General features: G+C 70.6%; 47 protein-coding genes, 2 tRNA genes and 1 riboswitch (2 of these 50 running past the window's edge). Of the genes, 30 read left to right on the forward strand and 19 right to left on the reverse strand.

All coding sequences use genetic code 11. The features are described from left to right. Window positions 1–352, forward strand: the end of a protein-coding gene (gene ppc / locus ABZ833_RS22895) for a phosphoenolpyruvate carboxylase (protein ID WP_361049422.1). Its footprint begins 2381 nt before the window's first position; 352 of the gene's 2733 nt are visible here — the last part of the coding sequence; its start codon lies off the left edge, out of view; it ends in the stop codon at window positions 350–352. A 447-nt stretch (window positions 353–799) separates the two neighbouring features. Here ppc and ABZ833_RS22900 read toward each other — a convergent pair whose 3' ends face one another. The 6 genes from ABZ833_RS22900 to ABZ833_RS22925 form a co-directional block, all read right to left on the reverse strand. Then, entirely contained in the window at window positions 800–1261 is a 462-nt protein-coding gene (locus ABZ833_RS22900) for a hypothetical protein (RefSeq protein ID WP_361049424.1), read from the reverse strand. 63 nt (window positions 1262–1324) lie between these two features. Further along, complete coding sequence (gene pth / locus ABZ833_RS22905) at window positions 1325–1927, reverse strand: aminoacyl-tRNA hydrolase (protein ID WP_361049426.1); 603 nt, start codon at window positions 1925–1927, stop codon at window positions 1325–1327. A gap of 155 nt (window positions 1928–2082) precedes the next feature. Then, window positions 2083–2676 (reverse strand): 50S ribosomal protein L25/general stress protein Ctc, encoded by a 594-nt coding sequence (locus ABZ833_RS22910; RefSeq protein ID WP_361049428.1) that lies wholly within the window; start codon window positions 2674–2676, stop codon window positions 2083–2085. 182 nt (window positions 2677–2858) lie between these two features. Continuing rightward, window positions 2859–3836: a ribose-phosphate diphosphokinase gene (locus tag ABZ833_RS22915; protein WP_249589450.1), complete on the reverse strand. Its 978-nt coding sequence runs from the start codon at window positions 3834–3836 to the stop codon at window positions 2859–2861. A 119-nt stretch (window positions 3837–3955) separates the two neighbouring features. After that, entirely contained in the window at window positions 3956–5413 is a 1458-nt protein-coding gene (gene glmU, locus ABZ833_RS22920; protein ID WP_361049431.1) for a bifunctional UDP-N-acetylglucosamine diphosphorylase/glucosamine-1-phosphate N-acetyltransferase GlmU, read from the reverse strand. 117 nt (window positions 5414–5530) lie between these two features. Further along, a tRNA-Gln gene (locus tag ABZ833_RS22925) sits at window positions 5531–5601 on the reverse strand. Window positions 5602–5786: 185 nt separating this feature from the next. Here ABZ833_RS22925 and ABZ833_RS22930 point away from each other — a divergent pair. Beyond that, window positions 5787–7109 (forward strand): histidine kinase, encoded by a 1323-nt coding sequence (locus ABZ833_RS22930; RefSeq protein WP_361049433.1) that lies wholly within the window; start codon window positions 5787–5789, stop codon window positions 7107–7109. 35 nt (window positions 7110–7144) lie between these two features. On the opposite strand, the gene ABZ833_RS22935 is transcribed toward ABZ833_RS22930, so the two are convergent. Together ABZ833_RS22935 and ABZ833_RS22940 are read right to left on the reverse strand one after the other, a co-directional pair. Continuing rightward, window positions 7145–7669, reverse strand: a complete 525-nt coding sequence (locus ABZ833_RS22935; RefSeq protein WP_361049435.1) for an SUKH-3 domain-containing protein — start codon at window positions 7667–7669, stop codon at window positions 7145–7147. A 39-nt stretch (window positions 7670–7708) separates the two neighbouring features. Continuing rightward, window positions 7709–8266, reverse strand: coding sequence for a YwqJ-related putative deaminase (locus ABZ833_RS22940; RefSeq protein WP_361049437.1), 558 nt, complete (start codon window positions 8264–8266; stop codon window positions 7709–7711). A gap of 315 nt (window positions 8267–8581) precedes the next feature. Between ABZ833_RS22940 and ABZ833_RS22945 the strand changes: the two genes are divergently transcribed. The 3 genes from ABZ833_RS22945 (at window position 8582) to ABZ833_RS22955 (ending at window position 13698) form a co-directional block, all read left to right on the forward strand. Next, window positions 8582–9568, forward strand: coding sequence for an SMI1/KNR4 family protein (locus ABZ833_RS22945; protein ID WP_361049439.1), 987 nt, complete (start codon window positions 8582–8584; stop codon window positions 9566–9568). Between the two features lie 7 nt (window positions 9569–9575). Further along, a complete protein-coding gene (locus tag ABZ833_RS22950; protein ID WP_361049441.1) occupies window positions 9576–12407 on the forward strand; it encodes an SUKH-4 family immunity protein in 2832 nt (943 codons plus the stop codon). A gap of 391 nt (window positions 12408–12798) precedes the next feature. Next, window positions 12799–13698 (forward strand): cellulose-binding protein, encoded by a 900-nt coding sequence (locus ABZ833_RS22955; RefSeq protein ID WP_361049443.1) that lies wholly within the window; start codon window positions 12799–12801, stop codon window positions 13696–13698. A 116-nt stretch (window positions 13699–13814) separates the two neighbouring features. Here ABZ833_RS22955 and ABZ833_RS22960 read toward each other — a convergent pair whose 3' ends face one another. The 3 genes from ABZ833_RS22960 to ABZ833_RS22970 all read right to left on the reverse strand — a co-directional run bounded on the left by ABZ833_RS22960 (window position 13815) and on the right by ABZ833_RS22970 (window position 17670). Then, window positions 13815–15455: a cation acetate symporter gene (locus tag ABZ833_RS22960; RefSeq protein ID WP_361049445.1), complete on the reverse strand. Its 1641-nt coding sequence runs from the start codon at window positions 15453–15455 to the stop codon at window positions 13815–13817. Beyond that, window positions 15452–15979, reverse strand: coding sequence for a DUF485 domain-containing protein (locus ABZ833_RS22965; RefSeq protein ID WP_361049447.1), 528 nt, complete (start codon window positions 15977–15979; stop codon window positions 15452–15454). Before ABZ833_RS22965 ends, ABZ833_RS22960 begins: the two co-directional genes overlap by 4 nt. A 122-nt stretch (window positions 15980–16101) precedes the next feature. Further along, window positions 16102–17670: an MFS transporter gene (locus tag ABZ833_RS22970; protein ID WP_361049682.1), complete on the reverse strand. Its 1569-nt coding sequence runs from the start codon at window positions 17668–17670 to the stop codon at window positions 16102–16104. Between the two features lie 475 nt (window positions 17671–18145). On the opposite strand from ABZ833_RS22970, the gene ABZ833_RS22975 reads away from it, so the two are divergent. From ABZ833_RS22975 to mfd, 3 genes are all read left to right on the forward strand, one after another. Then, a complete protein-coding gene (locus ABZ833_RS22975; protein ID WP_249589460.1) occupies window positions 18146–18934 on the forward strand; it encodes an ABC transporter ATP-binding protein in 789 nt (262 codons plus the stop codon). Continuing rightward, window positions 18931–21516, forward strand: a complete 2586-nt coding sequence (locus tag ABZ833_RS22980; RefSeq protein ID WP_361049450.1) for an FtsX-like permease family protein — start codon at window positions 18931–18933, stop codon at window positions 21514–21516. Before ABZ833_RS22975 ends, ABZ833_RS22980 begins: the two co-directional genes overlap by 4 nt. Window positions 21517–21758: 242 nt before the next feature. After that, window positions 21759–25289, forward strand: coding sequence for a transcription-repair coupling factor (gene mfd, locus ABZ833_RS22985; RefSeq protein WP_361049452.1), 3531 nt, complete (start codon window positions 21759–21761; stop codon window positions 25287–25289). A gap of 12 nt (window positions 25290–25301) precedes the next feature. Here mfd and ABZ833_RS22990 read toward each other — a convergent pair whose 3' ends face one another. Continuing rightward, window positions 25302–25712 (reverse strand): nuclear transport factor 2 family protein, encoded by a 411-nt coding sequence (locus ABZ833_RS22990; RefSeq protein WP_361049454.1) that lies wholly within the window; start codon window positions 25710–25712, stop codon window positions 25302–25304. Window positions 25713–25899: 187 nt separating this feature from the next. On the opposite strand from ABZ833_RS22990, the gene ABZ833_RS22995 reads away from it, so the two are divergent. The 3 genes from ABZ833_RS22995 to ABZ833_RS23005 all read left to right on the forward strand — a co-directional run bounded on the left by ABZ833_RS22995 (window position 25900) and on the right by ABZ833_RS23005 (window position 28142). Next, entirely contained in the window at window positions 25900–26571 is a 672-nt protein-coding gene (locus ABZ833_RS22995) for an MOSC N-terminal beta barrel domain-containing protein (protein WP_361049456.1), read from the forward strand. After that, complete coding sequence (locus ABZ833_RS23000; protein WP_361049458.1) at window positions 26568–27293, forward strand: HNH endonuclease family protein; 726 nt, start codon at window positions 26568–26570, stop codon at window positions 27291–27293. The genes ABZ833_RS22995 and ABZ833_RS23000 overlap by 4 nt, the downstream gene beginning before the upstream one ends. A gap of 105 nt (window positions 27294–27398) precedes the next feature. Next, a complete protein-coding gene (locus ABZ833_RS23005; protein WP_361049460.1) occupies window positions 27399–28142 on the forward strand; it encodes an N-acetyltransferase in 744 nt (247 codons plus the stop codon). A 33-nt stretch (window positions 28143–28175) separates the two neighbouring features. Here ABZ833_RS23005 and ABZ833_RS23010 read toward each other — a convergent pair whose 3' ends face one another. After that, window positions 28176–28961 carry a hypothetical protein gene (locus ABZ833_RS23010; protein ID WP_361049462.1) on the reverse strand — a complete coding sequence of 262 codons (786 nt, stop codon included), beginning with the start codon at window positions 28959–28961 and terminating at the stop codon, window positions 28176–28178. A 197-nt stretch (window positions 28962–29158) separates the two neighbouring features. Here ABZ833_RS23010 and ABZ833_RS23015 point away from each other — a divergent pair, with 197 nt between their 5' ends. The 14 genes from ABZ833_RS23015 to ABZ833_RS23080 all read left to right on the forward strand — a co-directional run bounded on the left by ABZ833_RS23015 (window position 29159) and on the right by ABZ833_RS23080 (window position 46155). Further along, entirely contained in the window at window positions 29159–31255 is a 2097-nt protein-coding gene (locus tag ABZ833_RS23015) for an N-6 DNA methylase (protein WP_361049464.1), read from the forward strand. Between the two features lie 183 nt (window positions 31256–31438). Then, on the forward strand, window positions 31439–32005 hold the full coding sequence (locus tag ABZ833_RS23020; protein WP_361049466.1) for a hypothetical protein: 567 nt from the start codon (window positions 31439–31441) through the stop codon (window positions 32003–32005). Further along, on the forward strand, window positions 32002–33567 hold the full coding sequence (locus ABZ833_RS23025; protein WP_361049684.1) for a serine/threonine-protein kinase: 1566 nt from the start codon (window positions 32002–32004) through the stop codon (window positions 33565–33567). Before ABZ833_RS23020 ends, ABZ833_RS23025 begins: the two co-directional genes overlap by 4 nt. 138 nt (window positions 33568–33705) lie before the next feature. Next, window positions 33706–34371, forward strand: coding sequence for a SurA N-terminal domain-containing protein (locus ABZ833_RS23030; RefSeq protein WP_361049468.1), 666 nt, complete (start codon window positions 33706–33708; stop codon window positions 34369–34371). A gap of 58 nt (window positions 34372–34429) precedes the next feature. Beyond that, on the forward strand, window positions 34430–35410 hold the full coding sequence (locus ABZ833_RS23035) for a nucleoside triphosphate pyrophosphohydrolase (RefSeq protein ID WP_361049470.1): 981 nt from the start codon (window positions 34430–34432) through the stop codon (window positions 35408–35410). Between the two features lie 172 nt (window positions 35411–35582). Next, window positions 35583–36926, forward strand: a complete 1344-nt coding sequence (locus ABZ833_RS23040) for a cytochrome P450 (RefSeq protein WP_361049472.1) — start codon at window positions 35583–35585, stop codon at window positions 36924–36926. Between the two features lie 136 nt (window positions 36927–37062). Continuing rightward, window positions 37063–38055 (forward strand): transglycosylase family protein, encoded by a 993-nt coding sequence (locus ABZ833_RS23045; RefSeq protein WP_361049474.1) that lies wholly within the window; start codon window positions 37063–37065, stop codon window positions 38053–38055. Between the two features lie 181 nt (window positions 38056–38236). Next, a riboswitch (cyclic di-AMP (ydaO/yuaA leader) is annotated at window positions 38237–38428 on the forward strand. Window positions 38429–38431: 3 nt separating this feature from the next. Then, window positions 38432–39136 carry a transglycosylase family protein gene (locus tag ABZ833_RS23050; protein ID WP_361049475.1) on the forward strand — a complete coding sequence of 235 codons (705 nt, stop codon included), beginning with the start codon at window positions 38432–38434 and terminating at the stop codon, window positions 39134–39136. 265 nt (window positions 39137–39401) lie between these two features. Continuing rightward, window positions 39402–40688 (forward strand): phosphopyruvate hydratase, encoded by a 1287-nt coding sequence (eno, locus tag ABZ833_RS23055; protein ID WP_361049477.1) that lies wholly within the window; start codon window positions 39402–39404, stop codon window positions 40686–40688. A gap of 90 nt (window positions 40689–40778) precedes the next feature. Next, window positions 40779–41258, forward strand: a complete 480-nt coding sequence (locus tag ABZ833_RS23060; protein WP_361049479.1) for a septum formation initiator family protein — start codon at window positions 40779–40781, stop codon at window positions 41256–41258. A gap of 53 nt (window positions 41259–41311) precedes the next feature. Continuing rightward, the gene (locus ABZ833_RS23065; protein WP_361049481.1) at window positions 41312–41839 is read left to right on the forward strand and encodes a DUF501 domain-containing protein; all 528 of its coding nucleotides are present in this window, start codon (window positions 41312–41314) and stop codon (window positions 41837–41839) included. An 87-nt stretch (window positions 41840–41926) separates the two neighbouring features. Beyond that, window positions 41927–42853, forward strand: a complete 927-nt coding sequence (locus tag ABZ833_RS23070) for a Ppx/GppA phosphatase family protein (protein ID WP_361049483.1) — start codon at window positions 41927–41929, stop codon at window positions 42851–42853. Between the two features lie 398 nt (window positions 42854–43251). After that, entirely contained in the window at window positions 43252–44655 is a 1404-nt protein-coding gene (locus ABZ833_RS23075; protein ID WP_344523300.1) for an NAD(P)/FAD-dependent oxidoreductase, read from the forward strand. A 204-nt stretch (window positions 44656–44859) separates the two neighbouring features. Beyond that, the gene (locus ABZ833_RS23080) at window positions 44860–46155 is read left to right on the forward strand and encodes a cyclopropane-fatty-acyl-phospholipid synthase family protein (protein WP_361049486.1); all 1296 of its coding nucleotides are present in this window, start codon (window positions 44860–44862) and stop codon (window positions 46153–46155) included. 81 nt (window positions 46156–46236) lie between these two features. Here the strand turns inward: ABZ833_RS23080 and ABZ833_RS23085 are convergent, their stop codons facing one another. Continuing rightward, window positions 46237–48744, reverse strand: coding sequence for an FtsX-like permease family protein (locus ABZ833_RS23085; RefSeq protein WP_361049488.1), 2508 nt, complete (start codon window positions 48742–48744; stop codon window positions 46237–46239). Between the two features lie 122 nt (window positions 48745–48866). Beyond that, the gene (locus tag ABZ833_RS23090; protein ID WP_361049490.1) at window positions 48867–49637 is read right to left on the reverse strand and encodes an ABC transporter ATP-binding protein; all 771 of its coding nucleotides are present in this window, start codon (window positions 49635–49637) and stop codon (window positions 48867–48869) included. Between the two features lie 387 nt (window positions 49638–50024). Here ABZ833_RS23090 and ABZ833_RS23095 point away from each other — a divergent pair. Continuing rightward, a tRNA-Leu gene (locus ABZ833_RS23095) sits at window positions 50025–50107 on the forward strand. A 28-nt stretch (window positions 50108–50135) separates the two neighbouring features. On the opposite strand, the gene ABZ833_RS23100 is transcribed toward ABZ833_RS23095, so the two are convergent. Continuing rightward, the gene (locus tag ABZ833_RS23100) at window positions 50136–51779 is read right to left on the reverse strand and encodes an IclR family transcriptional regulator C-terminal domain-containing protein (RefSeq protein ID WP_361049492.1); all 1644 of its coding nucleotides are present in this window, start codon (window positions 51777–51779) and stop codon (window positions 50136–50138) included. A gap of 145 nt (window positions 51780–51924) precedes the next feature. Between ABZ833_RS23100 and ABZ833_RS23105 the strand changes: the two genes are divergently transcribed. From ABZ833_RS23105 to ABZ833_RS23115, 3 genes are all read left to right on the forward strand, one after another. Beyond that, the gene (locus tag ABZ833_RS23105) at window positions 51925–53103 is read left to right on the forward strand and encodes a 4-hydroxybenzoate 3-monooxygenase (RefSeq protein ID WP_361049494.1); all 1179 of its coding nucleotides are present in this window, start codon (window positions 51925–51927) and stop codon (window positions 53101–53103) included. Between the two features lie 57 nt (window positions 53104–53160). Next, a complete protein-coding gene (locus tag ABZ833_RS23110; RefSeq protein ID WP_361049496.1) occupies window positions 53161–54558 on the forward strand; it encodes an aromatic acid/H+ symport family MFS transporter in 1398 nt (465 codons plus the stop codon). A 66-nt stretch (window positions 54559–54624) separates the two neighbouring features. After that, entirely contained in the window at window positions 54625–55539 is a 915-nt protein-coding gene (locus ABZ833_RS23115) for a Bax inhibitor-1/YccA family protein (RefSeq protein ID WP_361049498.1), read from the forward strand. 98 nt (window positions 55540–55637) lie between these two features. Here the strand turns inward: ABZ833_RS23115 and ABZ833_RS23120 are convergent, their stop codons facing one another. Beyond that, complete coding sequence (locus tag ABZ833_RS23120) at window positions 55638–55868, reverse strand: DUF4287 domain-containing protein (protein WP_160505450.1); 231 nt, start codon at window positions 55866–55868, stop codon at window positions 55638–55640. Window positions 55869–55970: 102 nt separating this feature from the next. On the opposite strand from ABZ833_RS23120, the gene ABZ833_RS23125 reads away from it, so the two are divergent. Next, the gene (locus ABZ833_RS23125; protein WP_361049500.1) at window positions 55971–56282 is read left to right on the forward strand and encodes a hypothetical protein; all 312 of its coding nucleotides are present in this window, start codon (window positions 55971–55973) and stop codon (window positions 56280–56282) included. A gap of 34 nt (window positions 56283–56316) precedes the next feature. Here ABZ833_RS23125 and ABZ833_RS23130 read toward each other — a convergent pair whose 3' ends face one another. Next, entirely contained in the window at window positions 56317–57144 is an 828-nt protein-coding gene (locus tag ABZ833_RS23130; RefSeq protein WP_249589488.1) for a hypothetical protein, read from the reverse strand. A 234-nt stretch (window positions 57145–57378) separates the two neighbouring features. After that, a protein-coding gene (locus tag ABZ833_RS23135; RefSeq protein WP_361049503.1) for an acetyl-CoA C-acetyltransferase crosses the window boundary here: on the reverse strand, window positions 57379–57671 show its final stretch. Its footprint extends 928 nt past the window's final position; the window shows 293 of its 1221 coding nt (coding positions 929–1221); the start codon falls outside the window, past its right edge; its stop codon occupies window positions 57379–57381.

Consider the following 57671-nt stretch of genomic DNA (forward strand, 5'->3'; position numbering starts at 1 on the left):
GGAGATGACGCTGGCGAAGACGGACCTGCGGATCGCCCGCCACTACGTGGACACGCTCGTCCCCGACGAGCTGAAGCACGTCTTCGACGTGATCGAGGCGGAGCACGCGCTGACGGTGCAGGAGGTCCTTCGCGTCACCGGCGGCGAGGAACTGCTCGACTCCCACCCGGAGCTCCAGCAGACGTTCGGCATCCGCGACGCCTACCTGGACCCGATCTCGTACCTCCAGGTCGCACTCCTGAAGCGCCAGCGGGACGCGGCGGCGGCAGGCGAGGAGGCGGACCCGCTGCTGGGCCGCGCACTGCTCCTCACGGTGAACGGTGTGGCTGCGGGGCTGCGGAACACCGGCTGATTTTTGCTGGCGGGGGCGCCGGGGCTCGCGGGGCGCGGGGCGGGTGCGTTCGCCGCCGGGCCCGTCGGGGGCGCCCCTGTCCCGCCGCTTCGCGACGGATGTTTCCCACCCACCCACCCGATTGCCCCGCGTCGGGTGGGTGGGGTTGCCCGGGTGCTTGGGCGGGCGGGTGGGGAGAATCGCCGCGAAACGGCGGCCGAGTACGACAACTCAGCAGTCGCAGAGCAGCCCGCCGCTCACCCTCTTCCCCGCGCTGCGGGGTAATCGGGTGGGTGGGTGGGAGTGATCCGCCGCGAAGCGGCGGGCTTGAGGCGTGAGGTGCAGAGATCGGCTGAGGCGTCCCCCCCCCCTGCGACTGCGGGGTGCTCGGGTGGGTGGGCGGGAAAGATCCGCCGCGCAGCGGCGGGCTTGAGCGCGTTCCAGTTGCAGCTCAGCGGTAGCGAACCCTCAGAACGCCAGCGTCGCGAAAGACGCCGTCAGCAATGTGCCGCCCGCCAAGGCCAGGGCCCACGCCGTGCGGGGCAGGCGCAGGCCGCCCGCGACCACCACCGCCGACAGGAGCAGCGCTCCGCCCAGCGGCAGCCACGCGTGGAGGAATCCGGGGCCACCCGTGCGCACGACCTCGGAGGTGCCGGGTTTCACCGCCACCGGAATCCGGACCCCCTTCTTCTCCGCGATCGAGCGGTCGATCACGACACGCTCGCGTGGCTGGAAGCCGGCGGTCGAAGGGACGTAGGGACCGGCGCAGGTGTCCGACGAGCACCGCGCGACCCGCATCGTGCCCCGCTCACGCGAATCGCCCAGCATCACGTGCTGAGCCGTGCCCCAGGACGCCCAGAATCCCGCGACGAGCAGCAGCGCCGCGAGCCCGCCCATGGCCGTCCGGCGCCCCAGAAGCAGCAGATTCATGGCGGCGATCCTTGGCCATGGCGCTGCGCTGAGTCAACAGCTCTCGGCCAACCGCTCAGGAGCTCAGGAGTTGTACGAGCTCTGCGCCCGCTCCAACCCCTCGATCACCAGCGCCTCGGCCGCGTCCGCCGCCCGGTCCACGAAGTAGCCGAGCTCCTTGCGCTCCGTCGACGAGAAGTCCTTCAGGACGAAGTCCGCGACCTGCATGCGCCCCGGCGGACGCCCGATCCCGAACCGCACCCGGTGGTAGTCCGGGCCCATCGCCTTCGTCATCGACTTCAGACCGTTGTGGCCGTTGTCGCCGCCGCCCAGCTTCAGCCGCAGCGTGCCGTAGTCGATGTCCAGCTCGTCGTGGACCGCCACGATGTTCGCCGTCGGGACCTTGTAGAAATCGCGCAGCGCCGTCACCGGGCCACCCGACACGTTCATGTACGACATCGGCTTCGCCAGGACGACCCGGCGGTTCGCCGGACCCACCGGGCCGATCCGGCCCTCCAGCACCTGCGCCTGCGTACGCCCGCTGCGCTTGAACGAGCCGCCGATCCGCTCCGCGAGGAGATCGGCCACCATGAAGCCCACGTTGTGCCGGTTCATGGCGTACCCAGGGCCTGGATTGCCCAGACCCACGATCAGCCAGGGCGCGCTGGGGTCCGTCGTCATCTGCATGTCTCCTTCATAGCCCAAACGCCGCCCCGCGCACGGGGCGCGGAGCGGCGGTTGGCAGAGTCGAGCTCAGCCGAACTGGATCGAGCCCAGCCGAAACTGGATCGAGCCCAGCTGGAACTGGATCGAGCTCAGTCGATCGCGACAGCGGTCGAGGCTCAGGCCTCGGCGGCGGCGTCGGCCTCACCCTCGGTGGCCTCGGCGGCCTCCTCGGCCTGCGCGGCGAGCACCTGGAGGACGACGACGTCGTCCTCGACGTTCAGGGTGGTGCCGGCGGGCAGCGGGATGTCCTTGGCGAGGATGGTCGCACCGGCCTCGAGACCGGCGATGGAGACGGTGACCGACTCCGGGATGTGCGTGGCCTCGGCCTCGACGGGCAGCGCGTTCAGCACGTGCTCGAGCAGGTTGCCGCCCGGGGCGAGCTCACCCTCGGTGTGGACGTAGATGTCGACGTTGACCTTCTCGCCCTGACGGACGAGCAGCAGGTCGACGTGCTCGAGGAAGCCCTTGATGGCGTCACGCTGGACGGCCTTCGGGATCGCCAGGTGCTTCTTGCCGTCGATGTCGAGGGCGAGAAGGACGTTGGACGTACGGAGCGCGAGGTGCAGCTCGTGGCCCGGAAGCGTGATGTGGACGGGGTCGGCGCCGTGACCGTAGACAACGGCCGGAACCTTGGCCTCGCGGCGGATGCGGCGGGCAGCGCCCTTGCCGAACTCGGTGCGGGTCTCAGCGGCGAGCTTGACCTCAGACATGTGCACTCCTCGTACATCAGATCAGAAATGTCGGATGGGGTCGGTTACCCGGCCATGCGACTACTGGCCTGCTACGAAGAGCGCGTCGATAACGGACGACCGTACTGCAATGAGTACGGCCTCCCTCGCCGAGCAACTCGGTGAGTCTACCCGGCGGGGAGGCCGCAGCCCAAAGTGGATCTTTACGCCTGCTCCTCGAAGAGGCTCGTCACCGAACCGTCCTCGAAGACCTCACGCACCGCGTTCGCGATGGTCGGCGCGATCGAGAGCACCGTGATCTTGTCGAGCTCCAGGTCGCCCGGGTCGGGCAGCGTGTCCGTGAACACGAACTCGCTCACCTTGGAGTTCTTCAGACGGTCCGCGGCCGGGCCGGACAGCACGCCGTGCGTCGCCGTCACGATGACGTCCTCCGCACCGTGCGCGAACAGCGCGTCGGCGGCGGCGCAGATCGTGCCACCCGTGTCGATCATGTCGTCGACCAGGACGCAGACGCGGCCCTTCACCTCACCCACGACCTCGTGGACGGTGACCTGGTTGGCGACGTCCTTGTCGCGGCGCTTGTGCACGATGGCCAGCGGAGCGCCGAGGCGGTCGCACCAGCGGTCGGCGACGCGCACGCGGCCGGCGTCGGGGGAGACCACGGTCAGCTTGTCGCGGTCGACCTTCGCACCCACGTAGTCCGCGAGGATCGGCAGCGCGAAGAGGTGGTCGACCGGGCCGTCGAAGAAGCCCTGGATCTGGTCCGTGTGCAGGTCGACCGTGAGGATGCGGTCCGCACCCGCGGTCTTCATCAGGTCCGCCACCATGCGGGCCGAGATCGGCTCACGGCCGCGGTGCTTCTTGTCCTGGCGTGCGTAGCCGTAGAACGGCACGATCACGGTGATGGAGCGGGCCGACGCGCGCTTCAGCGCGTCGATCATGATCAACTGCTCCATGATCCACTTGTTGATCGGAGCCGTGTGGCTCTGGATCAAGAAGCAGTCCGCGCCACGAGCCGACTCCTGGTACCGCACGTAGATCTCGCCGTTGGCGAAATCGAAAGCCTTCGTCGGCACGATGCCGACACCCAGCTTGTGTGCGACCTCCTCGGCCAACTCGGGGTGGGCGCGGCCGGAGAAGAGCATCAACTTCTTCTCGCCGGTCGTCTTGATCCCGGTCACAGCACTTGTCTCCTCAGACGAGTTCTTCCCGCTGCCGAAACTGCGCGTCCCGTGCGCTGAGTCGGCCGAAATGGTGTGCACCTATCACGGTACGCCGTGTCCGACGCACCTGTTTCCGGTCAGCTTCCGTTTGCCGAATTCCTGGACTCCCCGGACGCCGCTTCTGCCGCCCTCGCAGCCGCGCTCCCCGGACGCTTGCGCGCCACCCAACCCTCGATATTCCGCTGCTGGCCACGGGCCACGGCCAGCGAACCGGCCGGAACATCCTTCGTGATCACCGAACCCGCCGCCGTATAAGCGCCGTCCCCGACCGTGACAGGAGCCACAAACATGTTGTCCGAACCCGTCTTGCAGTGAGACCCCACCGTCGTGTGGTGCTTCGCCTCACCGTCGTAATTCACAAAGACGCTCGCGGCACCGATGTTGGAGAAATCACCGATCGTCGCGTCACCCACGTACGAAAGGTGCGGGACCTTCGTGCCCTCACCGATCGTCGCGTTCTTCATCTCCACGTACGTACCCGCCTTGGCCTTCACACCGAGCCGGGTACCCGGCCGCAGATACGCGTACGGACCGACGCTCGCCTGCTCCCCGACCTCGGAGTCGTACGCGACCGTGTTGTCCACGCGCGCCCCCGCGCCCACCCGCACGTTCGTCAGGCGGCAGTTGGGCCCCACCTCGGCACCCTCACCGAGATGCGTGACGCCCTGGAGCTGCGTGCCGGGGTGCACCAGCGCGTCCTGCTCGTACGTCACCGTCGCGTCGATCCACGTCGACACCGGGTCCACGACCGTCACACCGGCCAGCATGGCCTGGGTCAGGAGGCGGTCGTTCAAGGTGCGGCGGGCCTCGGCCAGTTGCACGCGGTTGTTGATGCCCGCGATCTCCTCATGATCACCGGCGACGGCGGCCCCCACCCGATGTCCCGCTTCCCGAAGGATCCCCAGGACGTCCGTCAGATACTCCTCGCCCTGGCTGTTGTCCGTGCGCACCTTGCCCAGCGCCTTCGCGAGCAGCTGCCCGTCGAACGCGAACACCCCGGAGTTGATCTCACGGATCGCGCGCTGCGTCTCCGTGGCGTCCTTGTGCTCCACGATCGCGGTCACCGCGCCGCTCTCGCCGTCCCGCACGATGCGGCCGTAGCCGGTCGCGTCCGGGACCTCGGCGGTCAGCACGGTCACGGCGTTGCCGTCGCCGGTGTGCGTCGCGGCCAGCTTCTGCAGGGTCGCGCCCGTCAGGAGCGGGGTGTCGCCGCAGACGACGATGACGGTTCCGTCCACGGAGTCGCCGAGCTCGTCGAGGCCGATGCGGACGGCGTGGCCGGTGCCCTTCTGCTCGCTCTGGTAGGCCGTGCGCACGTCCGGGGCGATGGTCCCCAGGTGCGCGATGACCTGCTCGCGGGCGAACCCGACGACGGTGACGAGCCGCTCCGGGCTCAACGCGTACGCGGCTTCGAGCACATGCCCGATGAGGGAACGCCCACAGATCTCATGCAGGACCTTGGGGGTGGCCGACTTCATACGGGTGCCCTCACCCGCTGCGAGGACGACGACGGCTGCCGGGCTGTTGGCGCTCACGGGGGTGCCCTTCGGCTTCGGATGTGCGGGGAGTGGACATCCGCAGGATACCGGGGCGTTGTGGGGCGGAAATGAGGGCGGGTCCCGACCGTGGTGGTCAGGACCCGTTCCGTGCTGCTCCCGGGGAAGGAATCGAACCCTCATTCAATGGACCAAAACCATTTGTCCTGCCATTAGACGACCCGGGATGGTCTGCGCGTCATGTCCGATTCGGTTGATCGGGCCGATGCGCGGACAACACTATGCCGTACCAAGTGCCTTCGATGCGACGGTACGAGTCTCTGCTCTGCGGGAGTTTGATCGTGCGTGCGTTCGATCACTGAGCCGGAAACTCGCCGGAAAAGGAGGGCTTGTCGCCCGTAGGCTGGAAGGCATGACCACGACGGGGGATAGCCACAGCGCGGCCGTGAACGGGCCGTGGTGGTGGGAGCGGCGGCGCAGTGCCGTGCTGGATGTGGGGCTTGCGTTGGCCTCGGCCGCGGAGTGCGGGGCCGAGGGGATCACGTTCGCGGGGGACACGGGGGTACCCACGGGGGTGGGGGTCGCGTTCGGGGTGCTTGCGGGGTCCTCGCTGGTGTTGCGGCGGCGCTGGCCGATTGCCGTGGTCCTGATCTCCATCGCGATCACGCCGGCTCAGATGGGGATCTTCCTGACCGTCGTCGGGCTCTACACGCTGGCCGCTTCCGAGCTGCCCCGGCGGATCATCGGGTCGCTCGCCGGGATGTCGTTGGTCGGGACGCTCATCGTGACGCTGGTGCGGACGCGGCAGGACATGGAGAGCGGGGAGCTGGGGTTCGCGGAGGGGTTCATACCGTTCATCGCGATCACCACCTCCATCGGCCTGACCGCGCCGCCGATCCTGCTCGGGCTGTATGTGGGGGCGCGGCGGCGGCTCATGGAGAGTCTGCGGGAGCGTGCCGACAGCCTGGAGCGTGAGTTGCAGCTCCTGGCCGAGCGGGCCGAGGAGCGGGCGGAGTGGGCGCGCAACGAGGAGCGGACGCGGATCGCGCGGGAGATGCATGACGTCGTCGCGCACCGGGTGAGTCTGATGGTCGTGCATGCCGCGGCACTTCAGGCCGTGGCCCGGAAGGACCCGGAGAAGGCCGTCAAGAATGCCGCTCTTGTCGGGGACATGGGGCGGCAGGCGCTGACGGAGCTGCGCGAGATGCTCGGTGTGCTGCGGACCGGGGAGAGCAGGCCCGCGGTGGGGGGCCGGCACGGGTCGGAGTCCGATGCGGTGCCGTTGGCCGCCGTGGGGTTCGCCGCCGCCGCTGCCGCCTCGCGTGCGGTGGACGAGGACGGGCCGTGCCTGGAGGAGATCGAGGAGCTGGTGGGGCAGTCCCGGGCGGCCGGGATGGCGGTGGACCTCTCCGTGGAGGGCGAGTCGCGTGCGTACGCGGCGGACGTGGAGCAGACCGCGTACCGAGTGGTCCAGGAGGCGTTGACGAACGTGCACAAGCACGCCGCGGGCGCCAAGACGTACGTCCGGCTCGCGCACCGCGGTGCGGAGATCGCGATGCAGGTGGAGAACGAGCCGCCGCCGGAGGCGGGCCCGGGGGACGCCCGGCTGCCCAGTGGTGGCAATGGCCTGGTGGGCATGAAGGAGCGGGTCACCGCGTTGGGCGGTGTCTTCGTGTCGGGGCCGACGGACGCGGGCGGCTTCCGGGTGTCCGCGGTGTTGCCCGCGGCCGCCTAGGCCGCCCTGTCGCCGGTGTGCGCCGCGGGCCTTGCTCAGCCCGCCCTGAGGCGTTCCGGCTGGGTGCCCGACGCCAGGGTGGCGAGGGCCTCGTCGATGTGGGAGCCCAGGTACCAGTCGCCGCTGTGGTCGAGGCTGTAGACGCGGCCTTCCGCGTCGATGGCGAGGAGGGCCTGGGTCTCCGTCTCCTCTCCTATGGGGCAGACCTCGCTGTCGAGGGCGCGGCCCAGGTCGCCGAGGGTGCGGGCCAGGTGGAGTCCGTACAGGGGATCGAGGTGCACGGCGGCGGGCGCCAGGTGACGGCCGGGGCCCTGCGGGGTGATGTGCAGTCCGCCGAATTCGGCCCAGGCCTCGACGGCGGCGGGGAAGACGGCGTGCTGGTGTCCCGCCGGTGAGGTGTGGCGGCGCAGGACGTCGGCCCAGATCTCGGCCTGCTTTATGTCCCAGCGCCCGGGGGTCCAGCCCGCGGCGCGCAGGGCGGCGTCGACGGGGACGGGGAAGCGGGGCGACGCGGCCGACTGGGGTGCGGGGTGGTTCTCGGTGTGCTGTTCCGTGTGCATGGGTGGCCCTCGTTGCGGTTCGCGGCTCGGTGGTGGGGGTCAGGATTCCTGTGTCGTGGGGTCCACGATCCGTACGCCGAAGTGCGATGTGAGGGCGGTGCAGGAGCGGCACGGGCGGGCGAAGCCGCCGTGCAGGGGGTCGCCGTCCTCGCGGATGCGGCGGGTGGTGAGTTTGGCGTGCTTGAGGGCCTTGCGGGCCTCGCCGTTGGTCATGGGTTTTCGTGCGGCCCGTTTGGAGCGGCTCTTGTCGGCCGCCGTGAGGTGGCGCGAGATGAGGATGGCTTCGGCGCACCGCCCCGTGAAGCGCTCGCGCTGGCCGCTTGTGAGGGTGTCGAGGAAGTCCTGTACGAGTGGGTGCAGAGCGGGAGGTTCCTCGCCGCGGCCCGCGGTGCAGGTGAGCGTCGCGCCGCGGACGGAGAGTGCGGCGGCGACGGTGGGAAGTATGCCGTCGCGGCGCTGGCGCAGCGTGGGCGCGTGGGCGGAGGTGCTGCTCCAGCCGACGCGCGGGTCCCCCGCGTCGGTGGGGTTCTCGGCGCTCGCCGAAGGCGCTGTCGTGGCCGCTGTGTGTCCTGCCGTACCGGTCTGTGCCGTGTGCATGGTGGTGCTTCCCTCCCCGCAACTCGCGGTGTGACCGCGTGTGCCACGCCCCCGCGTTGCGGGGACAGCCTGCCAAATGGGGCGGGTGGTGCGGAAGCTGGGGCGCCGCGACACGCCCGGCTTTCGTCGCACGGTGACGGTTCGGTGGCTGCTGGTCATGGAACCGGAGGCCCGGTGACCGGTGTCGTCCTTACGCATAGGCTGTCGACATCCGCAGTCTGCGGAACGCAGGACGAAGTACGCACAATCCACGCACAGCGAATCCACGCACAGTGATCCGCAGAGCCATTAACAGTGCCGCAGGGGGCAACCGCCATGACGACAGGTCGGCTGGGGCAGCAAGCCGCGCCGCCGAACGCGGCCTACGCCGGGCAGGTCGTGCACTTCCCGGATCCGGTCCGGGCCACGCGCCATCCCAGGGGTGTGCGCGTGGACGAGCACGGCTATCCGGACTTCTCGGCCTACGCGCGCGCGGCCGCCGAGATCGCCGAGCCCCCTGAGGGTTTCGGCGTCGACGAGCTGCGTCTGACGGACTACGTCTCCGCGAACGCGGCGATGGCCGCGGCGGACCACGACCTGTGGGACACGATTCCGCCGGTGGCGACCCCGCACGGCTGGACCTGGCACCACGTGCCGGGCGGCCGGCGCCTCGATCTTGTCCCGGTGGAGGTGAAGGCGCTCCTGCGGCACCACGGCGGGCTCGCCACGACGCCGGTGGACCAGAACAAGCGGGGTACGCGCCCGCTCCAGGAGACCCGCCCCGCGCATCTCGCGCTGCCGAAGTCGTCGGTCGCGGTGACCGAGCAGGAGATCCTCGGCGCCGAGGAGGAGCTGGGCTACCGGCTGCCCGGCGCCTACCGCTCCTTCCTGAAGGCGGCGGGCGGCTGCGCGCCGGTCGGCACGGCCCTCGACGCGGAGCTCGGCCTCCTGATCGACCAGCCGTTCTTCACGGTGCGGGACGAGGCCGCGGTCAACGACCTGGTGTACGTGAACAAGTGCCTGCGCGACCATCTCACCAAGGACTATCTGGGAGTTGGTTTCGTGCAGGGCGGCATTCTCGCCGTGAAGGTCAAGGGCGACCGGATCGGTTCGGTGTGGTTCTGCGCGTACGACGACGCACGGGACGTCTCGGAAACGGACGGCTGGCCGCCCGCCGAGCGGGTGCAGCGGCTGCTGCTGCCGTGCGGTGACGACTTCGACGCGTTCTTGTCCCGGCTCGCGGGGAATCCGCCGGAGCTGGAGACCGTGGCGAACCTGATGGTGGACGGCGGCTTCGCGCGCGCCGTCCCGGTGGGGGAGTGACTTGTCGATGGTGACCTTCGCGCAGGCGCAGGAGCGCGCCGAGGAGTGGATCAACGGCGATGTGCCCGGATACCAGCATCGCGAGGTGCGGGTGCGGGAGTTCGAGCTCGGTTTCGTCGTGTGGGCGGAGGACCGTGAGAACGGTCCGGTGTCCGACGGCGGCCGTCAGCGGCTCGTCATCGCGCGCGACAGCGGCGATGCCTCGCTCTGGCCGGGTCTGCCGGTCGGTGAGGTGATCCGCCGGTACGAAGAGGAGTACGGCGTCCCGGACGCGGTGCCGGAGGATGCGCCTGTGGCCCCGCCGGAGCGAGTTGACCTGAATCAGACGTCGTTCCTGTTGAGCCCTCCGGAGTGGCTCCAGGAGGCGGCGGACAAGCTGGGCATCCCGGATCGCAGGGCGGAGCCGGCGAGCAGGGCCGACTCGCCTTCCTCGTCCGCGCCTGCGCCTTCGGCTCCTGTCACACCCGCGGCACCCGTGGCGCCTGCCGCCTCGGCCGCTCCCGAAGCGCCCGGTGGCGGTACGCCGTGGCCCGCTGCCGGGGAATCGGTTCCGCCCGCCGGGGCCACCCCGTGGGCCGGCACGGACACCAACGCGGATTCCGGCGACGACGACCGCTCGGTGCAGGCGCCCGCGACGGTGTTCGCGCCGCCGCTCGTCGGCGGTGACGACGACGACACTCCGCCGCCCGGCGTGGCGCCGGAGGCCAAGACCGCGCTGATGCACGGCGGCAGCGGCCTTCCGTCGACGACGGTCGCGCCCGCCCTCGACGGCCCGAATCTGCCGCCGCCTCCGGGCGCAGGCGCTCCGGACGCGTCCGCGTACGGCTATCCGCAGGGTCCCGGTGCGCAGGCGCCGCCCGCCCCGGGCACGGCGGCTCCGGGCCCGAACCTGCCTCCGCCGCCCGCCGGTGCCGCGGTGAACATGCCGCCGCCTCCGGGTGCCGGTGTTCCCGACCCGTCCGCGTACGGCTACCCGCAGGGGTCCGCGCCCGCCGCGGCTCAGCACTCCGTGCCGCCCGGCGCCGGGGACATCGCCGACGCCGCGACCAGCAAGGCGCAGCCGCCGCGTGGTGCCCGGGGGAGCGGCGCGAGCACGCCGCCTCCGCCCAGCGCCCCGGGGACTCCCGGCATGCCTCCCGGGAGTACGCCGCCGCCGTCCGGTCCCGGTGCTCCGGGCACCCCTGCGGGCGGTTACGTCCCGACGCAGCTCGTCTCCGCGCTCGGCCCCGACGGACCGCAGCCGCCCGCGGCTCCGGACGCGCCGCAGCCGCCGGGGGCGCCGAACGCTCCCGGCAGCACTCCGCCTCCCGGTGGGGGTGTCCACCACGCGGCGACGATGCTGGCGGACCCGAGCCTGGGTGGCCCTGGCGGGATCAAGCCGCCGGGTGCTCCTGGCGCTCCTGGTGCTCCTGGTGCTCCTGGTGCTCCTGGTGCTCCTGGTGCGCCGCAGCCTCCTGGGCCGCCCGGTGCTCCGGGTACGCCTCCCGGTGGCGTGCACCATGCGGCGACGATGCTGGCGGACCCGAGTCTCGGCGGTCCCGGTGGGATCAAGCCGCCGGGTGCTCCCGGTGCTCCTGGTGCGCCGCAGCCTCCCGGTCCGCCTGGTGTTCCCGGTGCGCCGCAGCCTCCTGGTGCTCCCGGCGCCCCTGGTGCTCCCGGTGGTGGCGTCCACCACGCCGCGACCATGCTGGCCGGGCCCGCTGTCGGTGGCCCCGGTGCGCCCATGCCGCCGCAGGCCCCAGGTGCTCCTGGCGCTCCCGGTGCTCCTGGTGGTCCGGGTGTTCCTGGCATGCCGCCTCCGGCGCCGGGCCAGCACCAGCCCGCTCCCGGTCAGCCCTACGGCTACCCGCAGCCGCCGACCGGTCAGCCGATCGTCGGCCCCGGCTACCAGGCCGTACTCCGCTATCGCGCGCAGGACGGCTCCGAGCAGCAGCTCATCCGCCGCTCGGCGCCCGGCACCCCGCACCCGGAGTGGCAGATCCTGCACGAGCTGCGCGGCATGAACGTGCCGCCGCAGCAGGTGCTCGAACTCCACACCGAGCTGGAGTCCTGCGAGTTGCCGGGCGCGTACTGCGCCCGCATGATCCGCGAGACCTGGCCGCAGGCGCGGATCACGAGCATCGCCCCGTACGGCAGGGACCACGCGTCCCGGCAGGGCGGCATGCAGCAGCTCATCGCGCACCAGGCCGAGTTGCACCAGGTCGCGGACGGTCCGGCGCGCCCCGCGCCGGTGCGCGCGCCGCTGCCGCAGGTGCAGCCCGCGCCGCCGATCCCGCCGGAGGGCGTGGCGCAGGAGCTGGTGGGCGCTTTCGGGCCCGGCATCTTCCGCTTCGACCAGCGGGCGGTCTCCCGGCAGGGCGTGCCCGACCTCGTGGCGCACACGCTCGTCGTGGCGGGTCTGCCCGTCGACTTCGGCCCGTTCTTCTGGGCGCAGGCCCAGCCGGGGCGGCCGGTGCCGACGCTCGCCGAGACGGCGCAGGAGCGCGGGGTGCAGCCGGCGTCGGACGCCGGTTCGTACCTCGTCATGGGCAGCGACTTCGGCCGCGCGATCTGCGTCCAGTACGGCACGGCGAACATCGTCGCCGTGCCGGTGGAGGCGGGTCCTGGCGGGGCGCCGGTGCCGCCGCAGTTCGTGAACACGGGCCTGCCCGAGTTCGCGCGCTGCCTGGCGCTCCTTGGCCGCATGTGGCGGCTGCGGTTCGGGTTGAACCAGGAGCAGGCTGGTCGCTGGACGGTCGACTTCCAGGGGCAGCTGGCTGCCCTTGATCCGGCGGCGTTGGCTTCGCCGGAGAGCTGGTGGTCGGTGCTTCTTGAGCAGATGTGGGACGGCTTGCTCTGAGCTCGCCCCTGGGCGGGGCAGTGTAGATCTGCGAGGCGCTCGACCCCCTGTGCGGGGGTTCGGGCGCCTCGCGCGTTCCTGTGCCGCGCCGTGGGTGCCTTCCCTGTGCCGCCGCTTCGCGGCGGATCCTTCCCGCCCACCCACCCGATTGCCCCGGGGTGCTCGGGTGGGAGACATCCGTCGCGAAGCGGCGGGCTTGGCGCGTTCACCGAGGCCGTGCGTGCCCCGCTGCGGAGGAGCGGCCCCCTGATTCCGACTTCCGACAGGAATAGCGCATCCTTGAGCGGATGAGATGAGCGGAGTGTCGCGTTATGAGCACTTCCGCTTGATCCATCAAGATGTGCGCCAATCGCGTAATACGCGCGTGGTGCGTCGGAGGAGGGATTCCAGGATGAGCAGCGGTGCAACGGCCTCGGAGCACGGCTTCGTCTCCGTACGCGGACGTGGCTACCGTCCCGAGCAGGTGGACGCGTACGCCCTCGATCTGTCCCAGGACCGCGACGGCGCGTGGGAACGCGCCGCCCGGCTCACCGTCCTCGCCAAGGAGATGGAGGCGGAGGCGGAACGGCTGCGGGACGTGGTGTCGCGCCTCGCCCCTCAGACGTACGAGACGCTGGGCGAGCGCGCGCGGAACATCCTCGCCCTGAGCGAGGCGGAGGCCGTGGCCGTGCGGGCCTCGGCCGATGCCGACGTGCAGCGTGAGACGGAGTCGGCCGACGCGGAGGCGCGCGAGGTCCGTGAGGCCGCCCGTGCGTACGCCGACGAGATCCTCGGCGAGGCCGACGAACGGGCCCGGCAGCGGCTGCTCGCCTGCCGCGCCACCGCGGACGAATCGCGGATCTCGGCCCGCCGTGACGTGAAGGAGTGGCGCGGCGAGGCCCTCGCCGCGCTGCGGGAGATGCGGGAGCGCAGTGCCGCGCTCCTGGAGGAGCAGGAGAAGGAGCAGGCCGAGCGCTGGGAGGCCGCCGAGCGGGAGATCGCCCTGCGGGAGGCCGAGGCTCAGGCGCACGAGGCGTCGCTCGTGGCCGCCGCCGAGGCCCGCCTGTCCGAGGCCAAGCGGGCCTTCGCGGAGGCGGAGGAGTCCGCTCGGCACGGGCAGGAGGACGCCGAGGCCCGGGGTACGGAGCTTGTCGCTGCCGCGGGGGCGCGGGAGGAGGGGATCGCCCGGGAGACCGAGCGGTTGTTGCGTGAGCATGGTGAGGAGTGGGACGAGGTGCGGGCGCACATGGAGCATGTGCGGAGCAGTCTCGCTGCGCTGACCGGGCGGGCTGCTGCTGAGGGTGCCCCCTAGCTCTGGGCGGGCTGGTTCAAGGCCGCCGCTTCGCGGCGGATCTTTCCCGCCCACCCACCCGATTACCCCGCGTCGAGTTCCCTTGGGTGGGGGCGTCGTTTGCCCCGCGTCGCGATCTACCTCCTCGTCACCCCCGCCAGGATCCAGCCCTCCACCGCCTCGTACCGGCCGCGCTGCTCCTCCGACTCACGTCGGCCCGATGACACCGTGCCGAGCCAGCCCAGGAAGAAGCCGAGGGGGATGGACGCCAGGCCTGTCGTCGTGAAGGGGAACCAGTTGAAGTCGTGGTTCGGGAACGCCGAAGTGGGGGCGCCCGAGACCAGGTTGGTGCCCGTCATGAGGATGACGGAGCCGAGCGTGCCGCCGATCAGGGTCCAGAGCAGGCCCCTGCGGGTGTAGCGGCGCCAGAAGAGGCTGTAGACGAGCGCCGGGGCGAGGGCGGACGCGCCCAGGCAGAACGACAGCGTCACCAGCGGCTGCAGATTGTGGTGCTGGACCATGACCGCGAGGACGATCGCCATGCCCCCTATGGCCAGCGCCGAGACGCGGGCCAGCGTCATCTCCCGGCGCGGGGTGAGCTCCGTGCGGAGATGTGCGAAGACGTCGTGCGCCAGGGAGTTGGCGCAGGCCAGGATCATTCCGGCGACCGAGGCGAGCAGCGTCAGGAAGATCGCCGTGGTGACCGTCGTGAAGATGAGGGTCTCCGCCGTCGACGCGTTCGCGCCGAACACCGCCTTGGAGCCGAGCAGATAGGCCGTGTTGCCCTGCGGATCCGCCTTCGCGATCGCCGCCCGGCCGATCATCGCCGTCGCGCCGAAGCCGACGATCGCGATGATGAGGACGAAGAGCGCCACCGACGACACCGCCCAGGACATCGAGCGGCGCACCTCGCGCGCGCTGCGCGCCGTGTACATGCGCATCGTGACGTGCGGCAGACAGGCGCCGCCGAGTACCACCGTCAGCTCCGAACTGATCATGTCCAGACGGGGGTTGGGGCCGCCCTGGAACTGCAGGCCGGACTGGAGGAACGCCGGGCCGACCCCGCTGCCCTTCTCGGCGGCGGCGAGCAGCGCGCCCAGGTCCCAGTCGAAGCGGCGCAGGATCAGGGCGGCGATGACCACTCCGGAGCCGAGCAGCATCACGATCTTCAGGATCTGGATGAGGGCGGTGCCCTTCATGCCGCCGATCGCCGCGTAGCTGATCATGAGTGCGCCGAGTGCGACGACGCATCCCGTCTTCACGCCCTCGCCGGAGAATCCGAGGATGAAGGAGAGCAGGTCGCCCGCGCCCGCCAGCTGCACCAGCATGAGGGGGATCAGCGCGGCCAGTGTCGCCGCGCACGCGGTGATGCGTACGGCGCGGCCCGGCATCCGGCGGGCCAGTACGTCGCCCATGGTGAACTGGCCCGCGTTGCGCAGGGGTTCGGCGAGCAGGAACATCAGGAGCATCAGGGACAGGGCCGTGCTCAGGGCGAGGACCACCCCGTCGTACCCGAGGAGCGCGATCACTCCGCCCGTGCCGAGCACGGTCGCCGCCGAGATGTAGTCGCCCGCGATGGCCAAGCCGTTGCGCATCGGCGAGAGGGCGCCGTAACCCGCGTAGAACTCGCCGAGGTTGTCGCGGTCGGGGCCCGTCATCACGCACAGGAGCAGCGTGAGGGTGACGACGGCGGTGAACGCGACCAGGGACATGGCCTGTGCCGAGTCGGTGGCCAGGGTGATGTCGGTGGGCAGAGTGATGCCGGTGCCGGAGTTCATCGGTTGGCCTCCAACTCCGCCAGTTTGCGCAGCCGTTCGGCCAGTGGGTCGACCCTGCGGCGGGCCGTGAACTCGTACAGCGCTATGGCGATCAGGGTGACGGGCACCTGGCACAGGCCGAGCAGCAGCCCGGTGGTCAGCCCGCCGGAGACCGTGTCCGTCATGAGGGACGGGGCGACGGCGGAGAGGATCAGGAAGAGCGTGAAGTAGCCGAGCGCCGTGAGGGTGGCGACACGGCGCTGCCAGCGGTAGGCGCTGCGCAGGTGGCGCAGGTCGCTGTGGCGGCCGAGTGCGGGATGGCGGGGGAGTCTTGGGGGTGGTGGGGGAGGCGGCGGCGCGACCGGCTGCCAGGGATAGGTGGGGTAGGAGGGGGAGGAGTCGTGTGGGGGGAGGTGGGGCTGGTAGGCGGCTTCGGGGGGCTGTGGGTGCTGTGGGTGCTGCGGGTACTGAGGGTGCTGCGGATGTTGGGGGTGTTGAGGGTGATGTGAGTTGTGAGGGTGGTGGGGCTGGCGAGGGTAGGACATCCCGGTTCTCCTTGCGCGGCGTCGGTCCGGTGCGGGACCGCAGGGAGCGAGAGGTGAGAATCGAGCACGTTACTTGTAAGTAGTAGAGCCGCGAAGGGTTTTGCACATACTGCTCGGTCGGTCTATTCGGCGGGTCTGTTCAGGTGGCCCTGGCGCGGGGCAAGTTCGGTGTTCTCCGCGCCCTCCAGGGCTCCCACCTCGCCGTTTTCCGGGGCCTTGGCCCCGATTACCGGAAAGCGCCGCGGGGCGACGAACACCAGAACGAGGAGTGCAAGGACCGCCGCGCACCCCGCACCGACGTACACCGTGTCGACCGCCGAGTCGACGGCCCTGCGCAGTCGTTCGGGGTCGGCGATCGAGGCCGGATCCTCCAGGGCGTGGGCCACCGAGTCCAGTGAGCCCGCGCCGCCGAGCCGCGACGTGAGGACCCCGTTGGCGATCGCGCCGAAGAGCGCGGCGCCCAGGGTCTGGCCTATCTGGCGGCAGAAGAGGATGGACGCCGTGGCCGTGCCGCGCTCGGACCAGCCGACGGTGGACTGCACGCCGACGATGAGCGGCAGTTGGAACAGGCCCAGCGCCGCGCCGAGCAGCAGCATGATGAGGGCCGGCTGCCAGGCCTGCCCCGGGTAGGGCAGGAAGGGGAACGCGAAGAGGAAGAGCGCGGCCCCGCCGATGCCGATGAGCGCCGTGTCGCGAAAGCCCAGCCTGCGGTAGACGTGCTGGCTCAGGGCGGCGGAGACCGGCCAGCTCAGCGTCATCACGGAGAGCACGAACCCGGCGGCGATCGGCGCGAGGCCGAGCACGGACTGGGCGTACGTCGGCAGGAAGATGGTGGGCGCGACCATCAGGAGGCCGAGCGCGCCGAGGGCGAGGTTGACCGCCGCGATGGTGCGCCTGCGCCAGACCCAGCCGGGGATGATCGGCTCCGCCGCGCGCCGCTCGATGACCACGACGGCCGCCGCGAGCAGCAGCCCGCCCGTGAACAGCGCGAGCGAGGGCGCGGAGAGCCAGCCCCAGGCGACGCCGCCCTGCACGAGCGCGGTGAGCAGGACGCCGCCGCAGGCGAAGACGGCCAGCGCGCCCGCCCAGTCGGTGCGCCCTCGCGTGACCGCCTCGCGTTCCGGCTCGTGCAGGTGGCGCACGATCAGCCACAGGGCCACCGCCCCGATCGGCAGGTTGATCAGGAAGATCCAGCGCCAGTCGGCGTACGCGGCGATCAGGCCGCCGAGCGCGGGGCCCGCGATGGAGGAAGCGGCCCATACGGTGGACAACTTGGCCTGGATCTTGGGGCGTTCCTTGAGGGGGTAGAGGTCGGCGGCGAGCGTCTGGACCGTCCCCTGGAGCGCGCCGCCGCCCAGGCCCTGGACGACGCGAAAGGCGATGAGGGCGCCCATGTTCCAGGCCACGGCGCACAGGGCCGAGCCGATCAGGAAGAGGATGCTGCCCGCGATGAGGACGGGCTTGCGCCCGAAGGTGTCGGAGAGCTTGCCGTAGATGGGCAGGGTGACGGTGACCGCGAGCAGATAGCCGGAGAAGAGCCAGGAGAAGACGGAGAAGCCGCCGAGGTCGCCGACGATCTGGGGGATGGCGGTCGAGACGATGGTGGAGTCCAGGGCGGCGAGCGCCATGGCGAGCATGAGCGCCGCGACGACGGGCCCGCGTCGCCGTCCGCCGTCCGTGCCCGAACGTATGCCGTCCGTTCCCGAACCTGCCGTGCCGCTCGCTCCGGCTGTACCCACCGAGATTCCTTCCCCCTGCATCTACTTTCTCCGGGCCACCTTCTCACCCGGTGCGCCTCCGGGGCAGGGGTGGAGAGCATCCGGGCAGGTGGGCCGGTGGCCGCTCGGCAGGAGGGTGGAGCGACCCCGAGAACGGCTCCACCGGCGGGTGGAGATCCCCTAGGGGTTCCTCCGTACTACGGACCGGGGGCCGTTCGTACTGCTGGAGGATGAGAAGGCCACGGCCGCTTCTTAGATTGGCTTTATGCCGACGGGGTCGGACCAGGGAAAGCATCCTCGGGTCCGACCAGCCACACCTTCGGGGGTGGGGTTTTCCCCCGCAAAAGACTGCGCTGGGCACCAGCGCGCCAGGGCCCTCGGACGACCAGACTCTTTATGCGTAGCGAACACACCTGACCCGCCGCGTAACCGACTTAGGAGACTTACCGTGACATCGGCTGTAACCATTCCCAGGCACGGGGGCACTGGAGGGCGTACGGCCGTGGCGGCACGGGCGCGCCAGGTCGTGAAGGCGTACGGGACCGGGGAGACCCGGGTCGTGGCGCTCGACGAGATCGATGTGGACATCGCCCGGGGGCAGTTCACCGCGATCATGGGTCCGTCCGGCTCCGGCAAGTCGACCCTGATGCACTGCCTCGCGGGCCTCGACACCGTGTCCTCCGGGCAGATCTACCTCGACGAGACCGAGATCACCGGCCTGAAGGACAAGAAGCTCACGCAGCTGCGCCGGGACCGGATCGGCTTCATCTTCCAGGCGTTCAACCTCCTGCCGACGCTGAACGCCATCGAGAACATCACGCTCCCGATGGACATCGCGGGCCGTAAGCCCGACCGCGGCTGGCTCGACCAGGTCGTGGAGACCGTCGGTCTCGCGGGCCGCCTCAAGCACCGCCCGACCGAGCTCTCCGGCGGCCAGCAGCAGCGCGTCGCCGTGGCCCGCGCCCTGGCCGCGCGCCCCGAGATCATCTTCGGTGACGAGCCGACCGGAAACCTCGACTCCCGTGCGGGAGCAGAGGTGTTGGGCTTCCTGCGCAAGTCGGTGACCGAGCTGGGCCAGACCATCGTGATGGTCACGCACGACCCGGTGGCGGCCTCGTACGCGGACCGGGTCCTTTATCTCGCGGACGGCCGGATCGTCGACGAGATGTACGCGCCGACCGCCGAGACCGTCCTCGACCGCATGAAGGACTTCGACGCGCGGGGGCGTACGTCATGACCGTCCTCAAGACCTCGATGCGCAACTTCTTCGCGCACAAGGGCCGCATGGCGCTCTCCGCCGTGGCCGTGGTCCTGTCGGTGGCGTTCGTCTGCGGCACGCTCGTCTTCTCCGACACGATGAACACGACGTTCGACAAGCTCTTCGCCGCGACGTCCGCCGATGTCACCGTCACGAACAAGGCGGCGAAGGACTCGGGGGAGACCCCCGAGAGCGGCAGGCCCGAGTCGATACCCGCATCGGTCGTCGGCCAGGCCAAGAAGGCCGACGGCGCGAAGTCCGCGGAGGGTGCGGTCAGCAGCACCGCCGTCACCGTCGTCAACTCCAAGAAGGAGAACGTCGGTCCCACCGGCGGCGGCCCGACCATCGCCGGCAACTGGACGCACAACGACCTGCGTTCGATGGACATCACCTCCGGGCACGCCCCGCGCGGACCCACCGACGTGATGATCGACTCCGACACCGCCGACAAGCACCACCTCAAGATCGGTGACGAGCTGCGCACGATCGCCGTCGCCGGCGACCACACCGCGAAGATCTCCGGCATCGCCACCTTCAAGGTGACCAACCCCGGCGCCGCGATCGTCTACTTCGACACCGCGACCGCACAGCGCGAACTCCTCGGCGCCACCGGCAGGTTCACCCACGTCAACGTGAGCGCCGCCGCCGGTGTCAGCGACTCGGTGCTCAAGCGGAACGTCGCCGGGACGATGGGCGCGGACGCCTCCGCGTACAAGGTCAAGACGCAGAAGGAGACCTCGGACGACGGGCGCAAGAGCGTCAGCGGCTTCCTGGACGTCATGAAGTACGCGATGCTCGGCTTCGCCGGAATCGCCTTCCTCGTCGGCATCTTCCTCATCATCAACACCTTCTCGATGCTGGTGGCCCAGCGCACCCGCGAGATCGGCCTGATGCGCGCCATCGGCTCCAGCCGCAAGCAGGTCAACCGCTCCGTGCTCGTCGAGGCGCTGCTGCTCGGCGTCATCGGCTCGGTCCTCGGCGTCGGCGCGGGCGTCGGGCTGGCCGTCGGCCTGATGCAGCTCATGTCCGGCATGGGCATGGAACTGTCCACGCAGGACCTCACGGTCAAGTGGACGACCCCCGTGGTGGGCATGGTCCTCGGCATCGTCGTCACCGTCCTGGCCGCCTACCTCCCCGCGCGGCGCGCCGCCAAGGTCTCCCCGATGGCCGCGCTGCGGGATGCCGGAACACCGGCCGACGGCCGGGCGAGCGTCCTGCGCGCCATCATCGGCCTGGTCCTCACCGGCGCCGGCGGCTTCGGCCTCTACACCGCGTCCCAGGCGGACAAGGCGAGCGAGGGCTCGCTCTTCCTCGGCGGCGGTGTGGTCCTCACGCTCATCGGCTTCGTCGTGATCGGCCCGGTCCTCGCCAACGGCGTGGTCCGCGTCATCAGCGCCGTGCTCCTGCGGTGGTTCGGCCCAGTCGGGCGGATGGCCGAGCGCAACGCCCTGCGCAACCCGCGCCGCACCGGCGCCACCGGCGCGGCCCTGATGATCGGCCTCGCCCTGGTCGCGTGCCTCTCCGTGGTCGGCTCCTCGATGGTCGCTTCGGCCACGGACGAGCTCGACAAGTCGGTCGGCGCGGACTTCATCATCCAGTCCAACAACAATCAGGCGATCACCCCGAAGGCCGCGAAGTCCCTGGAGAAGGCCGACCACGTCGCCCACATCACCCAGTACAAGGACGTCAAGGCGGACCTGATTGCCCCGAACGGCAAGACCGCGAAGAAGGTCGGCCTGAGCGCCGCCGACGCGACGTACGCCGAGGACCTGCGCAGCGAGACCGTCGCGGGCAAGCTCGCCGACGCCTACAAGCCGGACTCCATGTCGGTCGACGAGGACTTCGCCAAGGACCACGGCATCGCTCTCGGCGACAAGGTGAAGCTCGCCTTCGACCACGGCAGGACCGGCGAGATGACGGTCCGCGCCATCACGGCGAGCGGGACCTCGATCGACTCCGGCGCGATGTACGTGAACATCTCGACCGCCGCGAAGTACGTGCCCGCCGACCGGATGCCGCCGAACGAGATCATGTTCGCCAAGGCGGACAAGGGCCAGCAGGACGCGGCGTACAAGTCGCTGAAGGCGGCCATGGCCGACTACCCGCAGTACAAGGTCATGGACCAGACCGACTTCAAGCAGACGCTGAAGGACCAGGTCGGCCAGATGCTGAACATGGTCTACGGCCTGCTCGGTCTCGCGATCATCGTCGCGATCCTGGGTGTCGTGAACACCCTCGCCCTCTCGGTGGTCGAGCGGACCCGCGAGATCGGCCTGATGCGGGCCATCGGCCTCTCGCGCCGCCAGCTGCGCCGCATGATCCGCCTGGAGTCGGTGGTCATCGCCCTCTTCGGAGCGCTCCTTGGCCTGGGGCTCGGCATGGGCTGGGGAGCGACGGCCCAGAAGCTGCTCGCCCTGGAGGGCCTGAAGGTCCTGGAGATCCCCTGGCCGACGATCATCACCGTCTTCATCGGCTCGGCGTTCGTGGGCCTGTTCGCGGCGCTCGTGCCCGCATTCAGGGCGGGCCGGATGAACGTCCTGAACGCCATCGCCACGGAATAGCTGCCGCTGCGGCGGCATGGAAAAGCTCCCGCCACGGGGGTGCGGGGAGAACGGCCCCGGCGGTGCGCACGCGCACCGCCGGGGCCGCCTGCTTTCGGCCGCTCCGGCGACCGCCGGGGCGGACCGAGCCGCGCCTGTCACTCCGGAGTCGTACGCTGGAGACCCCCGGCCCGTACGACGTGCCGGGCGGTTCGCGTTGCCCCCCGCGCGCCCTCGCACCTGGACGGAAAGCGAAAGCCCACATGAGCCTGCACGGTCTGCTCGACGCTGTCGTCAAGGACTCCGCACTCGCCGAAGCGGTCAAGGCCGGCAAGGACGGCAACCGCATGGTCATCGACACGGTCGGTCCGCCTGCCGCGCGCCCTTTCGTGATCGCCGCTCTTGCTCGCGAGACGGAGCGCACCGTCCTCGCCGTGACGGCGACCGGCCGCGAGGCCGAGGACCTGGCGGCGGCCCTGCGCACGATCCTGCCGCCGGACGGAGTCGTCGAGTACCCCTCCTGGGAGACGCTTCCGCACGAGCGCCTCTCGCCCCGCTCCGACACCGTCGGCCGCCGCCTCGCGGTGCTGCGCCGCCTGGCGCACCCGCGTCCCGACGACCCCGAGACGGGTCCCGTCTCCGTCATCGTCGCCCCCGTGCGCTCGGTCCTCCAGCCGCAGGTCAAGGGCCTGGGAGACCTGGAGCCCGTGGCCCTGCGCACCGGTGAGTCCACGGACCTGAACGAGACGGTGGAGGCCCTCGCGGCAGCCGCGTACTCCCGTGTGGAGCTGGTCGAGAAGCGCGGCGAGTTCGCCGTGCGCGGCGGCATCCTGGACGTCTTCCCGCCGACCGAGGAACACCCCCTCCGCGTCGAGTTCTGGGGCGATGACGTCGAGGAGATCCGCTACTTCAAGGTCGCCGACCAGCGCTCCCTGGAGGTCGCCGCGCACGGCCTGTGGGCGCCGCCCTGCCGCGAGCTGCTCCTCACGGACGACGTGCGTGAAAGGGCGGCCGCGCTGGCCGAGGCCCACCCCGAGCTGGGCGAACTGCTCGGCAAGATCGCCGAGGGCATCGCCGTCGAGGGCATGGAGTCCCTCGCGCCGGTCCTGGTCGACGACATGGAGCTGCTGCTCGACGTCCTGCCGGAGCACAGCATGGCTGTGGTCTGCGACCCCGAGCGCGTGCGCACCCGCGCGGCCGACCTGGTGGCGACCTCGCAGGAGTTCCTCCAGGCCAGCTGGGCCGCGACGGCCGGTGGCGGAGAGGCCCCCATCGACGTGGGCGCCGCCTCCCTCTGGGGCATCGCGGACGTCCGTGACCACGCCCGTGACCTGGGCATGATGTGGTGGTCGGTCTCCCCCTTCGCGGCGGACGAGGACCTGGACGAGGACACCCTCAAGCTCGGCATGCACGCCACCGAGACCTACCGCGGCGACACCGCGAAGGCGCTCGCCGACACCAAGGGCTGGCTCGCCGACGGCTGGCGCACGGTCTACGTGACGGAGGGCCACGGCCCCGCGGCCCGCACCGTCGAGGTCCTGGGCGGCGAGGGCATCGCGGCCCGCCTCGACGCCGACCTCAGCGAGCTCACGCCGTCCGTCGTGCACGTCTCCTGCGGCTCGATCGACTTCGGCTTCCTGGACCCGGCCCTCAAGCTCGCGGTCCTCACCGAGACCGACCTCTCGGGGCAGAAGGCGGCCGGCAAGGACGGCCAGCGGATGCCCGCGCGCCGCAGGAAGACGATCGACCCACTGACCCTGGAGACCGGCGACTACATCGTCCACGAGCAGCACGGCGTCGGCCGCTACATCGAGATGGTGCAGCGCACCGTCCAGGGCGCCACCCGCGAGTACCTGGTCGTGGAGTACGCCCCCGCCAAGCGCGGCCAGCCAGGCGACCGGCTCTACATCCCCACCGACCAGCTTGAGCAGATCACCAAGTACGTCGGCGGCGAGGCCCCCACCCTGCACCGCCTGGGCGGCGCCGACTGGACGAAGACGAAGGCGCGCGCGAAGAAGGCGGTCAAGGAGATCGCCGCCGACCTCATCAAGCTCTACAGCGCCCGCATGGCGGCCCCCGGCCACGCCTTCGCCCCCGACACCCCCTGGCAGCGCGAGCTGGAGGACGCCTTCCCGTACGTGGAGACGCCCGACCAGCTGACCACCATCGCCGAGGTGAAGGACGACATGGAGAAGACGGTCCCGATGGACCGCCTGATCTGTGGCGACGTCGGCTACGGCAAGACGGAGATCGCGGTCCGCGCCGCCTTCAAGGCGGTCCAGGACGGAAAGCAGGTCGCCGTCCTCGTCCCGACCACGCTCCTCGTGCAGCAGCACTTCGGCACGTTCTCCGAGCGCTACTCCCAATTCCCCGTCAAGGTGCGTGCGTTGAGCCGCTTCCAGACGGAGACGGAGTCCAAGGCGACCCTGGAGGGCCTGCGCGACGGCTCGGTCGACATCGTGATCGGCACGCACCGCCTCTTCTCCTCCGAGACGAAGTTCAAGGACCTGGGCCTGGTCATCGTCGACGAGGAGCAGCGCTTCGGCGTCGAGCACAAGGAGCAGCTGAAGAAGCTGCGGGCCAACGTCGACGTCCTGACCATGTCGGCCACCCCCATTCCCCGTACGCTCGAAATGGCCGTGACCGGCATCCGCGAGATGTCCACGATCACCACGCCCCCCGAGGAGCGCCACCCGGTCCTGACCTTCGTCGGGCCCTACGAGGAGAAGCAGATCGGCGCGGCCATCCGCCGCGAACTGCTCCGCGAGGGCCAGGTCTTCTACATCCACAACCGCGTCGAGTCCATCGACCGGGCGGCGGCCCGCCTCAGGGACATCGTGCCCGAGGCCCGCATCGCCACCGCACACGGCCAGATGTCCGAACAGGCCCTGGAACAGGTGGTGGTGGACTTCTGGGAGAAGAAGTTCGACGTGCTCGTCTCCACGACGATCGTCGAGTCGGGCATCGACATCTCCAACGCCAACACGCTGATCGTCGAGCGCGGCGACAACTTCGGCCTCTCGCAGCTCCACCAGCTGCGAGGCCGCGTGGGCCGAGGCCGCGAGCGCGGTTACTCGTACTTCCTCTACCCGCCGGAGAAGCCGCTGACGGAGACGGCCCACGAGCGCCTCGCCACTATCGCCCAGCACACGGAGATGGGCGCGGGCATGTACGTGGCGATGAAGGACCTGGAGATCCGCGGCGCGGGCAACCTCCTGGGCGGCGAACAGTCCGGGCACATCGCGGGCGTCGGCTTCGACCTCTACGTACGCATGGTGGGCGAGGCGGTGGCCGACTACCGCGCGTCCCTGGAGGGCGGCGTGGAGGAGGAGCCGCCGCTTGAGGTCAAGGTCGAGCTGCCGGTCGACGCGCACGTCCCGCACGACTACGCCCCCGGCGAGCGCCTTCGCCTCGCGGCCTACCGCTCGATCGCCTCCGCGAGCAGCGAGCAGGACGTCAAGGCGGTGCGCGAGGAACTCACCGACCGCTACGGCAAGTTGCCCGAGCCCGTGGAGAACCTCCTCCTGGTGGCGGGCCTGCGCATGCTGGCCCGCGCGTGCGAGGTCGGCGAGATCGTGCTGCAGGGCAACAACATCCGGTTCGCTCCGGTGGAGCTGCGGGAGTCGCAGGAGCTCAGGCTCAAGCGGCTCTACCCCGGCACGGTCATCAAGGAGAACGCCCACCAGATCCTCGTCCCGCGCCCGAAGACGGCGAAGGTCGGCGGAAAGCCGTTGATCGGGCGTGAACTGCTCGGCTGGGTAGGGGAGTTCCTGACGACGATCCTGGGGTCGTAGCGCGCGGCTCCCTCAGGAGGCGCAGGCGTCGGCGATCGAGCGGCTGTTCTCGTAGAGGTGGTGGCGCGTGACCCGCCCGTCCTCGACGGTCAGGCGCAGCGCGAAGGGCCCTTCGAAGGGCTTGCCGGTGTCGCGCACGGTGCCCCAGAGGCTGCCGAGGATCACCGCGTCCGTGCCATCGACGAGGATCGTGTCGACGGTGGCACCGGCCTTCTCCGGGATGGTGTGCGCGGCCAGTTCGTCTGCCTGGGCCGCGCACTCGGCGGCGGTCGTCCGCGGCCGGATCCACGGCACGCCCGGGTTCTCGGCGAGCAGCCAGTCGACCTCGTCGGCGAAGAGGGCGGTGAGGGCCTCGGTGTCGCCCGTCAGCCTGTGGTTCAGGAAGGCCTGGACGGCGGTGCGGGTGGCGTCTTCGGTGGTCATTCGGGCTCCTCGGTCGGCGTTCCTGCGGGTGCCGTTGATGCTGCCGCAGGGCCGGGGGGCGGGTCGATTACGCCGGAGGTAATGCAGGGGACGTTATGGTCCAAACCAGTCGCTCGGTACGGTGGCGGTGCGGGACGAAGAGCGTGTGAGCCAGGGGAGGGGAAGTGCCGTGGGGCATGGGGCCGTTGTGGGGCTCGTCTGTTTTCCGGTGAAGTCGATGCTGGGCCAGGAGCGCGAGCGGGTCGTCGTCGACGAGCGCGGCGTGGCCGGTGACCGGCTGTGGGCCTTGCGGTACGAGGACGGGAAGCTGGGGAGCGGCAAGAACCACCGCCGGTTCCGGCGGACGCCGGGGATGCTGGAGCACGCTGCCGTGTACGACGCCGAAGGGCCGGTCGTCACCACGCCGGACGGCGAGACGCTGCGCCCCGGCGATCCCCGCATCGGTGAACTCTTCGGCGGGGGCGCGGAGTTGGTGCACGAGGGCGAGGCGAGCCATCAGGACGCGGGCGCCGTCTCCCTCGTCGGCACCGCGTCGCTGCGCGCGCTCGGCGAGCTGCTCGGCGACCACGACCCCGTCGACGTACGCAGGCTGCGCAAGAACATCGTGATCGGGACCGACGAGCCGTGGATCGAGGAGGACTGGGTCGGACGGGAGATCACCTTCGACGGCGGCCTGCGCCTGCGCGTCACCCTGCGCATCGACCGCTGCGTCATGACCACCCAGGCCCAGCGCGGCCTTCCGGCCGACAGCCGCATCCTCAAGACACTCACCGCGTCGCGCGGCATGTGCATCGGCGTGTACGCGGACGTCGTGACGCCCGGCGCGCTCGCACTCGGGGCAAAGGTGGCCGTCCAGTGAACCGCCGTACCGGCGGAGTCCGGGCCGCGCTGCTGCTCGCGCTCCTCGTCACCGGGTCCGTCACCGGCTGCACGCCGCAGGAGGAGGACAGCGGCTCCTCCGGGCCCGACGCCAAGGCGGGGCCCGCGCTCGCCGCCGTGGACGCGCTCACCGTCAAGGGCCGTGCGCCCAAGACGGGTTACGACCGCGACCGGTTCGGCAGCCCCTGGGCCGACACGGACTCGAACGGCTGCGGCACCCGCGACGACATCCTCAAGCGCGACCTGGAGGACGTGAAGTACCGCGACGGCGACTGCGAAGTGGCCTCGGGTTCGCTCGCGCCCGACCCTTACACCGGCAAGGACGTGACGTTCGTGCGCGGCCGCAGCCAGGTCGACATCGACCACCTCGTGGCTCTCTCGGACGCCTGGCAGAAGGGCGCCGGCACATGGGAGCCGAGCAAGCGCATCGCCTTCGCCAACGACCCGCTCAATCTCCTCGCCGTCGACGCGGGCCCCAACCGCGGCAAGGGCGACGGCGACACGGCCACGTGGCTGCCGCCGGACAAGGGCTACCGGTGCGCCTACGTGGCCCGGCAGGTGGCGGTGAAGAAGAAGTACGGGGTGTGGGTGACGGGCGCCGAGCGGGATGCCATGAAGCGGGTCCTGACGGGCTGCCCGCAGGAGAAGCTGCCGACCGGGGGCAGCCCGACGTCGGCGCCCGGACGGTTCCACGCGCGCTGACCGTCCGCTCTCGTCCGTGGGCCCGCCACGAGCTCGTACGTCTATGCGCTCGTACGTGCGAAAAATGGCTTAACAGACGGGTCCTGGCCCGCTAGCGTCCCGGACATGGACCTGAAGATCACGACGCTGGCCGAGCGGCCCGAACTCGCCGGGCCGCTCTGGGAGATGGACGACACCTGGCCGGAGTTCATCGGCAACGACCCCATCGCGTGGTCGATGATCGGGCGGATCGTCAAGGAGTTTCCCGATTACGTCCTGGTCGCCACGGACGAGCGGGGCGCGGTCGTCGCCAAGGCGTTCAGCGTGCCGTTCGCGCTGCGCGCCGAGGGGCGCGGTGAGCTGCCGGACGGCGGCTGGGACCAGGTCATGCTGTGGGCGTTCTCGGACCTGCGGCACGGCAGGAAGCCCGACACGGTGAGCGCGATCGAGATCACCGTGGAGAAGTCCTTCCTCGGGCAGGGAGTGTCCGGGCGGATGCTCGCCGCGATGCGCGAGAACGCACGCGCGCGTGGCTTCGCGGAAGTCGTCGCTCCGGTGCGCCCGAACGCCAAGCACCTCGAACCGGCCGCGCTGATCGACACGTACGCACAGCGCAAGCGGGACGACGGTCTTCCCGCCGACCCGTGGCTGCGGGTGCACGTGCGGGCGGGCGGCACCATCGCGAAGGTGGCGCACGCGTCGATGACGGTGTCCGGATCGACCGCGCAGTGGCAGGCGTGGACGGGCCTTCCGTTCGACACGGCGGGTCCCGTCGAGGTGCCGGGTGCGCTGGTGCCGGTGCACTGCGAGCCGGAGCGGGGTTACGCGGTGTACGTGGAGCCGAACGTGTGGGTGCGGCACGTGCTGTGAGCCCGTGCCGCACGCCTCGTGTGCCCTGCGGGATCAGCCCGCGAGCTTGTCGATGTCCATGACGTCGCCGGTGGGCGGCGTCGCGTCGACCGGCTTGTCGAACTCGCTGAACGCCAGGCTTTCCGGCGTCTTCGCGGTTTCGTTCACGACCTTCAGCAGATACGGCTTGCCCTCCGTGGCGACGTAGAGGGTGTACCGGTCGGCGCCGTCGCTCTCGGTGAGCGTGAGGGCCGGTGTGCCGTCGACCGTGGTCGGCTTCCCCCTGCGGGCGGCGGAGTTGACGTCCTTGAACTCGCCGAGCAGGACGTCCAGGTCGCAGAACGAGGCGATGTCCTTCGCGTCGGCGCCGGTCGCGGCCGTCCTGACCCACCTGCCCGCGAGCGTGTCCACGGCGGCCTCGGTGTCGGCTGCGGGCTCGCCCTTGCCCTGGGCGCGCAGGAACTCCTCGTCGTACTTCATGTAGACCGTGCTCGCGGTCGTGATCAGGTCGAGCGAACCCTCCCCGCCCATCCCCATCGTGCCCGCGCACCGGCCCTTGGTGTCGAAGGCCATGTCCAGCTCGATGGTGCCGCTCTCGTCCGGGACGCGGCCCTTCACCCTGAGGGACGAGGCGTCGGTCGTCGCCTGCACGGCCTTGTCGACGATGTCGGGCCCGGAGAGGCCGGGGAACGGTCCCGCCTCCTTCTCCGGCGCCTTCTTCCCGGTCTTCTCCTTGGCGGTGCCCGACCCGCCGGAACCGCCGGATTCGGTGCCGCAGGCGCTCAGGCCGACGGCCGCCGAAGCGGCCAGGCACACAGCGGCAAGAGTGGTACGTCGCATGAAGATCCCCCCACGGGAACTTGGAAGTGCTGTCGCCATCTCAGCAGAGGCTGTGAACCGAGTCAACACGAGTTGAGGTGGACGGTGGGTTAACAGCCGTGAAGGGGGCCGTCGTACGTGGGTGGGTATGATCGGCGCCACGGCGCCGCGGTGGGCACACCCGCGGCGGGGGCAGCGGGACCGAGGGGAGCCAGTCGGTGCGGGACAACGCGACAGAGGTGACCGCCGCCGGGATCGCCCGGCTCGCCGGCGTCGGCCGGGCGGCCGTCAGCAACTGGCGCCGCCGCCACCCCGACTTCCCCAAGCCCGTCGGCGGCACCGAGACCAGCCCCTCCTTCGGGCTCGCGGAGGTCGAGGAGTGGCTGCGCACCCAGGGCAAGCTGGGAAAGCTGGGCGAAGTACCGCTCAAGGAGCGCGTCTGGCAGCACCTCGCGGGCCACCCCGAAGGTCCGGTCACCGCCCTCCTGCACGCGGGCTGCGCCCTGCTCCTCGTACGCGACCGGCACCCGGACTGGCTCACGGTGAGCGCGGTGTCGGACGAGCGGATGGCCGAGCTGCTCCCGGGGGCCCTCGACGACGTGGTCGGCCCGCGGTTCGGCGGGGGAGCGGGTGGTGCGCGGCAGACCGTGCGGCAGGCCGTGTCCGTCCCGGACGCCGGGCAGCTCCTGCCCTCCGTCCCCCTCCTGCGCGGCGTGGCCGAGCTGGCATCCGAGCTGGGCGCCCGGCAGACGTACGAGTTCCTGATCGGGCGGCACATCGACGCCAACCCCCGGCAGTACACGCTCACTCCGGCCGGACCCGCCGACCTGATGGCCGCGCTCGCCGGGCCCGCGCCGACCGTGCTCGACCCGGCCTGCGGCACCGGCGCCCTGCTGCGAGCCGTCGAGCCGCGCCCCGACCAGTGCCTCCACGGCCAGGACAGCGCCCCCGAACTCGCCGCCCTCACGGCCCTTCGCCTGGCCCTGCACTCCGACGCCACCGTGCGTGCCGCCGCCGCCGACACCCTGCGCGCGGACGCCTTCGGGGAGGCGCGTGCCGACGCCGTGCTCTGTCACCCGCCGTTCAACGAGCGCAACTGGGGGCACGACGAACTCGCCTACGACCCCCGCTGGGAGTACGGCTTCCCGGCCCGTACGGAGTCCGAACTCGCCTGGGTCCAGCACGCGCTGGCCCGGCTCCGGGACGGCGGCACCGCCGTCCTGCTGATGCCGCCCGCCGCCGCGTCCCGCCGCTCGGGGCGCCGGGTCCGCGCCGATCTGTTGCGCCGCGGCGCCCTGCGTGCCGTGATCGCGCTGCCCGCGGGCGCCGCGCCCCCGTACAACATCCCGCTGCACGTGTGGGTCCTGAAGAGGCCGGTGCCCGGCGCGCAGGCCTCGCCCGAGCTGCTCCTCGTCGAGACGGCGGGGCTCGCCGCGGCCGACGGCAGGGACCGGCAGGCGTGGCGACCGGTGCAGGACGCCGTGGTCGACGTCTGGCGGCGCTTCGACCGGCAGGGCACGGTCGACGAACAGCCGGGGCTCGCCCGTTGCGTGCCGGTGCTCGAACTCCTCGACGACGAGGTCGACCTGGCCCCGGCCAGGCGCCTTCCGCCACCGGCCGCGGGCGGCGGCGCGGGGGAGCTGGCGGCCGTGCGTGAACGGCTCGGGGACGCCGTGCGGCGGACGGCGGACCTCATGCCGCCGCTCGTCAAGGAGGGCGACGCGGCCCACTGGCCGGTGACCACGGTGGGTGAACTCGCCCGCGCGGGTGCGCTGTCGCTGCGTACGGGTCCGGTGTCCGGGGCCGCGGCGCCCGGTGTCACGCGGGTCCTCACCGAGCACGACGTACTGGCCGGAACGGCGCCCTCCGGATCGGTCGACCCACTACAGGAGAGTGCCGTCGGCGAAACGGCCGGCTCCGTGGTGACCCGGCCCGGCGACGTCGTCATCCCCCTCTCCGGCGGCGGGACCGCCGCCCGCGTCATCGACGAGGCCACGGCCGGAGCCGCGCTCGGCCGGGGGCTCACCCTTCTGCGCCCCGATCCGGCCGCCCTTGACCCGTGGTTCCTCGCCGGGTTCCTGCGCGGCACCGCCAACAACCGCCAGGCGAGCAGCTACGCGTCCACCGCCGCCCGGCTCGACGTCCGCCGCATCCGTCTTCCGCGCCTGCCCCTCGACGGACAGCGCGGCTACGGAGAGCGGTTCCGCGCGCTCGCCGCCTTCGAGGACACCCTGCGTCTCGCGGGCAGGCTGGGCGAGCAGTTGGTCCGTGGACTGCACGACGGACTGACGGACGGCACGCTTCCGCCGGAGTGACACGACCGGGTTCCGCCGGGGGCCGCGATCAGGACGTGACCAGTACGGCAACGGTTCGGTACAACCCGGGACCGCTTCTCCTTGTCGGCCTATACGCTCGAATCCGCACTCGTTCGTATATCGACCTTCGGCCGTGCGTTCCCCCAGGCGAACGCACGGCCGCATCAGGCACCAGGAGCAGCCATGCACGGCCACGGCTATGCGCCGCAGCAACCGCCGCCGACCTCCGGCAGCACTCATGTGACGCTGCGCGTGGTGTTCGTGGTCCTCGCCGTGGTGACATGCGGTCTGCTCGCCTGGGCGCCGATGCTGCGGCTCGCGATCGTGACCCGCAAGTCGTACGACTGGGTCCTGTTCGGGCTCGTGACCGCGCTCGACGTGACGGCGCTCGTGCTCGTCGGCGTCGACCCGGGCGAGGACGAGTTCCAGGGGCCTGGCAACGCGGGCATGGTGGTCCTCCTGAGCACGCTGGTGGCGGCCGTCGCCTACTACCTGTTCGCGGACATACGGCACTTCAGCCGCTTCCGGCAGCCGCCGTACATGGGCTACGCAGGACCGCAGCCCACCTACGGCTACCCGCAGCAGCAGGCACCCGCCCCCGTCCACCTCCAGCCCACGCAGCTGCACCAGCCGCCGGTCCAGCAGACGCCGCCCCCGCCCACGCGCCCCGCACCGGCCCGCATCCACCAAGTACAGGCCGAGCTCGACGAGCTCAGTGACTACCTGCGCAAGCAGGAAGGCGGCAACTGACCGTGTCACCGGGGACGGGCGGCCGTGTTGTCGCCGGGCGCTACGAACTCTCCACACTCATCGGCCAGGGCGGCATGGGCCAGGTCTGGACGGCGTACGACCAACGCCTCGACCGCCGCGTCGCGGTCAAGCTCCTGCGCCCCGACCGGGTCGCGGGCGCCGAGGCCGAGGAGCTGCGCCGCCGCTTCGTGCGCGAGTGCCGCGTCACCGCGCAGGTCGACCACCCGGGCCTCGTCACCGTCCACGATGCGGGCACGGAGGGCGAGGACCTCTACCTCGTCATGCAGTACGTGGACGGGGCCGACCTCGGCGACCACCTCGCCGAGCACGACCCCTACCCCTGGCAGTGGGCCGTCGCCATCGCCGCGCAGCTGTGCGCCGTGCTCTCCGCGGTGCACGCCGTGCCGATCGTGCACCGCGACCTCAAACCGCGGAACGTGATGGTCAAGCAGGACGGCACGGTCGCCATCCTCGACCTGGGCATCGCCTCGGTCATGGACACCGACACCACCCGCCTCACGCACACCGGTTCGCCCATCGGCAGCCCCGCGTACATGGCGCCCGAGCAGGCGATGGGCGGTGCGGTAGGGCCGTACACCGACCTGTACGCCCTGGGTGTCCTCCTCCACGAACTCCTCAGCGGAGACGTGCCGTTCTCCGGCTCCACCGCGCTCGGCGTCCTGCACCGCCACCTCTACGAACCGCCGCTCCCGGTCCGCCGGCTGCGCGCCGAGGTCCCCGAGGCGCTCGAAGCCCTGGTGCTCCGGCTCCTGGCCAAGGACCCCCAGCACCGGCACGCCAGCGCTCAGGAGGTCTACGAGGAGCTGGCCCCTCTCCTGCCCGCGCGCGGTATCCCGACCGGCGGCCCGCTCGACCCCACCCGCCCCTTCCTGCGCCCGCACGCACCGTGGCCCGACCGCGCGGCGACACCGGCGCCGACCCCCGCCATCCAGCCGGACAGGAACGACAAGGGCCAGGTGCCGGGCGGACCCGGCAGCCAGACGGACGTCGTCCGCGCGGTCGACGAGGTCAAACGGCTCCTGGGCGAGGGCCGCATCACCCAGGCCGTGGACATCCTCGGCTCGATCCTGCCCGCGGCCGCAGCCAAGCACGGCGAGCACTCCCCGGTGGTCCGCTCCCTGCGCAAGCAGTACGCGGCGACGCTCATGGACGACGGCCAGTACCGCCGCGCCCTGCCCGAACTGCGCCGCCTCGCCGACGAGCGCGCGGCCGAGTCCGGCCAGGCCGACCCGCACTCCCTCCAGTTCCGCTACGAGGCCGCGCAGTGCCTTGAACAGCTGGGCGAACCGGCGGCGGCACTCGCGGAGTACCGGGCGCTCCTCCCTTACTACGAGAACCGCTACGCCTCCGACGACCGCGAACGCCCCCTCGAGATCCGCCGCCGCATCGGCCACCTGCTCCTCGCGCTCGGCGACCGCGCGGCGGCGCACGACACGCTGGCGCGGCTGCTCATGGACGCCGAGCGGATGCACGGCATCGGCCACCCGTTCCCGGCCGAGATCCGGCGTACGTTGCAGTGGCTAGGACAAGTGCGCGGGTAGTGACGGCTCGGCGCGAGGGTGCCCCAACTCTTCGAGAATCGTTGGTCGAATAGGTGGCCGAGAGACCGGCCACTCCCTAACATCGATCACCGCAAGACTTTGTGCACCGCCGCACAATCTCTCGACCGGGAGGCTCACTTGCACCGCCGCCGTCGCACCGCGCTCACCCTCTCCGCCGCCGCGATCGCCGCGGCCCCCCTCCTGACCGCCTGCGGCAGCGAAGCCCACCCGGGCGCCGCGGCCGTCGTGGGCAACGACCGGATCACGGTCTCGCAGCTGGAGGGCCGGGTGAACGAGGTGCGGGACGCGCAGCGCGCCGCGATCCCGGACGAGCAGCAGTACGAGCAGGCCATCGCCAAGACCGGCGGCCTCACCCGCAGCACGCTGCACACGATGGTCCTGGACAAGGTCCTCCACCAGGCCGCCGCCGACGCGGGGGTCGAGGTGTCGCGCCGCGACATCCAGACGATGAGAGCGGGCCTCGAACAGCAGGCGGGCGGCAAGAAGGCACTCGAACAGGGCTGGCTCCAGCAGTACAGCGTCGCCCCGTCCCGCCTGGAGGACAGCCTCCGTACGGAGATCGAGGCCCAGAAGCTGGCGAAGGTGCTCGGCGCGGACATGAACGCCCCGGAGGGTCAGGCGACCTTCTGGAAGGCGCTCTCCAAGGCCTCCAAGAAGCTGGACGTCGACCTGAACCCGCGGTATGGCACGTGGGACGTGGAGAAGAGCAAGCGCGCGGACACGAAGACGCCGTGGGTGCGTGAGGTGTCCGGGGACGGCGCCGCCCAGCCCAAGCAGGCGTAAGAGGAGCCCGATCCGGCGCGGGGAGAGGGCTGTCAGTGCCGTGGGTTACGTTCGACGGGTGAACGAAACCACGCCCCCGGCCGACGCCCCCGGCCGCGTCATCCTCCTCACCACCAGCCACCGGGTGGCCCCCGGCCTGCTCTCCTGGCCCGCGTGGCAGGCCCTGCACGGGGCCGACGAGGTCCTGTGCGCCGACGCCACGCACCCCCAGCTGCCGTATCTGCGCGAGGCGGGCGTGGAGGTGGACCAGGCGTCGCCCACGGCCCAGGAACTGGTGGCGTCCTGCTCGGGCGACCGCACGGTCCTGGTCATCGCCACGGCCGAGGGCGACCGCGCCCTGACGGACGGCCTGGCGAGGCTCGCGGGCTCGGGCCGCGTGTCGATGCCGGACCTGGAACTGCTCCCGGCTTCGTACGACCTGCCGGGTGCGCGGCTCCTGGATCTGGTCCAGGTCATGGACCAGATCCGGGGCGAGTGCCCCTGGTCGTCCCAGCAGACGCACAAGGGCCTGGCGAAGTACGCGATCGAGGAGGCGTACGAACTGGTCGAGGCGATCGAGGAGGGCGACAGGGAGGAGCTCCGCGAGGAGCTGGGCGACGTCCTGCTCCAGGTGGTCTTCCACGCGCGGATCGCCGAGGACGACGAGGAGTCCCCCTTCTCCGTGGACGACGTGGCGGGCGGAATCGTCGAGAAGCTGATCCACCGCCACCCGCACGTCTTCGGCGACGACTCGGCGGACACCCCCGAGGACGTGAAGGCGCACTGGCTCCGCACGAAGGCGGAGGAGAAGCAGCGCTCATCCCTGACAGAGGGAATCCCCCTGGGCCAGCCGAGCCTCGCCCTGGCGGCGAAGCTGGCGTCCCGGGTGCGGACGGCGGGCCTTGAGGTGCCCCTTCCCTCGGGTGAGGGAGTCGGCTACGAACTCCTCGCGCTGGCCCTGCGCGCGGAGGCAGAGGGAATCGACCCGGAGGCGGCGCTGCGGGGCGCGGCGCGGGCTTATCGGGATGCGGTGCTGGCTGCGGAGGGATCTGGGGCTTAGCAGGGGATTCTGCTCGTCCGGCATTTGAGGACAGGGCTGGGGCTCTCAGCCTGTCCGGCGTTTGAGGACGAACTCGGCGGAGCCGGTGATGAGGGCACGCAAGGCTTCGGAGCGGCGTGATGCCGTCCGAGCCCGGGGAAAGAAGACCGCCGACCCCGGATACGGTCGACCCATGCAAGACCAGCCGCCCGCCCCCGCAGAGGGAACCCCCGCAGCCTGCCCCGCAGGGGCCACCCCGCCCGAGGCCCAGGGGCCAGTACCTGAGCTCTTCTCGTGGGAGTTCGCCACCGACCCCTACCCCGCCTACGCCTGGCTCCGCGAGCACGCCCCCGTGCACAAGACCCGGCTGCCCAGCGGTGTGGAGGCCTGGCTGGTCACCCGGTACGTCGACGCCAAGCAGGCCCTCGCCGACCAGCGGCTCAGCAAGAACCCCGCCCATCACGGCGAGCCCGCGCACGCGAAGAGCAAGACCGGCATCCCGGGCGAACGCAGCGCGAACCTGATGACGCACCTGCTCAACATCGACCCGCCGGACCACACCCGCCTGCGCCGCCTCGTCTCCAAGGCCTTCACGCCCCGCCGTATCGCCGAATTCGCGCCCCGCGTCCAGGAGTTGACCGACCAGCTCATCGACCGGTTCGCGGAGAAGGGGGAAGCCGACCTCATCCACGACTTCGCCTTCCCCCTCCCCATCTACGCCATCTGCGACCTGCTCGGCGTGCCCCGCGAGGACCAGGACGACTTCCGTGACTGGGCGGGGATGATGATCCGCCACGGCGGAGGGCCCAGGGGCGGGGTCGCCCGGTCCGTGAAGAAGATGCGCGGGTACCTCGCCGAGCTGATCCACCGCAAGCGCCTCGAACCCGGCGACGACCTCATCTCCGGGCTCATCCGCGCCTCCGACCACGGCGAGCACCTCACCGAGAACGAGGCCGCCGCGATGGCCTTCATCCTTCTCTTCGCCGGGTTCGAGACCACCGTCAATCTCATCGGGAACGGGACGTACGCCCTCCTCACCCACCCCGAGCAGCGCGAGCGGCTCCAGGACTCCCTCAAGGACGGCGACACCGCTCTCCTGGAGACCGGGCTCGAAGAGCTCCTGCGCTTCGACGGTCCCGTCGAACTCGCCACGTGGCGGTTCGCCACCGAGCCGCTGACCATCGGAGGGGAGGAGATCGCCGCCGGCGACCCCGTCCTCGTGGTCCTGGCAGCCGCCGATCGTGACCCCGAACGCTTCGACCGGCCGGACACCCTCGACCTCTCCCGCCGCGACAACCAGCACCTCGGCTACGGCCATGGCATTCATTACTGTCTCGGTGCACCGCTCGCCCGGCTCGAAGGGCAGGCCGCCCTCGCGACTCTTCTGCGGCGCCTCCCTGACCTGCGACTCGCGGTGGAACCTGGTGATTTGAGATGGCGCGGCGGGCTCATCATGCGCGGACTCCGCACGCTGCCCGTGGAGTTCACACCCGCACAGCAGAGCAAAGATTCGACCCCGGAAACGACGTTTAGCTGACGGACCGTCAAGACTGTGACTTTCACGTGATCTCCGCTGCATCGACTTGTGACAAGCGTTCGACTGCCGCTACGTTCACCGACGACTCGGCATCCCGTGCCGCAGTCGTCGCTCCAGTCACGCGAAAGGCAACCGCATGATCTCCGGCAATGGTCGTCACCGACGCCCCCGCCAGGCCCCGGCCCTGATCGTCGCGGCAGGAGTCGCAGGATCGGCCATCGCCATCCCGCTGCTCGGCGCCACCAGTGCGAGCGCTGCGGACACCGCCACGTGGGACAAGCTCGCGGAGTGCGAGAGCGGCGGATCCTGGAGCGCGGACGCAGGCAACGGCTACTACGGCGGGCTCCAGCTCTCGCAGCAGGTCTGGGAGGAGTACGGCGGCCTCGACTACGCGCCGAGCGCCGACCAGGCCAGCCGTTCGCAGCAGATCTCCGTCGCCGAGAAGGTTCTTGACGACCAGGGGATCAGTGCCTGGCCCAGCTGTGCGCCGATCGCCGGTCTCACCCAGGACGGCGCCGCCGCCGACGTCGACCCCGGTGCCCCGATCACGACGGTGCCGTCGGACGAGCCGTCGGAGTCGACCGGGCCCGGTGACGGCGAGTCGGCCGAGACGGGCGAGCCGAGTGCGTCGCCGAGCGAGTCGGCCGATCCCTCGGACGACACCAAGTCTTCGGACGAGCCCTCGGCGAAGCCTTCCGAGAAGCCCGACGCCGACGACGAGACGCGAGACAAGAATCACGACGAGTCGGGTGAGCCGGGCAAGTCGGATGAGTCGGATGAGTCCGACGACTCGGGCAAGTCCGGTCAGAATGACGAGGCTTCACCCGCTCCCACCGCCCCCGCCGGTGAGGGCGAGGGCCGCCACCGCGGCGACAGCGCGGACGACAAGGCCTCCGACGGCACCACTCGCGAGGGTTCGGGCCGGCACGCGTCCCGTGGCGACGAGCGTCAGAAGGACGGCTCCGACGGGACGTACACGGTTCGGTCCGGAGACAGCCTCTGGGTCATCGCGGACGACCTCGACGTGAAGGGCGGGTGGGCCGAGCTGTACGAGGAGAACGAGAAGTCGGTCGGCTCCGACCCCGATCTCATCCTTCCCGGTCAGAGCCTCGATTTGGGCGAAAAGTAGGGGTAGTTGGCGAGTCGCTTTGCGCTTGATGTCCCAATTGGCGCAAGTGAGACATGGGTCTCAGAAGCCCTGATCGTCTTTGGAAATCGGCCGTTGGCATGACTACGGTCGTGACCGCTCGCCACAGCGGGCCCCGCCGGTCGGTACGCCGAGTCCTGCCAACGGCCGTTCGGGAACAGTCGTCGCGCAAGCGCCGTAGGCAGGAGCGGGGGAACCAAGGTTTCCGCCGGGCCCGGACGTTCAGCATCGCGAGAGCGATGCGGAGAGACGGACGGGAACGGCTAGGGGTTAAGTCGCGCTCAGGAAGCGCGGCCGGGCAACTTCATCGGCCCGAACCCGACAGCTCACCTCGCAGGCGTCGGTGAGGGGATCACTCATGCTGTTTTCCAGCAAGGGCAAGCACCGCCGCCCGTCCAAGGCCACCCGTGTCGCCACGCTCGCCGGCGTCACCGGTGTAGCGGTCGCCGCCCCGCTGATGGCGGCCGGCTCGGCCTCCGCCGCGACCAACTCCGAGTGGGACGCCGTCGCCCAGTGCGAGTCGGGCGGCAACTGGTCCATCAACACCGGCAACGGCTACACGGGCGGACTGCAGTTCTCGTCCTCCACCTGGGCCGCGTACGGCGGCACGAAGTACGCCTCCAGCGCCGACCAGGCCTCCAAGGCCCAGCAGATCGAGATAGGCGAGAAGGTCCTCGCGGGTCAGGGCAAGGGTGCCTGGCCGAGCTGCGGCGTCGGCCTCTCGGGCGCCTCCAACGAGGGTGGCGGTGCGCAGGAGAGCGCCCCGCAGCAGACCCAGGAGCAGCCGAAGAGCCAGCCCAGCGCCCAGACCGAGCAGCCGCAGCAGGCCGCTCCGAAGGCCGAGGCCCCGAAGACCGAGTCCAAGAAGACCGTCGAGACCCCGACCGGCAAGACGGTCAAGAAGGGCGACGGCGAGTACAAGGTCAAGAAGGGTGACACCCTCTCCAAGATCGCCGAGGCGAAGGACGTCAAGGGCGGCTGGCACAAGGTGTACAAGCTCAACGGCGACATCATCGACAACGCCGACATGATCTACCCGGGCCAGCAGCTGCACCTCAGCTAAGCGCTGAGAGCTGAGCGGCGGCGCTTCGGCGGAGGCGCCGCCCGCCCACCCCCGTCCCCACGGGTCCACCCCGTCCCGGTGCGCGTATCCCCCGTACGCACCGGGGCGGGGTTCTTTTTGTCCGCACCGCTTTGTTCCGTTCGGAAACTTTTTGCTCTCGGTTTGTCCACAGGACGGTCGCTCGGCTGGCTGTTGCCCGGGAGCCGGTTAGGCTCGTGTCCGCGAGGCCAACGCCCCGCGTACCCGCGTCACATCCCAGAAGGAGATGCTCGTGCCGTCCATCGACGTCGTCGTAGCCCGGGAAATCCTGGACTCCCGAGGCAACCCCACGGTCGAGGTCGAGGTCGGCCTCGACGACGGCAGCACGGGTCGTGCCGCCGTTCCGTCCGGTGCTTCCACCGGTGCTTTCGAGGCCATCGAACTCCGTGACGGTGACCCCAACCGTTACCAGGGCAAGGGCGTGGAGAAGGCCGTCCTCGCCGTCATCGAGCAGATCGGCCCGGAGCTCGTCGGGTACGACGCGACCGAGCAGCGCCTGATCGACCAGGCGATGTTCGACCTCGACGCCACCGACAACAAGGGCTCGCTCGGCGCCAACGCCATCCTCGGCGTCTCGCTCGCCGTCGCGCACGCCGCGTCGGAGGCCTCCGACCTCCCGCTCTTCCGCTACCTCGGCGGCCCGAACGCGCACCTGCTGCCCGTTCCGATGATGAACATCCTGAACGGCGGGTCGCACGCCGACTCGAACGTCGACATCCAGGAGTTCATGATCGCGCCGATCGGCGCCGAGTCGTTCTCCGAGGCCCTGCGCTGGGGCACCGAGGTCTACCACACGCTGAAGAAGGTCCTGAAGGACAAGGGCCTCTCCACCGGCCTGGGCGACGAGGGCGGCTTCGCCCCGAACCTGGACTCCAACCGCGCCGCGCTCGACCTCATCCTCGAGGCCATCAAGCAGGCCGGTTACGTCCCCGGCGAGCAGGTCGCGCTCGCGCTCGACGTCGCCGCGTCCGAGTTCTACAAGGACGGCAAGTACGAGTTCGAGGGCAAGTCCCGCTCGGCCGCCGAGATGACCGAGTACTACGAGGAGCTCGTCGCCTCGTACCCGCTCGTCTCCATCGAGGACCCGCTGTTCGAGGACGACTGGGCCGGCTGGAACGTCATCACCGAGAAGCTCGGCGAGAAGGTCCAGCTCGTGGGCGACGACCTGTTCGTCACCAACCCGGAGCGCCTGGCCCGTGGCATCGAGGAGAAGTCGGCCAACGCCCTCCTGGTGAAGGTCAACCAGATCGGTTCGCTGACCGAGACCCTGGACGCCGTCGAGATGGCCCAGCGCAGCGGCTTCAAGTGCATGATGTCGCACCGCTCCGGTGAGACCGAGGACGTCACCATCGCCGACCTCGCCGTCGCCACCAACTGCGGCCAGATCAAGACCGGCGCCCCGGCCCGCTCCGAGCGCGTCGCCAAGTACAACCAGCTGCTCCGCATCGAGGAGATCCTCGACGACGCGGCCGTCTACGCCGGTCGCAGCGCCTTCCCGCGCTTCAAGGGCTGAGCCGTAGCCACGCTGTAGTTACGTACGTCCCCGTACTCGGTCCCGTACCGTGTGCGGGGACGTACGCGCGTGTGAACGGGAGGCGGGGACATGGCCGTGAAGGACCGGGACCGGTTCTCCACCGCGACCAGGCTGCGGCTGCTCGGCGAACAGACCGCGGAGCGCGTCTACCGCTCCCAGACCAAGCGCCAGGCCCGCCGCTCCCGGCTCACGGGACGCGCCGCGCTCCTGGCGCTCGTGCTCTGCTCGCTGGTCGTCGCGCTCGCCTACCCGATAAGGCAGTACGTCTCCCAGCGCGCGGAGATCGCCGATCAGCGCAAGGAGCAGGCCGAGCGCCGCGAGAACGTCGAGAAGCTGCGGGACGAGAAGGCCCGCTGGCGGGACGACGAGTACGCGGAGCAGCGCATCCGGGACCGGCTGCACTATGTGATGCCGGGCGAGACCGGCTTCACGGTGGTCGACCCCGAGGCGGCGAAGAAGCAGCACACCGACCAGGGGGCGGCCGCCAGGCCCTGGTACTCGAACGTCTGGGACGGCGTCGACAAGGCCGACCGCCCGGACGACGACTGAGCTCAGGCGACTGAGCTCAACAGAACTTCTACGGAACCGATCGAAAGACAGGCATGGAAACGCCCCCGCCGACCACCCCGCGCACCGAGCCCACCGACGCCGACGTCGAGGCCTTCAAGCAGCAGCTCGGCCGCCCGCCGCGCGGCCTGCGGGCCATCGCCCACCGCTGCCCGTGCGGGCAGCCGGACGTCGTCGAGACGGCGCCGCGCCTTCCGGACGGGACGCCGTTCCCGACGACGTACTACCTGACGTGCCCGCGGGCCGCTTCCGCGATCGGCACGCTCGAGGCCAATGGCGTCATGAAGGAGATGTCGGAGCGCCTGAAGACGGACCCCGAGCTCGCCGCCGCCTACCGCGCGGCGCACGAGGACTACATCGCACGCCGCGACGCGATCGAGGTCCTTGAGGGCTTCCCGAGCGCGGGCGGCATGCCGGACCGCGTGAAGTGCCTGCACGTCCTGGTCGGCCACTCCCTGGCCGCGGGCCCCGGCGTGAACCCCCTGGGCGACGAGGCGATCGCGATGCTCCCGGAGTGGTGGCGCAAGGGCGCGTGTGTTTCGACGTCCGAGGAACAGGGCTGACCCCGCCGCCGCTTCGCGGCGGGCTTGTTCCCCACCCACCCGCCCTACTTCGGGGCTGAGCCCCGATCCCGTGACAGGAGCGCACGCATGACCCGCGTCGCCGCGATTGACTGCGGTACCAACTCCATCCGGCTGCTCGTTGCAGACGCCGACCCCACGACCGGCGAACTGGTCGACCTGGACCGGCGGATGACCATCGTCCGCCTCGGCCAAGGCGTCGACAAGACGGGCCGCCTGGCTCCGGAGGCCCTGGAGCGGACCTTCGCGGCCTGCCGCGAGTACGCCGAGGTCATCAAGTCCCACGGCGCGGAGCGCCTCCGCTTCGTGGCGACCTCCGCCTCCCGCGACGCCGAGAACCGCGACGACTTCGTACGCGGCGTCCTGGACATCCTCGGCGTCGAGCCGGAGGTCATCAGCGGTGACCAGGAGGCCGAGTTCTCCTTCACGGGCGCGACGAAGGAGCTGGCGGGAAGCGACCACCTCGCCAAGCCCTACCTCGTCGTGGACATCGGCGGCGGCTCCACGGAGTTCGTCGTCGGCGAGGACCACGTCCGAGCCGCCCGCTCCGTGGACATCGGCTGCGTGCGCCTCACGGAGCGGCACATCCGCACCGACCCGCCCGCGCCCGCCGAACTGGACGCCGTACGCGCCGACATCGAGGCCGCGCTCGACCTCGCGGAGGAGACCGTGCCGATCCGCGAGGCGCGGACCCTGGTCGGCCTCGCGGGCTCGGTGACCACCGTGTCCGCCATCGCGCTCGGCCTCGACGCGTACGACTCGGCGGCGATCCACCACTCCCGTGTCTCGTACGAGCGGGTCAGCGAGATCGTCGGACGCCTGAGCCGGGCCACGCACGACGAGCGCGCCGCGATCCCGGTGATGCATCCGGGACGCGTGGACGTGATCGTGTCGGGCGCGCTCGTGCTTCTTTCGATCATGGAAAGGACCGGGGCCCGGGAGGTCGTCGTCAGCGAGCACGACATCCTCGACGGCATCGGCTGGTCGATCGCCTGAGCGCGTCATGTAGCGTCTGAGCGGCTGCCGAGGGGGTCGAAAGGCCCCGCGGCGACATGCCGTCGGGAAACTTCGTGAAGTTCTTCACAAGGAAATCGGCTCGGTTGGACGATGTTCAGGGGTTCCGGACCCCTAAAAGTGATCCCAGAGGACCTCGCGACCCACGATGGTGAAGGTTCGTGAGTGCGTCCGGAGCGAGGGCCGGGGGAGTGGTCCACTGGGTCCGGGAGGCCAGAGCGGCAGCTCACAAGGGGTGCACAACGTCTCGGGTCATCCCGTGGTTCCCCTGGGGCGCTATGGCCTGCGTCACGTGGGCGGCGAAGTGTAGCAGAGGGTCTACCCATGCTTGTGAAGGGGCGCACGAGCGACCCCCGTCGGGCAGGTGGATACTCGATGGCATGAGCACCACGGAGCGTCCCAGGATCCTCGTAGTAGGCGGTGGGTACGTAGGCCTGTACGCAGCTCGGCGCATCCTCAAGAAGATGCGCTACGGAGAGGCGACCGTCACGGTCGTCGACCCCCGGTCGTACATGACCTACCAGCCCTTCCTCCCCGAAGCCGCAGCCGGCAGCATTTCGCCTCGGCACGTCGTCGTCCCGCTGCGACGCGTGCTGCCCAAGGCGGAAGTTCTGACCGGCCGGGTCACCACCATCGATCAGGACCGCAAGGTCGCGACGATCGCCCCCCTCGTGGGCGAGGCGTACGAGCTGCCTTTCGACTACCTGGTCATCGCGATGGGCGCGGTCTCCCGCACCTTCCCGATCCCCGGCCTCGCCGAGCAGGGCATCGGCATGAAGGGCATCGAGGAGGCCATCGGCCTGCGCAACCACGTCCTCGAGCAGCTGGACAAGGCTGACTCCACGACGGACGAGGACGTCCGCCGCAAGGCGCTGACCTTCGTCTTCGTCGGCGGTGGCTTCGCGGGAGCGGAGACCATCGGTGAGGTCGAGGACATGGCCCGCGACGCGGCCAAGTACTACAACAACGTGAAGCGCGAGGACATGCGCTTCGTGCTCGTCGACGTCGCGGACAAGATCCTCCCCGAGGTCGGCCCGAAGCTCGGCCAGTACGGCAAGGAGCACCTCGAGGGCCGCGGTGTCGAGGTCTACCTCAAGACCGGCATGGACTCCTGCGTGGACGGCCACGTGGTGCTGAACAACGGCCTCGAGGTCGACTCCAGCACCATCGTGTGGACCGCCGGCGTCAAGCCGAACCCGGCGCTCGCCCGCTTCGGTCTGCCGCTCGGCCCCCGTGGCCACGTCGACACCCAGACGACCCTCCAGGTCCAGGGCACCGACTACATCTGGGCCGCGGGCGACAACGCCCAGGTGCCGGACATGGTCGGCCGCAAGGCCGGCAACGAGAACGCCTGGTGCCCGCCGAACGCCCAGCACGCGCTGCGGCAGGCCAAGGTCCTCGGCGACAACGTGATCTCCGGCATGCGGGGCTTCCCGCAGAAGGAGTACAGCCACGCCAACAAGGGTGCGGTCGCCGGTCTGGGCCTGCACAAGGGCGTCGCGATGATCGTCATGGGCAAGGTGAAGATCAAGCTCAAGGGCCGTCTGGCCTGGTACATGCACCGCGCGTACCACGGCATGGCGATGCCGACGTTCAACCGCAAGATCCGTGTCTTCGCCGACTGGACGCTCGCGGTCTTCCTCAAGCGTGAGGTCGTCTCGCTGGGCGCCATGGAGACGCCGCGCGAGGAGTTCTACGAGGCCGCCAAGCCCGCGCCGAAGCCCGCCGCGGCCAAGGCCGAGCCGGTCGCCGCCGGGTCCGAGGAGAAGGCCAAGGCCTCCTGACCTCCGGTCGCTGAACAGCCCCGAAGGGGCCGCCCGCCATCCGTGGTGCGGGCGGCCCCTTCGGGTTTTTCCGGCCTTTTATACGTGTTAGCTACATGTATTTTGCCGATCCGTGACGCTGCAACGGGACTGCGGGAGCGCCCGGTTGGTGTTTACGTGGTGTTGAACCTATCCGGGATATCCCGAATCACGGAGGTGTGCACCATGCCCGATGCCGCACGGCGGCTGAAGAGCCTTGCCGAACAACTGCTGGGAGCCCCGCTCCCCGTACGTATTCGTGCCTGGGACGGTTCCGAAGCAGGCCCGCCGGGCGCCCCCACCCTTGTCGTACGCAACCGCCGCGCCCTGCGCCGCCTCATGTGGAAGCCGGGCGAGCTGGGCCTCGCCCGCGCCTGGGTGGCCGGGGACCTGGACGTCGAGGGTGATCTGTACGCCGCGCTCGACCGGCTCGCCGGTTTCATCTGGCAGCGCGAGGAGGACGCGCGGACCCTCAGGGAGTCCCTGCGCGACCCGGAGTTCCGCTCCGCCGCCCGCTCCCTGATCGGCCTCGCCGCGCCGTTCCTGCCACCGCCCCCGCCGCAGGAGGAGATGCGCAGGCGTGGCACCCTCCACCTGCACACCAAGGGCAGCGACCGGCAGGCCATCAGCCACCACTACGACGTGGGTAACGACTTCTACGAGCTGGTGCTCGGCCCCTCGATGGTCTACTCGTGCGCGTACTGGGAGTCCGAGGACTCCACCCTCGAAAGCGCCCAGCGCGACAAGCTGGAGCTCATCTCCCGCAAGCTCGACCTGAAGCCCGGCATGCGGCTGCTCGACGTCGGCTGCGGCTGGGGCTCCATGGCCATCCACGCGGCGCGTGAGCACGGCGTCACCGTCGTCGGCGTCACGCTCTCCCGGGAGCAGGCCGCGTACGGCAGGAAGCGCATCGCGGAGGAGGGCCTGACCGACCGGATCGAGATCCGCGTCCAGGACTACCGCGACGTGCGCGACGGTCCGTACGACGCGATCTCCTCCATCGGTATGGCCGAACACGTCGGCGCCGAGAGGTACTTGGAGTACGCACACGACCTGCACGCCCTTCTCAAACCCGGTGGGCGCCTCCTCAACCACCAGATCGCGCGCAGGCCGCAGGCCGACGAGTCGTCGTACACGGTGGACGACTTCATCGACGCCTATGTCTTCCCCGGTGGCGAGCTCGCCCCCGTGGGGTCCACCGTCGGGCTCCTGGAGCGCGCCGGGTTCGAGGTGCGCGACGTCGAGGCGATCCGCGAGCACTACGCCCTCACGCTGCGCCGCTGGGTCGCCAACCTGGAGGCCCACTGGAAGGAGGGTCAGCGGCTCACGTCACCGGGCCGCGCCCGCATCTGGCGCCTGTACATGGCGGCGTCCGCGCTCGCCTTCGAGCACAACCACATCGGCGTCAACCAGGTCCTCGCGGTGAAGACCTCCGAGGTGGGCGCATCGGGGATGCCGCTGCGGGCCCGCGACTGGAGCTAGGCGGTACGAGGCGGTACGTACGTGCGTGGGGCCCCGGGCGGCGATCGCCCGGGGCCCCACGCACGTACGTACCGGCCGGTGCTACTCGGCCTTGATCGCCATCAGCGGGTTCAGCTTGGCCGCGCTGCGGGCCGGCCACATCGCCGCGAGGACACCGACGAGGCCCGCGATGCAGAGGAAGATCGCGATACGGCCGAGCGGGATCTCCATGGAGTACGTCTTCACCGTGCCGGAGATGCTGTTGCCCGCGACCCAGCCCATGAAGAGGCCGAGGCCGATGCCGAGCACCGCGCCGAACAGGGAGATGATGACCGCCTCCAGGCGCACCATCTGCTTGACCTTCGCGCGGTCGAGGCCGATGGCCCGCAACATGCCGATCTCGTGCTTCCGCTCGAAGACCGACATGGCCAGGGTGTTGATGACGCCGAGCACCGCGATCAGGATGGCCATCGCCAGGAGGCCGTAGAGCATGTTCAGCATCATGTTGATCGCGCCACCGATCTCGTTGCTGATCGCGTCCTTGTCCTGGATCTTCAGGGCGGGGTTGTCACCGAGCGCCTTGACGATGGAGTCCTCGGCCTTGTCGGAGGTGCCGCCCGCCATCTTCACCAGGACCTGCTGGTCGGTGATCTTGGACATGTGCGCGTCGACCACGGCGAGCGGCGTGAACAGGCCGTTGATCATCTCGTTCTGCTCGTAGATGCCGGCGATCTTCAGCTCGACCGTCTTGTCGTCGTCGAACTTCACCGGGACGGTGTCGCCGGTCTTGAGGCCCTTCTTGTCCGCGGTCTTCTTGTCCAGGAGCGTGGAGTCGCCCTTCAGACCTGCGAGCGAGCCGCTGGTGAAGTCCAGGCTCGCGACCTTGCCGAAGTCCTTCTCGTCGACGCCGGTGACCTGGTTGTACGAGCCGTCCAGCTCGCCGTAGGCCGTGCGCAGCGGGCTGCTCGCCTCGACGTCGGGGAGCTTGTCCAGCTTCTCGCGGACCTCGGGGGTCAGCGGCTCGTAGTTGGCCATGGAGACGGTGTAGTCGGCCTTCAGGGAGCCCGCGGCCATCTTGTTGATGGCGCTGCTCATGGAGGTCGCGACCACCGTCATCGCCGTGATGAGGGTCAGGCCGATCATCAGGGCCGCGGCGGTGGACGCCGTGCGGCGCGGGTTGCGCACCGAGTTGAGCCGGGACAGCTTGCCCGGGACGCCGAACGGCTTCAGGAGCGGGGCCGACGCGGCGATGAAGGGGCGCGACAGGAGCGGCGTGAGGACGATGACGCCGACGAGGATGGTCGCGGCGCCCCCGGCCATCACGTAGTTGTCGTCCATGAACATCATGACCGTGCCGATGGCGACGATGACCGAGCCGATGGTGTTGCGGACGACCAGGCCACGTGTGGTCGGCGTCGCGTGGACGCTGTTCATCGCGGCGACCGGCGGGATCCGCGCGGCGCGGCGGCCCGGCAGCCAGGCGGCCAGCATGGTCACGACCACGCCGATGATCAGGGCGACGACGATCGTGAGCGGGGCGATGACGAGCGGCCCGTCGGGCAGCGAGGCGCCCGCGGAGTTCATCAGGGACTCCAGGCCGACGGCCACGCCGATGCCGAGCGCGAAGCCGGTCACGGCGGCCACCAGGCCCACCAGGAACGCCTCGATGAGCACGGAGCGCGTCACCTGACGGCGGGATGCGCCGACGGCGCGCATCAGGGCCAGTTCCTTGGTGCGCTGGGCGACCAGCATGGTGAAGGTGTTGGCGATGATGAAGATGCCGACGAAGAGCGCGATGCCGGCGAAGATCAGCAGGACCTGGCTCATCGAGCTGGTCTGCTGCTCGATCATGCGGTCCTGGTCGGACTTGAGCTCGGCGCCGGTGACGGCGTCCGTGTCCTTCGGCAGGATCTTGTCGACCGAGCCCTTCAGTGCCGTCTCGGAGGTGCCCGCCGCGGCCTTCACGTCGATCTCGTCGTACTCGGTCTTGCCGAGGACCGTGCGCGCGGTGTCGTTGTCGAACACCACCAGGCTGCCGCCCGCGAGGACGCTGCCGTCCTCGGTGTCGAAGACGCCGCTGACCTTCGCCTGCTTCACGGGTCCGTCGGTGGAGTAGCGGACCGTGTCGCCGACCTTGTAGCCGGTGCGCTCGGCGGTCCGGGAGTCGAGGGCGATGTCACCGGCGGACTTCGGGGCGGCGCCCTTGGTGAAGTCGTAGCGCGGGTCCTTGCCGTCCTTGCCCGGGAAGTAGTTGGCGCCGGAGGTGCCCCACTCGCCGCCCACCAGCTTGCCGTCCTTGTCGGCGAGCGCGGTGAAGCCGGAGACACCGGCGATCGCGGAGTCGGCGCCGGGCAGGCTGCCCGCCTTCTTCACGAGGGAGTCGGTCAGGCGCGGCTTCTGCTTGGTCTCGTCGTCCTCGCCGCCGAACTGCTGGATGGCGACGGAGACATGGTCGAAGCTCTTCGCCGACTTGTTCTTGTAGGCGTTGCCGAAGGTGTCGGTGAAGACCAGGGTGCCGGAGACGAAGGCGACGCCGAGCATGACGGCGAGCACGGTCATCAACAGCCTGGCCTTGTGCGCGAGCACGTTGCGCAGGGCGGTACGGAACATGGGAGTCAAGTCCTGGTGAAAGAGAGGTTGGGCCCCGAAGGGGGCGCCCCACAGGGGCGCGGGGAACTGCGCGACCAGCCACGACGTACCGGCAGGCAGCGTCTACGGACGTCGCACGGCGCTCAGCTGGTCCGGCCCTTGGCGTCGAAGTGCTTCATCCGGTCGAGGACACCGTCCGCCGTCGGCGAGAGCATCTCGTCGACGATGCGCCCGTCGGCCAGGAAGATCACGCGATCCGCGTACGCCGCGGCCACCGGGTCGTGGGTGACCATCACGACGGTCTGGCCCAGTTCGCGTACGGAGTTGCGCAGGAAGCCGAGGACCTCGGCGCCCGAGCGCGAGTCCAGGTTTCCCGTGGGCTCGTCGCCGAAGATGATGTCCGGCTGCGAGGCCAACGCACGGGCCACGGCGACACGCTGCTGCTGCCCGCCGGACAGCTCGGTGGGCCGGTGCTTGAGCCGCCCGGCCAGGCCGACCATGGCGATGACCTGCTCAAGCCACGCACTGTCCGGCTTGCGGCCCGCGATGTCCATCGGCAGCGTGATGTTCTCCAGGGCCGTCAGCGTCGGAAGGAGGTTGAAGGCCTGGAAGATGAAGCCGATCTTGTCCCGGCGGAGCTTGGTGAGCTGCTTGTCCTTGAGGGTGGACAGCTCGGTCTCGCCGATCCGCACGGAGCCGCCGCTGAAGCTGTCGAGCCCGGCGACGCAGTGCATCAGGGTCGACTTGCCGGAGCCCGACGGGCCCATGATCGCGGTGAACTCGCCCTGCCGGAAGTCGACGGAGACATGGTCCAGGGCGACCACCTGGGTCTCGCCCTGGCCGTACACCTTGGAGAGGTCCGTGGCGCGCGCGGCCACTGCGGTGGTGCGGGCGGCGAAGGGGGTGGTGGTCACGGGGCGGTGCTCCTGTCGGGACGATGAGTGGGGACGTACTCCATCGTGCTTGCGGATCGGCGCCGTGTAGTCAGCCGCTGTTCCGGTTCCGAGGGCCCTCTCCAGTCGGACTCGAGGCGCTTGTGTCATACCTGGGGATGACCTCGGCCCCTGACACGGGTAGCACCTGCCAGTGACCCGGGGACATTCCGGAAGCGGCTAAATTCCGTCATTCCGTACTGGAGGGCGCACAGCGGTGGAAGGGCCTGCGGCATGTACCGATGGGTCGTACCGGTGGCTGATGCACCCTCAGACGTCAATAAAATAAGACAACATCGGGCTGTTGTTCCGCTGTTCGGGGGACGCCTCCCGATAGGGTCGAATCACTTGATGCGGAGCCCATGGCCTGCCCGGATGGTGGAATGCAGACACGGCGAGCTTAAACCTCGCTGCCCCTAGCGGGCGTGCCGGTTCAAGTCCGGCTCCGGGCACCTCCACCAAGCCGTCGGCGGTATGCCGCTACGGCATCAGTACGCCGTTGAAGCGGGCCGCCGTGTGCAGGTCCGCCTCGATCGCCGCCGCCGTCTCGCGCAGCGCGGGAAGCAGCGCCTCGATGGTCTCCTCCAGCGGGGCGGTGCCCGCGTGCTGGGCCACGTTCAGGGCGGCGACCACGCGTCCCGCCGCGTCCCTGAGCGGTACGGCGACCGAGCGCAGGCCCTCCTCCAGCTCCTCGTCCGCGGTGGCGTGGCCGTCGGCGGCGGCCCGGTCGAGGATGCGGTGCAGGGCGGCCGGGTCGGTGGCGGTGCGCCGGGTGAGGGGCTTGGGCGGGGCAGCCTCCAGGAGGCGCGCACGCTCCGCCTGCGGCAGCCCGGCGAGCAGGACGCGGCCCATGGCCGTGGGGTAGGCGGGGAAGCGCGTGCCGAGCGTGATGTGGACGCTCATCACGCGGACCGTCGCGGCCCGCGCCACGTACAGGATGTCCGTGCCGTCGAGCACCGTCACCGAGGCCGACTGGTGGACGCGGCCCGTCAGTTGACGCAGATGCGGCTCGGCGATGTCGGCGAAGCCGAGGCGGGAGAGGCGGGCGTAGCCGAGCTCCATGATGCGGGGGAGAGGGCGGTAGAGGCGGCCGTCGTGCGCCGCGTACCCCTCGGTCCCCAGGGTGTGCAGGCAGCGGCGTGCGGTGGCCCGTGGCAGGCCCGTGGCCGCGGCGACGGCGGTGAGCGGGAGGCCGTCGCCGCGGGCCCGGCCCAGGGCGCGCAGGACGGTGAGGCCGCGGGCGAGTGACTGGAGGAAGCCGGGGCCCAGTTCGGCCTTGGCGTCCGCCGTGCCGGATTCCTGACTTTCCGTCAATTCGGGCTCCGCGTACGTGGCTTGCGCGGTCGGCAGGGACTCCAGGAGCGCCGCCTCCGCGCGCAGCCTCGGCAGCACAAGATCCGCCAGGCCCCGCGCCGTGTGCCTGCTGGTGTGGCTCACCGCGGACAGGGCGTACCGGGCGCGGCCCGTCGCGTCGCGCACCGGGACCGCCGTCGCGATCAGGCCCGGCTCGATCAACTGGTCGTCCAGGGCCCAGCCCGTCACGCGCGAGCGCTCCACGCGGTCCGTGAGGTCAGGGGGCGTGGACGCGGGACCCGGTGGCAGCGCGGGGAAGGCGCGCCCCTCGGGGTCGGCGGCCACCCGGGCCCGCCACGCCGCCCACGCGGCCTCGTCCCACTCGGCGGCGAACAGCGCGCCCGGCGCGCACCGTTCGGCGGGGAGCAGATCGCCGATGCGGAAGGCCACCGACATGGCGCGGCGCCGCGCGGCCTGCGTCACGAAACGGACGCCGTCGCCGTCCGGCACCGCGAGGGACACCGACTCGTCAAGATCGTCCGCGAGCCGTGCGGTGCGCGCCGCGACCTCGCCGCTGAGCCCGCTCGCCGCGAGGTAGGCGTTGCCGAGCTCCATCAGGCGGGGCGTGAGGTGGAGTTCCTGGCCCTGTTCGCGTACGTACCCGATGCGGGCCAGGGTCGCCACGACCCGGTCCACCGTCGAGCGGGCCAGGCCGGTGGCGCGGACGAGGTCGCCCGCCCTGGCCTGGTCGGCGACCGCGAGGGCGCGCAGGACCGCCAGACCGCGCTCCAGGGGGCGTACGGACTCTTCGCGTACGGACTCTTCTGGCATGGCGCCGCTCCTCGCACGGGTGGAAACCGGGTGCACCGAAAGTGGCTGCCCCGCAACCGTTGACAGCCGCTGGGTCCGGTCGGAGACTCCCGTCAGCACATTATGAACGAAAGTTCACCAGACGAACAAGTGGAGGGGTCGGCCGATGCGCACCACCGTCGGAATCATCGGAGCCGGACCGGCGGGCCTGCTCCTCGCCCGCCTGCTGCACAACGCCGGCATCGATTCCGTCGTCCTGGAGACCCGGGACCGCGCCTACGTCGAGCAGCGCCAGCGCGCCGGGATCCTGGAGCAGGGCACCGTCGACGTCCTGCGCGAGGCGGGCGCCGCCGCCCGCATGGACCGCGAGGGCATCGGGCACGACGGCATCGAGCTGCGCTTCGACCGCCGCAGGCACCGCGTCGACTTCCCCGCGCTCACCGGCGGCCGGTCCGTGATGGTCTACGCCCAGACCGAGGTCTGCAAGGACCTCATAGCCCTCCAGCTCGCCGCCGGCGGCCCGCTGTTCTTCGAGGCCGAGGCGCTCGCCGTCGAGGGAGCCGAGACCCAGAGCCCGCGCGTCCGCTTCCGCCACCAGGGCCGCGAGGACGTCCTCGCATGCGACTACGTGGTGGGCTGCGACGGCTCCTGGGGCGTGGCCCGCAAGGCCGTGCCCGCCGATGTCTCACGGGTCTTCGAGCGGACGTACCCCTTCGGCTGGCTCGGCATCCTCGCCGACGTGCCGCCCTCGCACGACGAACTGGTCTACGCCCGCCACGACCGCGGCTTCGCCCTCCTGTCCATGCGCTCGCCCACCGTCACCCGCGCCTACCTCCAGGTCCCCGCGGGCACGGACGCCGCCGACTGGGGCGACGAGGAGATCTGGGACGAGCTCGACCGCCGCCTGGAGACGGACGACCCCGCCTGGACGCTGAAGCGCGGCCCCATCACCTCCAAGTCCGTCACCCCCATGCGCAGTCACGTCCATGAGCCGATGCGGCACGGACGCGTCTTCCTCGCCGGGGACGCCGCCCACATCGTCCCGCCCACCGGCGCCAAGGGCCTCAACCTCGCCGTCGGCGACGTCGTCACCTTCGCCCGCGCCCTCGTCGAGTACCGCGAGACCGGCTCCGACGCCCGCCTGGAGGCGTACTCGGAGACCTGCCTGCGCCGCGTCTGGCAGGCCGAGCGCTTCTCGTACGCGATGACCACGATGCTGCACCGCGCCCCCGAAGCCACCCCCTTCGACGACCGCATCCAGCTCGCCCAGTTGGACCGCATCACGACCGCGCGCTCGGCCGAGGCCGACCTCGCGGAGAGCTACACGGGCTTCCCCCTCGACTGAGCCCGCCGCGCCCCCGTCCCCCGGAAAGTCCCCACTCCACAAAGAAGTGAGAGCTCCGTGACCGCTCCCCAAGGCGCCGCGCCCCAGCGGACCTTCAGATCCGTCGCCCCCGTCATAGCCCTGTGCTGGCTCGTCGTCTTCTTCGACGGCATGGACGTCAACATCTACGGCGCCGTGATGCCGCACCTCATCGACGACAAGGGCTTCGGCTTCACCGCGTCGACCGCGGGCACCATCGGCTCCTGGACCACCTTCGGCATGCTCATCGGCGCCCTCGGCTGCGGCACGCTCACCGACTGGGTCGGCCGCAAGCCGATGGTGACGGGGAGCGTCGCACTCTTCTCGCTGGGCTCCGCGGTCTGCGCGCTCGCGCCCAGCGCCGCCGTCTTCGGCGGTGGGCGGTTCATCGCCGGGCTCGGGCTCGGCGGCCTGATGCCGATCAGCCTCGCGATCGTCGCCGAGTTCGCGCCGCCCCGCAGGGCCGCGCTCGCCACCGGCCTGATGATGACCTCGTACCACGCGGGCGGCATGGCGGCCACGGGCCTCGGGCTCTGGCTCGGGCCCGACCACGGCTGGCGCGTCGTCTTCTGGGCGGGTGTGATCCCCGCCGTCGTCGCCATCCCCCTCGTACTGAAGTGGCTGCCCGAATCGCCCGGCGTGCTCCTCGCCAAGGGCCGCACGAGCGAGGCCGAGGCCGTGGCCAGACGCTTCTCGCTGCCGTCCCCGACGCTCGCCGAAGCCCCCGAGGCGGGCGCCAAGGGCCGCTTCGCCGCCGTCGCCTCGCTCTTCACGCCGGGCCAGCGCCTGGCCACCCCGCTCCTGTGGCTCGCGTCCTTCGCCGGACTGCTCCTCGTCTACGGGGTCTCCACCTGGCTCCCCGAGCTGATGCGCGCCTCCGGCTACTCCCTTTCCTCCTCCGTGACCTTCCTCATGGTGATCAACGCGGGCGGCATCGTCGGCATGCTGGTCGCCGGGCGGGCCGCCGACAAGTTCGGCGCCGTGCGGATCTCCGCGATCTGGTTCCTGCTCACCGCCTGCGGAACCTTCCTGCTCAGGGCCGAGCTGCCGCTCGGTGTCGCGTACGTGATCGTCTTCATGACCGGCATCTGGCTCTTCTCGGCGCAGGTGATGGTCTACGCCTCCGCCCCTTCGGTCTACACGCCCGCCCAGCGCGCCACGGGGCTCGGCTGGATCACCGGCGTCGGGCGCACCGGCGCGGTCGTCGGACCGTGGCTGGGAGGCGCCGTCGTCTCCGGCGGAAACGCGTCACTCGGATTCACCACGTTCGCCGTGGCCGCCGTGCTCGGAGCCGTCGCGATCTCGCTGGTGCCACTCGTCCGGCGCAGCCGCCGGACCCCGGCCGACGAGGGTGTATCCACCGCCTCACCGGGAACAGAGAGCACCGGGCCCGTCGTTCTTGGTCACAAGGAGGGAAAGATCCTCCCCAAGCACTAGGGTCTTCCTTTTGCCTACGCATTACTCTTGAGCCAAAGCCACGCCCGGTGGCCATGGAGGAGTGAAATGAGGAGCAGTAACCCGGTCTTCTCGCGACGGGGGTTCAGCCGCGACAACGGCTACGCGGGCTTCGGCACGCAGCCGCAGGCCGGGGGACCCGCGGGCGGGACACAGACCCAGCAGGGCAACCCGTACGCGACCGCGGGCCAGCAGGCCCCGGCCAATCCGTACGCGACGAACCCGTACGCCCAGCAGGACCTGCAGCACGGCGCGCCCCAGGCGCCCGTAACCACCGCGGGCCGCATGACGATGGACGACGTCGTCATGCGCACCGCCACCACGCTCGGCACGCTCGTGGTCACGGCCGCGCTCGCCTGGGCGCTGCTGCCGGTGGACGACGCCAACATCAGCAAGTCGTACGGCATCGCGATCGGCGCAGGCCTCATCGCGATGGTGCTCGGCCTGGTGCAGGCCTTCAAGCGCAAGGCCTCGCCCCCGCTGATCCTGACGTACGCCGCCCTGGAGGGTGTCTTCCTCGGCGTCGTCTCCAGCGTCGTCGACAACCGCATCGCGAGCGGCGCGGCCATGCAGGCCGTGATCGGCACGATGGCGGTCTTCGCCGGTGTCCTCATCGCCTACAAGGCGGGCTGGATCCGCGTCAACCGTCGCTTCTACGGCTTCGTGATGGCCGCGGCGATGGGCTTCCTGCTGCTGACCGCCGTGAACCTCCTGTTCGCGGTCTTCGGCGGCGGCGACGGCCTCGGCTTCCGCAGCGGCGGCCTCGGCATCGTCTTCGGCATCGTCGGCATCCTGCTCGGTGCGTGCTTCCTGGCCCTTGACTTCAAGCAGGTCGAGGACGGCATCGCGTACGGAGCGCCGAAGGAAGAGGCCTGGCTCGCGGCGTTCGGTCTGACGATGACGCTCGTCTGGATCTACCTCGAGTTCCTGCGTCTGATCGCCATCTTGCAGGGCAACGACTGACGCGCCTGACGCACCGGAGGGCCCCGCGGAACATGCGTTCCGCGGGGCCCTTCGCCGTGTGTGGGTGTGAGTGAGTGAGGGTGAGGGGGACAGGGGAGTCAGAGCAGCTTGCGGGCGGCCCGCCGCAAGTCGTACTCGTGAATGATTGCCTTGGCGTGCCCGTACGCCAGATTGTGTTCCGCGCGGAGCCAGCTGACCTTCTCTTCGAAGCGGAAGAGCGAAGGGCCTTCGTCTACGGCGCGAAGCCAGTCGGAGATCTCACGACCGGTGCAGTGGGGGATGCGGGCGATCAGATTGCGGTGGGTCTCCTCGGAGAAGACTTGGGACATCGGCGCCTCCGGACGCGTCGCGATGTGTTCCGTCCTTCACGACACCGTGCCTGAGCGTTGGGACGTTGGCAACAGTCCCGCCCAGGCGCATAAGGTCGCCGGGTGCTTGATACGACGCTTTTGACGGCCGCAGTGGACCAATTCGCCGACCGGTTGCGGGCCGCCCCGCAGAGTCGCCTGCAGCGGGGGGCGGCGACCGAGGCGCTCGCTCTGGCCAGGGAACTGGCGGCGTGGGCGCAGCGGATCGAGGTACCGGACGCGGAGCCGCGGGAGATGCCGGACGCCGGGATGTTCGCGGCGGCCGACCAAATCACGGTCGCGGGGCGGGATTTGGCCCTTGTGCTCAAGGATTCCGGCCAGTTGGCCGAGGCACTGACACTCGTGGAGAAGGCGCAGAAGCGCGCCGGTGTGTGACGTGTGACCCCGGCGTGCGCCGGGGCCGCTTCGGTCAGACGGAGGCGATGACGCGGTCCGCCAGGATGTAGACGTTCTCGGTGCCGCACTCGAAGGTCAGGGCGTAGGCGCCGGAGACTCCGGAGCCGCCGAGCAGGACCGGGGTGTGGCCGTCGCGCAGGGCGTCGGACAGGAGCTCCGCGGTCTCGCGGTGGCCCGGGGTCATGCACAGCGTCGTGCCGTCGGCGAAGACGTAGACGTCCAGCGTGCCGAGCGGTCCCGGGCGGACGTCGGCGAGCGCCGTGCGGGCGTCGGCCAGTTCCTCAAGACAGGCGACGGTGCGCTCGTGGTCGCCGTTGACGGGGGACTGCACCGGGACGAAATCCGGGTGCGAGGGGTGGCGGCGGCGGGCCGCGGCCAGCTCCGGGGAGTCTCCCGCGAACTCGTCGGCCGGATCGCCGTACGGCTCGATGACCGGCTCCAGGCTGTCCGCCTCCAGGCCCGAGAAGTCCGCCTGGCGGGGCAGGAACAGCTCGTCGGCCATGTCGGAGAGTCCGGGCAGGCCGCTCAGGAGCGAGGGCGCGTCCGAGGCGTCACGGGCTTCCTGGGCGGCCCAGAAGGCCCGTGCCTCGGCCAGCTCGCGCTCCCGTTCCTCGGCGAGTGCCTCGGCGACAGCCGTGCGTATCTCGTCGGTGTCCGGAGTGGTGCGGGCGGCGGGCACCGCGGCGTGTGCGGTCGCCGAGTGGCTCTGGGCCAGCTCGGTTCGCAGGGCGGTAATTTCTGCGAGCTGCTTCCGAAGCCCGTGCACGGCGTGCAGGGCGGCGGCACTCACGGCCGTGGCAGCGGCCGTGGAGAGCAGCAAGGCAAGAGGCAAAGCGCTCACTGACGTACTCCCGGTTTCAAGTCGACCCCCGACTTCCTACATCAGCTTGAAGCCTGCACGATCCACCTGTCAGTGCATTACGTCACGAATTGGACAGGTCTTTCGGCCCGGTGTTTATCCACAGACATGCTCTGACCTGGGCATATGCATCTCCCCCAGGAGATAGGTCACATCCTGGGGGAGATTGAGTCACGAATCAATGGAGAGGCGGGGGTTCCGCGGGGGGCCGGAGGGTCAGCTGAGGCGCTCGATGACCATCGCCATGCCCTGTCCGCCGCCGACGCACATGGTCTCCAGACCGAACTGCTTGTCGTGGAACTGGAGGGAGTTGATGAGCGTGCCGGTGATGCGGGCGCCCGTCATGCCGAAGGGGTGGCCGACGGCGATGGCGCCGCCGTTGACGTTCAGCTTGTCGATCGGGATGTTCAGGTCGCGGTAGGAGGGGATCACCTGGGCGGCGAAGGCCTCGTTGATCTCGAACAGGTCGATGTCGTCGACGGTGAGACCGGCGCGGGAGAGGGCCTGCT

It is taken from the genome of Streptomyces sp. NPDC047525 (assembly GCF_040643025.1).
Lineage (GTDB): Bacteria > Actinomycetota > Actinomycetes > Streptomycetales > Streptomycetaceae > Streptomyces > Streptomyces durmitorensis.

Excerpts from the sequence above, each read along its gene's own strand:
- mfd (WP_361049452.1), top strand. The coding sequence starts at position 21,759 with ATGAGCCTGCACGGTCTGCTCGACGCTGTCGTCAAGGACTCCGCACTC.
- ABZ833_RS23065 (WP_361049481.1), top strand. The coding sequence starts at position 41,312 with ATGGAAACGCCCCCGCCGACCACCCCGCGCACCGAGCCCACCGACGCC.
- ABZ833_RS23020 (WP_361049466.1), top strand. The coding sequence starts at position 31,439 with ATGCACGGCCACGGCTATGCGCCGCAGCAACCGCCGCCGACCTCCGGC.
- ABZ833_RS23070 (WP_361049483.1), top strand. The coding sequence starts at position 41,927 with ATGACCCGCGTCGCCGCGATTGACTGCGGTACCAACTCCATCCGGCTG.
- ABZ833_RS22900 (WP_361049424.1), bottom strand. The coding sequence starts at position 1,261 with ATGAATCTGCTGCTTCTGGGGCGCCGGACGGCCATGGGCGGGCTCGCG.
- ABZ833_RS23005 (WP_361049460.1), top strand. The coding sequence starts at position 27,399 with ATGGACCTGAAGATCACGACGCTGGCCGAGCGGCCCGAACTCGCCGGG.
- ABZ833_RS23080 (WP_361049486.1), top strand. The coding sequence starts at position 44,860 with ATGCCCGATGCCGCACGGCGGCTGAAGAGCCTTGCCGAACAACTGCTG.
- ABZ833_RS23115 (WP_361049498.1), top strand. The coding sequence starts at position 54,625 with ATGAGGAGCAGTAACCCGGTCTTCTCGCGACGGGGGTTCAGCCGCGAC.
- ABZ833_RS23100 (WP_361049492.1), bottom strand. The coding sequence starts at position 51,779 with ATGCCAGAAGAGTCCGTACGCGAAGAGTCCGTACGCCCCCTGGAGCGC.
- ABZ833_RS22940 (WP_361049437.1), bottom strand. The coding sequence starts at position 8,266 with ATGCACACGGCACAGACCGGTACGGCAGGACACACAGCGGCCACGACA.
- ABZ833_RS22910 (WP_361049428.1), bottom strand. The coding sequence starts at position 2,676 with ATGTCTGAGGTCAAGCTCGCCGCTGAGACCCGCACCGAGTTCGGCAAG.
- pth (WP_361049426.1), bottom strand. The coding sequence starts at position 1,927 with ATGCAGATGACGACGGACCCCAGCGCGCCCTGGCTGATCGTGGGTCTG.
- ABZ833_RS22980 (WP_361049450.1), top strand. The coding sequence starts at position 18,931 with ATGACCGTCCTCAAGACCTCGATGCGCAACTTCTTCGCGCACAAGGGC.
- ABZ833_RS22990 (WP_361049454.1), bottom strand. The coding sequence starts at position 25,712 with ATGACCACCGAAGACGCCACCCGCACCGCCGTCCAGGCCTTCCTGAAC.
- ABZ833_RS23085 (WP_361049488.1), bottom strand. The coding sequence starts at position 48,744 with ATGTTCCGTACCGCCCTGCGCAACGTGCTCGCGCACAAGGCCAGGCTG.
- ABZ833_RS22965 (WP_361049447.1), bottom strand. The coding sequence starts at position 15,979 with ATGTCCTACCCTCGCCAGCCCCACCACCCTCACAACTCACATCACCCT.
- ABZ833_RS23045 (WP_361049474.1), top strand. The coding sequence starts at position 37,063 with ATGATCTCCGGCAATGGTCGTCACCGACGCCCCCGCCAGGCCCCGGCC.
- ABZ833_RS22960 (WP_361049445.1), bottom strand. The coding sequence starts at position 15,455 with ATGAACTCCGGCACCGGCATCACTCTGCCCACCGACATCACCCTGGCC.
- ABZ833_RS22950 (WP_361049441.1), top strand. The coding sequence starts at position 9,576 with ATGGTGACCTTCGCGCAGGCGCAGGAGCGCGCCGAGGAGTGGATCAAC.
- ABZ833_RS22945 (WP_361049439.1), top strand. The coding sequence starts at position 8,582 with ATGACGACAGGTCGGCTGGGGCAGCAAGCCGCGCCGCCGAACGCGGCC.
- ABZ833_RS23075 (WP_344523300.1), top strand. The coding sequence starts at position 43,252 with ATGAGCACCACGGAGCGTCCCAGGATCCTCGTAGTAGGCGGTGGGTAC.
- ABZ833_RS23060 (WP_361049479.1), top strand. The coding sequence starts at position 40,779 with ATGGCCGTGAAGGACCGGGACCGGTTCTCCACCGCGACCAGGCTGCGG.
- eno (WP_361049477.1), top strand. The coding sequence starts at position 39,402 with ATGCTCGTGCCGTCCATCGACGTCGTCGTAGCCCGGGAAATCCTGGAC.
- ABZ833_RS23040 (WP_361049472.1), top strand. The coding sequence starts at position 35,583 with ATGCAAGACCAGCCGCCCGCCCCCGCAGAGGGAACCCCCGCAGCCTGC.
- ABZ833_RS23010 (WP_361049462.1), bottom strand. The coding sequence starts at position 28,961 with ATGCGACGTACCACTCTTGCCGCTGTGTGCCTGGCCGCTTCGGCGGCC.
- ABZ833_RS22935 (WP_361049435.1), bottom strand. The coding sequence starts at position 7,669 with ATGCACACGGAACAGCACACCGAGAACCACCCCGCACCCCAGTCGGCC.
- ABZ833_RS23050 (WP_361049475.1), top strand. The coding sequence starts at position 38,432 with ATGCTGTTTTCCAGCAAGGGCAAGCACCGCCGCCCGTCCAAGGCCACC.
- ABZ833_RS22930 (WP_361049433.1), top strand. The coding sequence starts at position 5,787 with ATGACCACGACGGGGGATAGCCACAGCGCGGCCGTGAACGGGCCGTGG.
- ABZ833_RS22955 (WP_361049443.1), top strand. The coding sequence starts at position 12,799 with ATGAGCAGCGGTGCAACGGCCTCGGAGCACGGCTTCGTCTCCGTACGC.
- ABZ833_RS23105 (WP_361049494.1), top strand. The coding sequence starts at position 51,925 with ATGCGCACCACCGTCGGAATCATCGGAGCCGGACCGGCGGGCCTGCTC.
- ABZ833_RS23120 (WP_160505450.1), bottom strand. The coding sequence starts at position 55,868 with ATGTCCCAAGTCTTCTCCGAGGAGACCCACCGCAATCTGATCGCCCGC.